Raw genomic sequence first — 57,671 nt, 5'->3', positions numbered from 1 at the left:
AGTTAAATGTTGCTAAAAATACCGATAGCGACAGAGCCTCTTATTTAGCTACAACACTCAAAGGGTTAGGTGAATTAATTGGTTTATTACAATTATCTCCAGCAAGCTTTTTACAAGGTGAAGGTGACAACGATGAAGTTGCTGAAGTTGAAGCGTTAATTAAGCAACGTAATGATGCCAGAGTAAGTAAAAACTGGGCATCAGCAGATGAAGCTCGCGATAAGTTAGCGGCGATGAATATTATTGTTGAAGACAGCGCAGGCAAAACAACTTGGCGTAAAGGCTAATCAAAAGTTATTAATACTTGCTGCGAGTAACTCAAAACCTCATTTACAAACTTGTAACTGAGGTTTTTTAGTTTTGTGAGAGTCGTTTTATCTAGGTGAGGAGATTGTTGAGTCAGAAGTAGGAGACGTTAGAATAGGGTTACTTGTGGACGGCTGTCCAACGCGCAATTATTTTAGCTATTTCACCATTTTTTTCTAGTGTGGTGATGGCTACATTAATACGATTAAGTGTTTCAATGGTACACGACTGGCGACTTATCATGATATGAATAGTATCTTGATATATTTCCAAGGGATGTATTTCAAATTCATCTTGCAATGAATACTTCTCAGAAAATGCTTTCATCGTCACCGGATCGACCAAAACCCCGTCAATATGACCTTTTAATAATAGCGCCACATTTTGTTCTAGGTCGATAACGTGATTAATTTGTGAATAAAAGGCTTTTGTTGTAATTAGTTTTTGATATTCTTTACCGTAATAATAGCCACCCTCAACACCAATCATATAATTAGCACTAGAAAGGTCGCTTAATTTTTTTAGCTTTATTTTCTGAACCGTTCCTTTTTTAACAAAAAGGTTAACTTTCTCAAACCTGTAAGGCTTAGAAAAATATGCAGTTTCTTCGCGTTCAGTTGAATGCGATGCACCCATGGCCATATCTATTCTACCGGTTTTTATATATTGTAAATGTCTTTTCCAAGGGAGTTCTGTGAATGTTACTTTAAGGTCGGACTCTTTAATAATTGCATTAAAAATATCGAAATCTAAACCCACAAGTTTTTGTTGCTTATTATGATACTGGTATGGATACCATAGCTCCCAGCCTACCGCATAATCTCTTGACAGGGCTTCATTAGCTGAACCATTAAAAGTTAATACAAGAGCAAAAATTAAATATTTCTTCATATATCATCTCCTTGGTTCAATACTTTTATTTATGTATTAGTGAGGGGGGGTACTCTAAATGCTACCGCTGAATTTGTCGATTAAAGCTTTATAGGATTAGCTAGAGTGGCTTTTGTTGTTTTGAACCTATTAAACACTTCTCATCTATTATCTTCTTACCTTGGTATAAGCCTTATTTAAAGGTAAAAAAAGTAAATCAGTCTAACTTATATTAAGTGTAATCGTGTTATTTGTGTTTAGCTATTTTTATTGAAAGTAATAGGTGTTGATGATTAAGAACTGAAAAGTAATGATGTTGCATATGCAGCATCGTTGCTTTATATTAATGTTTATAGATCAATACTCGGAGAGCGTTATGGCGTTAGTTGCCCCACTTGCTACAGATGAAAATGAAGAAGTTTCTGAACTTGCCCGTTTCTTTAATGAAACATTAGGGTTTTGCCCAAATAGTGTGTTGACGATGCAACGACGCCCAGCTATTGCTAAGGCTTTTATAAATTTGAATATGGCTGTTATGGCAAATGAAGGCACAGTAACGGCTGAGCAAAAACGCTTAATAGGTTATATAACAAGTGCTAACACAGGCTGTCGCTATTGCGAAGCTCATACTATCTTAGCTGCTGAACGTTATGGAGGCACTGATGAACGACTCGCTAATATTTGGTCTTTTAGAGAAAGTGATCGCTATAGTGCGGGTGAAAAGGCAGCTTTTGAATTTGCACTCGCCGCTTCAAGTGTACCAAATGCTGTTGACGATAATATTTCCACTGAATTACATAAATATTGGGATGATGGAGAAATTGTAGAAATACTGGGTGTTATTTCCTTATTTGGCTATTTGAATCGTTGGAATGACTCGATGGGAACTACCATGGAAGCAGGTGCTGTTAACGCTGGCGAACGATTACTGTCAGAGTCAACTTGGACTCGAGGTAAGCATAAATAAAGGTATCAATTAAAAAACCAACAAACGATATGTTATTGGTTTTCAATTAAAAATTGTCCTAATCGACGGGTATTTATTTTATGCTTTTGGCGTTGTATCTGTCTTTTTCTATGTGTGCTTTGCACTTGTCGTCTAATGCGATTGTTCATTATTACTTCTCATTAATTATTGAAATCCTGTCACACAGGTTTATTGTTCCAGACTAATTCTAAATACGTACATACACGTAAATAAGTTCAGAATTACCCTACCAGATTTAAGTATCCTTGCACAATATGTCATTTTGATGACAATCAACAATTATGAGTACACTGATGGGTTTTCAAAAGAACGCCGGCCAAATAAAGGCAAGCGCTATTGTGTGATGATAACTATTTTATCTTCAACAGGTTGAGGGAGAGCATTTTCTTTTGACTTATTGTCCATCCAAGTCAACGTGTCGTAATAACGTCTTATGTTTTCAACATAGTTTACGGCTTCATCACCGCGAGCATAACCATACTTGGTTGGTTTGTAGTATTTTTTCTGTTTAAGTAAAGGTAAACGATCTTTAACCTCTACCCAGCGATCTGGGTCTCCACCTTGTTTTTCTGTTATCTTTCGCGCGTCATTTAAATGGCCTAAGCCAATGTTATATGAGGCGAGCGCAAACCATAATCTGTCAGGTGAAGGGACTCTGTCAGGCATTCTATCGATCATTTGTTTAAAGTATTTGGCGCCACCACGAATGCTCTGCTCAGCATCTAAACGACTTTTAATCCCCATTTGTTTTGCGGTTGGCAAGGTTAGCATCATCATGCCGCGTACACCTGTATAAGAACGCGCATGTGGTTCCCAGTGAGATTCTTGATAACTAATAGCAGCGAGTAACCGCCAATCAAGTTCCTGACTATATTTCTCAAATAATGGCTGATACTGAGGCAGTTTACCTTCAACAGCTTTAATAAACATACGAGTGTCAACATAGTTGAATTCTTCAACATGACCGTAGTATTTGTCATTGAGGGCTAATAATGTTCCGTCGTGATGAACTCTGCCAAAAAACTCCACAAGGCTGGCATAAATTGACTGGTCATTATTTTTTTTAACAGCCCAAGCTAAAGGCTGAGGTTTTTTAATGGTAAAGCCAATACTGATTTCAGGATAATAGCGGCGATTAACCGCAAGGGTATTACTGTCGATAACGGTGTAGTCAATTTCATCTGATAATACTTTCAGTAATAGTTCTTCGCTATCAAATTCATCACTCACTTGCCAAGCTAACTCTTGGTTGCTGTTTTTTAATTGAATGAGGTTTTCTTCATGACTCGAATGAGCCATGATGAGTAAGTTACCTGTTAAGTCTTCAATATCACGAGGTCTAATGTTTCCTTGCTTAAACACCAGTTTCTGGCTGATATTGTCGTAGCTTGGCGAGAAATCATATTGTTGACGCCTTTTTTCGGTAACGGCTAAACCCGCGGCTAGAATATCTACTTGGCCACTGTTTAATTTGTCAAAAAGCTCTTCAAGGCTGTAACTAGGGACTACTTTTAAGTCAACACCTAATGAGTCAGCATAATTTTTAACTAACTCATACTCAAAACCCGCAGCATCTTCAGCTTCTAAGTAATAACTGGTTAAGCCGTAAATAGTTCCGACGTTAATATAGCCACGCTCAATGATGCGCTGTAAACTGGCATTTTTTTCTGTGGGCTGGCAGCCAAATAGTAAAAAAGTACTCAAGAATAATATGCTTACAAACTTGCTGATTTTTTTAACTATTTTAAAATTTAAGTTAATCATATAGGGTTATTGTGGCGTGATTCCTTCTTTATTCAAAGCACTTTTTATCAATAATGAAGATTAACTTTTTAAGTTAATCTTTTAACGCTTATCAAAACCCTTTATATCTATTATAATATGCGCGATTTTTCTTCCATTATTTTAACTGCGAAAACGCAACTAAAATAAAACTAAACTGGTGATTACGTTTATGACGATGTTGATGAAAACCCTTCGCGGCGCTCCGGCACTTTCAGACTTTAGAGTTAAAAAATTATTAGCTCAATGTGCTGAATTAAAACTTCCTATAACAGATATTTATGCTGAATTTACGCACTTTGTGCATATTTCAGCTGATCTTAACGACGAAGAGTTTCAAGTTTTACAGCAACTTCTTAAGTATGGACCAAACATTGAAGAACACGAACCGGTAGGTCAATTCTTATTAGTCACTCCGCGTCCTGGCACTATTTCTCCTTGGTCTTCAAAATCAACCGACATCGCTCATAACTGTGGGTTAACTAAAGTTAACCGTTTAGAACGTGGTATCGCTTATTACATTTCTGGTGAATCTTTAAATGAGCAACAGCAAGCTCAGCTTGATCATTTGATTTCAGATCGCATGATGGAAGTTATATTTACCGAAATGGCACAAGCAACGTCACTTTTTGCAACCGCAGAGCCAGGTGAATTAACAGCCATTGATATTGAAAAGGGTGGAAAAAATGCCTTAGTTAAGGCGAACATAGAGTTAGGTTTAGCTTTAGCGGAAGACGAAGTAAATTACTTATTTGAAAATTTCACCAAATTAGGTCGCAACCCTCACGACATCGAACTTTACATGTTCGCGCAAGCAAACTCAGAGCATTGTCGTCATAAAATATTTAATGCTGACTGGACCATAGATGGTGTTAAACAGCCAAAATCATTATTTAAAATGATCCGTAATACCCATGAAATTAATCCTGACTTTGTTTTAAGTGCTTACAAAGATAATGCAGCAGTTATGGTCGGCAACAAGGGCGGACGTTTTTTCCCCAATCCTCAAACGAATGTTTACGGTTACCACCATGAAGACATTCAAATCTTAATGAAGGTTGAAACACACAATCATCCCACCGCTATTTCTCCATACCCTGGCGCAGCGACAGGCTCAGGTGGTGAAATTCGCGACGAGGGCGCAACAGGTATTGGCTCTAAACCCAAAGCAGGTTTAGTCGGTTTTTCAGTATCCAACTTACGTATTCCTAATTTCGAACAGCCATGGGAAACTGATTTTGGTAAGCCAGGTCGAATCGTTTCAGCGCTTGATATTATGATGGAAGGCCCTTTAGGTGGCGCGGCTTTTAACAATGAATTTGGTCGTCCAGCAATTCTAGGTTATTTCCGTACTTACGAAGAAGAAGTTAACTCGTTTAACGGTGTTGAAGTACGTGGTTATCACAAGCCTATTATGCTTGCTGGTGGCTTAGGTAATATTCGTGATGAACATGTACAAAAACGTGAAATTATCGTTGGCGCTAATTTAATCGCACTTGGCGGTCCCGCCATGAATATTGGTTTAGGTGGTGGAGCCGCATCATCAATGGCCTCTGGTCAATCTGCCGAGAATTTAGATTTTGCTTCTGTGCAACGTGAAAACCCTGAAATGGAGCGTCGTTGTCAAGAAGTTATCGATAAGTGTTGGCAGTTGGGAGAAGAGAATCCAATCGCTTTCATTCATGATGTCGGTGCTGGCGGTTTATCAAATGCTTTCCCTGAGTTAGTTGCTGATGGCGGCCGTGGTGGTGTTTTTGAACTTCGCAATGTTCCAAATGATGAACGCAGTATGGCACCTCATGAAATTTGGTGTAACGAATCTCAAGAACGTTATGTTATTGCCGTATCAGACAAAAATTTAGCGACCTTTGAACAAATATGTCACCGTGAACGCGCCCCATTTTCTGTTGTTGGTCGTGCGACAGAAGAAGCACATTTAACTGTGACTGATGCTCATTTTACCGGTAATGATAAATTAGCTACACCCATTGATTTACCACTTGATGTTTTATTAGGCAAAACACCTAAAATATTTAAAGATGTATTAACGGCAAAAGCTGGTGGAGATGAATTTTCTTTAACGGATATCACCTTAGCTGATGCTGCTGACCGTATTTTGTCGTTACCGACAGTTGCAGAAAAAACCTTTCTTATTACCATTGGCGATCGCTCGGTAACGGGTATGGTTAATCGCGACCAAATGGTTGGTCCTTGGCAAGTGCCTGTTGCCGATTGTGGTGTTACCGCTTCTGCGCTTGACTCTTATCACGGCGAAGCCATGTCTTTGGGTGAGCGCACTCCAGTGGCTTTATTAAACTTTGGCGCTTCTGCTCGTTTAGCGGTCGCTGAGTCACTAACTAATATTGCCGGTACAGATATTGGCGATTTAAACCGGATCAAATTGTCTGCGAATTGGATGTCGCCAGCAGGACATCCGGGTGAAGATGCAGGTTTATACGAAGCCGTTAAAGCGATTGGCGAAGAGCTTTGTCCAGCATTGGGGTTAACTATCCCAGTGGGTAAAGATTCAATGTCGATGAAAACTAAGTGGGAAGATAAGGGCGAAGAAAAATCAGTCACATCTCCTATGTCATTAATTATCACCGCTTTTGGTGTTGTTGAAGATATTCGTAAAACGGTTACGCCTGAATTAAGAATAGACCAAGGCGACACTCGACTTGTTGCTATTGATTTATCAAAAGGTAAAAAGCGCTTAGGTGGCTCATGTTTAGCACAGGTTTATAAGCACTTAGGTAAAGAAACACCCGATGTAGATTGTCCTGAAACCTTAAAAGGCTTCTTTAATGCCATGCAAACATTGGTTCGTGATGAAAAGCTTATTGCTTATCACGATATATCTGATGGCGGATTATTCACCACTGTCGTTGAAATGGCTTTTGCTGGTCATACCGGTGTAGATATTGATTTAACAGCATTAAACTCAGTCTCAGGTAATGACATTGACGTATTATTTAATGAAGAGCTTGGCGCTGTTATTCAAATTCGTGAAAGTGATGTTGCTGCAATAGACGCAATTTTAGCTGAACATGGTATTGCAGATTGTTGCACTGATATTGGTCGTATTAATAACGAAGATACACTCCGATTTAGCCGTGATGGTAAGGTAGTACTTGAAAATTCTCGTACTTATTATCGTACTGTGTGGGCGCAAACCACCTATAGAATGCAGTCACTGCGTGATAACCCTGAATGTGCTCAACAAGAGCATGACGTTAAATATGATACTGAAGACCCAGGATTACATGCTGAGCTTACTTTTGATATCAATGAAGATATTGTCGCTCAGTTAATTGCACAAGATGCACTTAAAGGTTCTAACCCCAAAATTGCAATATTGCGTGAGCAGGGCGTAAACTCTCATGTTGAAATGGCGGCCGCTTTTGACCGAGCTGGCTTTATTGCTGTTGACGTACATATGTCTGATATTTTATCTGGCCGAGCTAATTTAGCTGACTTTAACGGTTTAGTCGCTTGTGGTGGTTTCTCTTACGGAGACGTATTAGGTGCTGGCGAAGGTTGGGCAAAATCAATATTATTTAACAAAGATGCTAAAGCCATGTTCAAAGCTTTCTTTGAACGCCAAGACACCTTCACTTTAGGTGTTTGTAATGGTTGTCAGATGTTATCTAATCTGAAAGAAATTATACCTGGCGCTCAAGCGTGGCCACATTTTGTACAAAATAAATCTGAACGTTTTGAAGCGCGTTTCTCATTAGTTGAAATACAAGAAAGTCCGTCAGTATTATTTAAAGGTATGGCAGGTTCTCGTATGCCTATTGCTGTTTCTCACGGTGAAGGTCATGCAGAATTTAGTTCAGAAGATGCTATTGGTGCTGTTAATGATTCAGGTACTGTTTCAATGCGTTATGTTGATAACTATGGTCAAATCACTGAAACTTACCCTGCTAACCCTAATGGCTCGCCTGACGGTATTACGGCGCTAACAACAACCGATGGCCGCGTTACTATTATGATGCCGCATCCTGAACGTGTTTTTAGAACGGTTGCTAACTCATGGCATCCAGACGAATGGCAAGAAGATTCTCCTTGGGTACGCATGTTCCGTAATGCGCGTGCGTTTATCGGCTAATTAGCCATAGGCCTACCTTGTTTAAAAAAGACGCTTCGGCGTCTTTTTTGATCGCGAGTAAAAGTAATATCTGTAAAGTGTATGAAGTTAATGTTTATATTTTATATAACACTGTAAAGATATTGCACTTGCAATATCTTTACAGTGTTATATCCTGCTCTTTATGAGTAGTAAATATACAGGATAAAATGCGATGCAAGATCATGACTCAAGCCCTTTGAGCGATTACATTGAGTACCCACAAGACGAAATGCTATTACGCTCGAAAAACTTCTATTTAGATATAAAGCGCCGACACAGTATTCGTAGCTTTAGCGATCGCCCTGTGCCTAAAGAGATTATAGAAAATTGTATTAAAGCTGCTGCAACTGCGCCAAGCGGCGCTAATCACCAACCTTGGCACTTTGTCGCCGTACATAGCCGCGATATAAAAAAGCAAATTAGAGAACATGCTGAATTTCATGAGCGAGGATTTTATGAAGGTCGAGCAGGTGAAGAGTGGTTAGGCGCTTTAAAAGCATTAGGCACTGACGCTAATAAGCCATATTTAGAGCATGCCCCATGGCTGATTGCTATTTTTAGCCAAAAGAAAGGCGGAATTAGTACAGAAGATAAAAATACTAATTATTATGTGCATGAATCAGTGGGTATAGCGACAGGGTTTTTAATTAATGCGCTACATACCTCTGGGCTTGTAACACTAACGCATACTCCAAAGCCGATGTCTTTTTTAAGTAAAGTCTGTGGAAGGCCAGAGAATGATCGGGCTTACATGTTACTTATTACCGGCTATCCAAACGAAGATGCAACAGTACCTCATCATGCACAAATTAAAAAACCACTCGATGAAATTGCTACTTTTTTGTAGAACCCTCCAATAACAATGCTATCTTTAACACAAAAAATGATAACGTGTTAAATCATGAGATAATAAGAAGTCAGAAAGCGAGAGAATTTATTACTCCAACTTCTGACTGAATTATTTATGTTACTCCCCTTAAATATTAGCCACGAGGTGATTTCATATTAGGATTAATGTAACCACTACTTCTTTTTCTTTTATTTCTCGTTTCATCATAATCATCATCTTTTTTTAAACTTTCAGAGAGCATTGTTTTTTGTGCTTGTCCAACTGAAGCTAAGTTAACTTCTAAATGAAATGATGGGCGTTCTATAACGATAATTTTATTATCTTCTCCCATTTTTTTATAGTGGCTGTTTATCGCCAGTAAGAGCTGGTCAAATTGAAACGTTAAGGAAGCAGATAAGTTACTTTGATTGGTAATGCCACTTTTAGTTTTTTTCTCAACTGTGTAATAGGCTTCTGGCACAACAACAGGAATATAATCACCGGATAACGTTACAGACTTTCCATTTCTAATGACTTCAATAACTATTTTTTCACCGAACTCTCTACTTATTAAATAAGCGTTTATCGCTTGAGAAGGCGTATTATTCGACGTACTAGGTTCGCTTCCGCCAATCTTTGTAATTAAGTCACCTTTTACCAAGCCTAATTCAGCGGCTAAAGTATTTGGAATTATTCTGTTTACTTGAAGCTTACCTTCGACAAACTCTTGGGCTAATGCCGTACCAAAATAGCCATTTAATTTACGTGAGACAATATTCGTATCATCACGTTTGTCAGCTGTTTTTTTGTGGTGTGAAGAAATACTTTTCATCACTAAGCCAAGTAATTTTTCGATTGCCGCGGGAAGTTCATCTGCTGAAAGCTTTGGCACATCAATTTTAGCATCCGCAATGTACTTGCCAGAGCAAGACTTACTTTCTTGATTTTTTACTTCAACAATAGAACCTGCAATAGTTTCCATAGGCACTAACTGATAATGCTGATTTTTTTTAACCTCAATATTTACTGTTTTTTGTATGGGGGTTGGCGGGTTTGTTACACTTCGTCCTCTGCGAAGGTTTTTCTGGTAAGTGCTAAACTCACTTTTATCCCATTGGTTTAATATTAAAGTATGCATGCCAGGTGCGAGAAGGTATTCGTGCTCGCCTTTTAATATTTTTTGATATTTTTTAGGTTGTGGAATTGCTACGCCGTTACTCCCCAACAATTCTAAAATAACTTTATTACCATTAATTTTGCCTGTATCGAAACTAACCGATGCACATTCCGAAGCGTTTACCGTTTGTGCCAAGAGTATGATGGGTAATGTAGCCATTGCAGTGACTAGCTTTAAGAGTCCTTTATTACGCATTTTTATTATTCTCTTTGTTAATATTTAAAAATTAAAAATAAGCAAAACACTTATAATTAAACCTTTTTAGATTTTAACCTATATAAAAAAATTGTAAAGATGATGCTAACAGACACCTGATTTAGTAAAATCAATAGAGACTTTTTTTTTAGAATAACCTTTTACACTCAATTTTGTGACGTGTTATTTATTTTAAATTAATGATAAAATAGCAAAAATAGGCTCTATTCACTAGGTATTATCATCACTAAATCGGCCAGAAATAAAGCGTTTACGTTAACGCAAGAAATAGCTGAACCATTAGATTTAACGTCACATTTACCGTTTAGAGTTGCCGTAGTCAGTAATTTACTTGCCTTAAATCGAGATTGGAAAATTCGTGAACTCTGCGATTTAGAACCACGAGAAATGCGAGTCTTATTAAATATTGGCTCGTATATGCCGATTAAGTCTGCAGATATTGCCTACCAATCGCGTATCGATTCTTATAATGTTAGCCGAGCGGTAAAAGCATTAGATAATAAAAATTTAATCGATATCCGCCGCGATAAAAAAAGCAAAAACATTAAGATATTAGCCCTAAATGAGCAAGGAAAAGCATTATATCAAGCATTAACTTCAGCTATGGAGCTACGTTCAAAAGAGCTTGAAAGTGTATTAACTGATGATGAAACCACTGCTTTTTATAATGCACTGAGTAAAATTGAAGATAAAGCTGAACAATTATTAGCTAAACAAGCGTTAAACAAAATAGCACAAGGCGAAGATGCTCCTAGCGACCAAAAAGAACTTATTCGTTGGTACAAAAAAGGCCAATGTAGCGACGCGCGTTAAATGTTAGATAAATAACGCTGATGTAAAATTTTTACGCGTTCAACATACTTTTGAGTTTCGGGATAAGGCGGTACACCTTTATACTTTTTAACCGCACCTTCGCCAGCGTTGTAGGCAGCTGAAACTAACGTGATATTTCCACCATACTTTCTGATCAATCGTGCTAAATGTTTACTTCCTGCGCGAATATTTTGTTGGGCATTGAATGAATTTTTTATCCCTAATTCTTTTGCTGTTGCGGGCATTAATTGCATTAACCCTTGTGCACCTGTTTTAGATAATGCTCGAGGGTCAAAGTGTGACTCGGCATGAATAACAGCGCGAATAAGAGCGGGATCTATTTTATAACGTTGTGCTTGTTGATTAATCGTTGATGTAAAGTGAGCGGTGAATAATTGTGTGTTATGCCAATTAACCATTGAATTTAGTTTACAGGCAAAGCAACCTATGCGAATTTCTTGGTAAGTAGACGTGTTGGGGGGAATATCAGAAAAAGAACTGATCCCTTTTAATGATTTGTACTGGTATATTTTTACTCCATCATCAGCGAATACAGAATGAGTAAAGCAAAATAATAGTAACAAAGTGCAACAATATAATTTCAATTAAACGCTCACAGAGGTTAACAATAATATTGAGTATAGCGCTTATTTTTGCGCTAATTTCATCTTTTGTTTGAGTACTTTTTTCTCTGTCCTGCGGCGTTTAAAAAAAGTAGAAAGTAGCTGACTACATTCTTCAGCCATAACACCGGAAGACAATTGAATTTGGTGGTTATGCTTCTCATCACAAAGTAAATTAAATGCGCTGCCTGCCGCACCCGTTTTTAGATCTGTCGTGGCGTAAACAACGCGTTTAATGCGGCTATGTACCATTAAACCAGCACACATAGGGCAAGGCTCTAACGTTACATAAAGGGTACAGTCAAGCAGGCGGTAGTTTTGTAAAACTGAACCTGCATGGCGAATAGCGACCATTTCAGCATGCGCCGAAGGGTCGTTCAGCGTAATAGACTGATTATAACCCTCACTGATTATTTTATTATGAGCGACAACAACTGCGCCTACGGGAATTTCGTCAATAGCCTCAGCTTGTTGAGCAAGCTCAAAAGCGCGTTGCATAAACGTTTGGTCGAGTGCTTGTTGCTCTTCACTAACGGTCACTATAAAAACATCTCAAGTAAGTCATTTAAATAACGGTGACCTAATTTACTGACTTGCCATGTGCCATTGGTATTCTCTAGCATTAATTGCTTTTGTTTAGCGATTTGCAATGTTGGCAAGACAGTATCAATTGATAAGCCTGTTCTTTGTTGGTATTGAGTTAAGCAAAAACTTTCATGTAAGCGCAGTCTATTCATCATATATTCAAACGGTAACTCTTGTGCACTGACTTCAACTAAATGGTCGAGATGTGGGCGGCTTTCGTCTAAGTAGCCTTTAGGGTGTTTTACTTTTATAGTACGAAAAATTTTATTAGTAACTGGGTCGGTTATCTTGCCATGAGAGCCACAACCAATGCCAAGGTAGTCACCAAATTGCCAATAATTGATATTATGCTGACATTCAAAACCAGGTTTACTGTAGGCCGATATTTCGTATTGCTGATAACCTGCCGCTGCTAATAATGCGATGCCTTGGTCTTGAATATCCCATAGCACTTCATCTTCTGGTAATTTTGGCGGCCTAGAATGAAAAGCGGTATTAGGTTCTATAGTTAACTGGTACCAAGACAAATGTGTTGGGTTAAGTGAAATAGCCGTGGTTAAATCATCAAGGGCATTAGCGATATTTTGTTGGGGTAAGCCATGCATCAAATCAAGATTAAAGGTTTTTATACCAGATGAATAGGCAAGCTCTGCTGCTTTCTTAGCTTGATTACTATCATGAATGCGGCCGAGTTTGATGAGTTTGTCAGATTCAAAACTTTGTACACCTATCGAAAGCCTTGAGACACCACCATTAAAGAAGCCTATAAATTTTTCAGCTTCAACCGTGCCAGGGTTAGCTTCTAATGTTATTTCAATATCGTCTTTATGTTCGAAACGTTCAAGTACTTGGGTCAGTAAAAGCTCAATTGCTTGTGCTGAAAATAAACTGGGTGTACCACCACCGATAAAAATGGTGTGCAGTGGGCGATTACTCAACGAAAACTTGGTAATGTCTGCGTCTAAGTCTTCAATTAAGTGCTTTACATATTCTTCTTCTGGAACCGCTGATTTCAAGGCATGCGAGTTAAAGTCACAGTAGGGACATTTCTCCACACACCAAGGTATATGAATATATAAAGAGAGAGGTGGTGCTTGTAACATTATTTAACACCAAAATGTTGAACAAGTTTAGCTAAGGCTTGGCCGCGATGGCTTAAGCTGTTTTTTAGATCACGAGGCAATTGTGCTGACGTTTTTTGCTGGGCTTCCTGCCAAAAAATAGGATCGTAACCAAAACCTTGCTCACCTAATTTTTCACGGGTAATACTGCCTTCCCAAACACCATGACAGATAATGGGAGTAGGATCATTTTCATGTTTCATATAAACCAATACACAATGAAAACGCGCAGTACGTGCTGCATCAGGTGTGCTTTCTAATGCTTTTAATAGCTTGTTGGTATTATCGTTGTCATTGGCATTTTCTCCAGCATAACGTGCTGAATAAACACCAGGCGCGCCATTTAATGCATCAACTTCTAATCCTGAGTCATCAGCAATTGCCGGTAGACCGGTAATTTTTGCGGCATGGCGAGCTTTAATAATGGCATTTTCAACAAAAGTTGTCCCTGTTTCTGCAACTTCACTGACATTAAATTCACTTTGCGGTTTTATTTCAATGTTATGCACGGCTAATAAGTGGCTAAGTTCTTTTACTTTACCTGGGTTGCCTGTGGCTAATACGATGGTCGACATTTTTTACCTTGAAGGTTTGGAGATGAAAAAATAAAATCAGGTCAAAAGCCTGATTTTATCAATTAATAACTTGTATGGTGATTGGGGTTAATCAACATAAAATTTCTGTTTAAACTTAAGCTGATGAGTTTCTTTGCCGTCACTAATCGTAATATCAAAATAGAAGGTTTCTTCGTTAGTGTAATTAACTTGTGCTAAATAATAAATAGCATCACCTTCTTTTACTTCGTCAAACTCAAGGGTTTTAATTTGGCCAATATCATTTCGTGCTTTGCCCTGAATCGAAACTGCTTTTGCAGGTCTAGACTCTTTAGAGTCGTCTAACACGGAGATATTAATTAAGCCGTTAAAACGACTACGTTCAATGTTATAAGCTTTTGCTATTTTAGGCGTTAAAAACGTGGCATTTATTGCCATATAGTGAACTTGCATCGACCCCATTTTCTTAACGTTCTCAGCAAACACATTACTGATCAGGGTTAATGAAACTAAAATAATAAATAAACAGGTTTGTAAGATATTTTTCATAATGAGTTCCTTTTTTATTTTAATGATAGATACAGCTAATAAGACAGGTTTTATAGAAAATGATGATAAAACCTGTTCACTTACTTTTTATCTACTATAGCATTGCCCAACCAGGAACTGAGCCTGATAAGAAAATATTAATCACGTTAAGTAATAAAAAAGCAATAAGTACAGATAAATCTAAACCGCCAATACTCGGTACGATACGCTTTATTGGTTTTAGAAACGGTTCTGTTAATTGCTGAAATATTGCTTGAGTAGGGTTGTAACCTTGAACGACCCAACTCATTAAAGCCATTACTAGCATTAGCATAAACAATAATATACCTGTTTGTTTAATTAAGTAGATAAGGCCTAAATAAAGTGCTGAAATAATATTAATATCAGCGCCATTAATTAATGGAATAAGAATAAACTTCAAAGATGCTACGACAAACGCTAGCAGCACTGTTGGAACATCAATGCCACCAAAACCGGGGATAACACGACGAAGAGGAATAACGACTGGATTAGTCACTTTTACAATAAACTGGCTGAATGGGTTGTAAAAATCAGCGCGCACCAATTGCAACCACACACGTAATACTAACAACATTAATAATGCGTCAAAGGCAAAACTCAGCAAATAATTAATGGCTTCCATCTACTTCTCCAAACTTAATAATTGATAAAACTCAAAATGGGTTAAACGTTATTTTGCGCCATTTCTTTAGCGCGGTGCAATGCACTATTCATCGCATTTGTTACTATTTGTTCCAAGCCATCATCAATAAAAGAATTGATAGCGGCGTTGGTTGTACCACCTTTTGAGGTAACCTTAGCGCGTAATTCGCTAATGGGTAAGTCGGTGTTAACAACCATTTGTGCAGCACCTAAAGCGGTTTGCTGTACTAACTCGCGGCTTTCTTTTGCTGTAAATCCTAAAGCTAATGCTTGTTTTTCCATTGCTTCCATAAACAAAAAGAAATAGGCAGGGGCTGAACCAGAAACAGCAATAATATTGTCAATTTCATCCTCAGTGGCTAACCACTTTATAATACCCACCGAACTCATTAGCTCTTCGGCAATTTTCTTTTGTGGGGCAGTAACATTTTCGTCGGCATATAAACCAGTAACACCTAAACCAATCTGCGAGGGGGTATTGGGCATAGTACGAATAATGCCACAAGGTTTAGCTAAGGCTTTTTGCATTTGATCAACGGTGCAACCAGCAGCAACGGAAATAAAGCACTTGTTGCTAATATCAATTTCTTGGCTGATTTTTTGACAAACATCAGCAATAAAGTGAGGTTTAACACCAAGTACAATAAAATCTGCAAAATTAGCCGCAACGATATTGTCTGCTGTTTCTTTAATACCAAGTTGCTCTTGTAAAGCCAGTCGCTTTTCAGGTGAAGGATTTGATACGATGATATCTTGTGCGGCAAAGCCTGTTTTTACTAAGCCAGAAATAATTGCGCCATTCATGTTACCAGCGCCAATAAAAGCAATTTTTGTCATGGAATACCTGTGGTCAATATGTGATGAAGAAAAGTGTTAAAACGTTTTTACTATTGTAACTAATTATACGGAACTAAAGTGAAATAGATTGTATCCCAAGATAATTATTTATCTTCTCTTGCGCCAAAAATAGCAGACCCCACTCTTACCATCGTAGCACCTTTAGCAATTGCCGCGGTTAAGTCGCCTGACATGCCCATCGACAAAGTATCAATACAGGAATGCACTTCTTTAAATTGAATAAAAAGTTGCTGCATCTTTTCAAAACTTTGTTCTGAGGCATTTTTTTCAGGGATGGCCATTAAGCCGCGTAACGTTAAATGTTCACAGTGATCAATAAATTCAACAAGTGCTTTAAGATCTTCAATAGCGACACCTGACTTGCTTTCTTCGCCGCTAATATTGACTTGTAAACAAACGTTGAGGGGAGTATCTTGGCTAGACCTATGATCATTAAGGCGTTTTGCTATTTTAATGCGGTCAATACTGTGTACCCAATCAAAATTTTCGGCAATTAATCGCGTTTTGTTTGATTGTATAGGGCCGATAAAATGCCAAGTAATACCGGACAAACTTTGTAGCTCTGCTATTTTTTCAACCGCTTCTTGAATATAGCTTTCGCCAAATTCTCTTTGTCCAGCCAAATAAGCTTGTTCAATCATGGCACTGGTTTTAGTTTTACTTACTGCGAGTAAGGTAACCTGTGAAGTTGCACGCTCTGCCTGCTGGCAAGCATTAAAAATTTGCAGATTTATCTTAGCAAGATTATCTTTAATGGGTGTCATATTGTTTTGTGTCAATTTAGTTTCAACTTACTTTATATTATAAAAAATAATTATTAAGAGGTCTTTTATGGATATTACCGAATTACTTGCCTTTAGTGTGGAAAATAATGCATCTGATCTACATTTATCTGCAGGCACTCCGCCTTCAATTCGTGTTGATGGTGACGTACGTAAACTCAATATCCCAGCATTCGACGAGAAAGATGTTAATGCACTTGTCTATGATATTATGAATGATCGCCAACGCAAAGAGTATGAAGAAAATTTAGAAGTCGATTTTTCTTTTGAAGTGCCTAATTTAGCACGTTTTCGTGTTAATGCTTTTAATCAAAATAGGGGGCCTGCCGCAGTATTTCGTACTATTCCGAGTAAAATATTATCGCTTGATGATCTCGGATGCCCAGATATATTCCGTGAAATTTCAGATATACCGCGTGGCTTAGTTTTAGTGACGGGCCCAACAGGTTCGGGTAAATCAACCACCTTAGCGGCTATGGTGGATTATATTAATAATAACAAACATGATCACATTCTTACCATTGAAGACCCTATCGAATTTGTTCATGAAAACAAAAAATGTTTAATTAACCAACGTGAAGTACATCGCGATACGCTTAGTTTTGAAGCCGCGCTTCGTAGTGCATTGCGTGAAGATCCCGATGTTATACTTGTGGGTGAAATGCGTGATTTAGAGACGATTCGCTTAGCAATGACGGCAGCAGAAACTGGTCATTTAGTCTTCGGTACCTTACATACAACCTCAGCACCAAAAACCATCGATCGTATAATTGATGTTTTCCCCGGTGAAGAGAAATCTATGGTGCGTTCAATGTTGTCTGAATCACTTCGCGCAGTTATTTCACAAACCTTAATTAAAAAAGTGGGGGGTGGTCGTGTTGCCGCTCATGAGATCATGCTGGGCGTTCCTGCAATAAGAAACTTAATTCGCGAAGACAAAATAGCGCAAATGTACAGTGCGATTCAAACAGGTATGTCTCATGGTATGCAAACTATGGATCAGTGTTTACAAGGTTTAGTCAATAGAGGGCTTATTACTAAACAAGATGCGATGGAAAAAGCGGTTGATAAAAATCAATTTAGAGGTTTTTAAAGCACGCTAAAATCACTTTAGAGGTTTTAAAGTCAGCTCAAACCATGGGGGTCTATTGTTTACAAGGTTTAGTCAATAGAGGGCTTATTACTAAACAAGATGCGATGGAAAAAGCGGTTGATAAAAATCAATTTAGAGGTTTTTAAACGAAACTTAGACAGTGGGCTTCTTTTACAGTTAGCTGTTGATTTTCACTCTTCACATTACGGTTTAAAAGATAAGAGAAAGACTAATGAATTTTCATGACTTATTACAAAAAATGGTAAAAGCAGATGCTTCTGATATGTTTGTTACCGCCAAACTTGCGGTAAGCGCAAAAATAAATGGCGAATTACAAGCAATCGATGATCATCTTTTAACAAGCGATGAATCGTTAGCGCTTGTTCATAACGCAATGAACGATAAGCAGAAAAAGCAATTTAACGAAGAAAAAGAATGTAATTTTGCTATTTCTATCGATGATATTGGCCGTTTTCGTATTTCAGCCTTTTGGCAGCGCGACATGGCAGGTATGGTTGTTCGCCGTATTGTGACAGAAATTCCCGATGCTGATGAATTAGGTTTACCATCGATTTTAAAAGATGTCGTGATGTCGAAGCGCGGTTTAGTCCTTTTTGTTGGTGGTACAGGTACGGGTAAATCAACATCAATGGCTTCATTGATCGGCTATCGTAATAAAAATTCACGTGGGCATATTCTTACTATTGAAGACCCGGTAGAATTTGTTCATGAACATGCTCGTTGTATGGTTACTCAACGCGAGGTTGGTTTAGACACTGAAAGCTTCGATGCCGCATTAAAAAGCTCACTACGCCAAGCCCCCGATGTTATTTTAATTGGTGAAATTCGTAACCAAGAAACCATGGAACATGCCTTAAGCTTTGCTGAGACAGGACATCTATGTATTGCAACATTGCACGCAAATAATGCTAATCAAGCGATAGACCGTATTATGCATTTAGTGCCTGCAGACCAACATGGCAAATTGTTATTTGATTTAGCCTTAAATTTACGTGGTATTATTGCCCAGCAATTAATTCCTACGCGTGATGGTCAGGGGCGTGTTGCCGCCATTGAAATTCTACTTAATTCACCTTATATCGCTGAGCTCATTAAAAAAGGTGATATTGGTAGTATTAAAGAAGTGATGGAAAAATCGAAAGAACTCGGTATGCAAACGTTCGATGGTGCTTTGTTTGAATTATATAATAAAGGTTTGATCAATTATGCTGACGCTTTACACCATGCTGATTCACCAAATGATTTACGCTTGATGATAAAATTACGCAGTAATGAGCAAGGTGGAACAGGTGCATTAAGTGGTGTGACGCTAGATGGTTTAGACCCTAAAGATATTTAGTTAATGATAAACATGGTAGGTTGTTACAAAAAATTCACGACAAATGTAATAACCTACCATTAATTATCTACTGATAAAGTGTTTCAAAATAACTTTCAATAATTAATCTTGCTGACTCAGCATCGATATTATCTTTTTTTAAATTACGATAACCGCCAGCTGCAAATAATCGCTCTTTTGCATCGGCTGTGGTTAAACGTTCGTCTTGAAACTCTACGTTTAATGCAAACTTACTCGACAAGCGATTGCCAAATTTTTTCGCATCAAGGGTTAACTGTTGTTCACTACCATCCATATTTAATGGTAAACCAACGACTAAATAGTCAGGTTGCCATTCCTTAATGAATTTCGTTAATTCCATTTCGTTAGGGATACCGTCTTTGGCTTTGATAGAGCCCAAAGGTGAAGCGCTTCCCGTAAGCTCTTGACCAACAGCAACGCCAATATATTTTTTACCAAAATCAAAACCTAAAACGGTACGTTGGCCAACATTTTTTGACACTTATTCTTCCTTAATAGTTTTATGCATGACCAATATCTGGTGATAAATGGGCCATATCAATACCTAGCTTTTCAGTGGCTTTTTTCCAGCGTTGTTCAATGGGAGTATTAAAAACAATATCACCATCTGCGGGAGTTAAAAGCCAAGCGTTATTTTTTAGTTCTTCTTCTAATTGTCCGGGGCCCCAACCAGCATAACCTAATGTGACCATATATTTTTCAGGCGCTTCTTCGGTACCTAGTGCCATTAAAATATCTTTAGAGGTCGTTATCATCACCTCTTTACTGAGTGATAACGATTGTTTCCAGCAACTTTGTGGACTATGTAAAACAAAGCCTCGGTCTTGAGATACTGGACCTCCAGTTAACACTTGTTGGCCTAATTCAGGTGCTTCTTCTTTTTTAGCATCTATTTGGACGAGCAACTCGTTTAAAGTAACGTTAACGGGTAAGTTAATAATAAGCCCCATGGCACCTTCTTCATTATGTTCACAAATATAGGTCACGGTTTTATTAAAATATGCATCGTCTAATGCAGGCATTGCGATTAAAAGTTGATTTTCTAAGCTTTCCATACCTTCACCTTTTTACATCTTAAGTTTAAAAAAAACTCTATGCATCATTGTTTTTATAGAGGTATGGTAACCCTTTACTTTAAAGGGTTACCGCTAGTAATAGACTCATAACTTTATTTTGGTGATAAAAAGTATAACTAAAAGGCTTATACTCTAGGGCGAATATTTTCTTCTATTGCATCCATTAATTTACCACTGATATTAATAGGATATGCAGCTTCAATTTCTCGGATACAGGTTGGGCTGGTCACGTTAATCTCGGTAACTTTGTCACCAATAACATCTAACCCTACAAAGTATAGACCACGTTTCTTTAATTCAGGGGCAATAGTTTCAGCAATTAACCTATCGGTTGCGCTAAGGGGTCTTGCTTCACCACGACCACCGGCAGCTAAGTTACCACGCGTTTCACCTTGTGCAGGGATACGCGCTAGACAATAAGGCATAGGTTCACCATTAACAATAAGGATGCGTTTATCGCCATCTTTAATCTCAGGCATGAACTCTTGCACCATCGCATATTGATTACCATGGTTGGTTAATGTTTCTAAAATAACCCCCACGTTGGCATCATTTTCTTTAATGCGAAAAATAGACGCACCGCCCATACCATCAAGTGGTTTAATAATGATGTCTTTTTCTTTTTGATGAAATTCACGAATTTTATCATTATTACGCGTCACTAAAGTACGTGGTGTTAAGTCGGCAAACCAAGCGGTAAAAAGTTTTTCATTACAGTCACGAAGGCTTTGAGGTTTATTCACAATTAATGTGCCTTCAACCTCTGCACGCTCAAGCATATAAGTCGCGTAGATAAACTCAGTATCAAAAGGAGGATCTTTACGCATGAGCACCGCGTCAAGCTCTGAAACTGCTATATCGTTTACGTCGTCGAGTTCATACCAATGTTGAGGATCGTCAAAAACTTTCAATTTTTGTGCGGTCGCACGGCATTGTCCTTGGTCAAGGTATAAGTCTTTCATTTCCATGTAATAAATTTCATATCCACGCTTTTGCGCTTCAAACATCATCGCCATAGACGAATCTTTTTTTACATTGACCTGTGAAATAGGGTCCATTACTACGCCAAGTTTAATTGTCATTTATTTTTCCTATATCTTGCAAACAACTCAAATTAATTTCAATTGCACACAATCATTAAAGTATTATTACTAGTTAATATCGCCAAAGCGACATTGCAATGCGGTAATTGCAGTTAATGCTGCTGTTTCTGTTCTTAATATTCTGGGCCCTAATAAAACATCAACAAAAGATGCCTCATTAGCGCGTTTAATTTCATCATCACTTAAGCCGCCTTCAGGGCCAATAAGTAACCTTACACGCTGCTTTGAGTCGGTTATATTTTTTTCTGGCAAATTCATGATGGAATATTGCGCTTTGGGATGTAAGTTTAGTTTTAATGAGGCACTTTGTTGAGCGAGCCATTCATCTAAATAAACAGCTGGCATAACAATAGGGACCGAACAACGGCCACTTTGTTCACAAGCACCAATCACAATTTTTTGCCATTGGTCTATTTTTTTCTGTAAACGCTCACCCGTCAGCTTTACGCCACAACGTTCAGTAAATAGTGGGGTTATGGTATTAACACCAAGTTCAACCGATTTTTGTAAAGTAAAATCCATTCTATCGCCACGGGAAATACCTTGGCCTAAATGAATGTTTAGCGGTGACTCTACATGCTTCTCTGTGAACGACGTTATAACCACTTGTGCATTTTTTTTATTAACATCAGTGAGTTCAGCTTGATAATCGCCTAGTAAACCGTTATTAAATTCACCGTTGAAAAGAGTTAAGGAATCACCACTCTTTAAACGTAAAACTCGTATTGTATGGCCAAAGGCATCTTCACTTAAGGTGACTGTGTCGCCAATAGAAAAGGATTGTTGTTGATAAATTCTAGGATTGCTCATTTTATTTTATTTTTTATTATCTTAACAAGAAATATAAGGGCGACTTGCTCTTATTTCAATTATCATTTTATAAAATAGCTGAAAAACGGCTTTTTAAAATAAACATCGCCTGTTTTAAGTCTTTGATTACCTTTTTTGACTGAATTTACTATGATCAAATGTAATAATAACTTTTTAAGCAGCTTGATTTTTATTAGCTGTTTTCGTTTCCTGCTTATACATCCTAAACGGAGAACATAGATGTTCACAAAACACCTACCATCTTTTCAACCTATTTTATCTCGCGTGAGTCTTTTGTCAGTTATTGCTTTGACTGTTGTTAGTTGTGGACAAGCTGAGCAAGTTAAACAAAAAACGCCGGCTCCTGCCGTTTCTATTTATGAAATAAAAGTAAATGAAATTGGTAGCTATCGTGAATTTTTAGGGCGTTCCGTTGCCTCAAAAGAAGTTGATTTACGTGCTCGCATTGAAGGTGAATTAATAGCACGTCACTTTGATGAAGGTTCTATCGTTGAAAAAGATCAAGTACTACTTAATATTGAACCTGCGGCTTACCAAGCCTCTTTAGAATCTGCAAAAGCAGATCTAGCTAGTAGAGTTGCAGGTGCAGAAGGTGCGGCACGAGATTTAAAACGAGGGCGTGAAGTTGCAGGAGATGGCTATATTTCACAATCTGATCTTGATAAGTTAATCACTAATAACTCCCAAGCAAAAGCGGCGGTGCAGGTGGCTGAGTCAACACTAGAAACAGCTAAGTTGAGTTTAAGTTATACCGTGATTAAAGCGCCATTTTCAGGGCGAATTGGTAAAGTTAATTATAGTATTGGTGCCGTTGTGAGCCCGAGCAGTAATACCATCGCGACATTAACAGCAACAGACCCCATCTATGTGAGCTTTCAAGTAGAAGAAAGCGATTATATTTCTTATTTACAAAAAAATACGCATCAGCCTGAAGATTTATCCATTGATATTTCATTACGTTTACCGAACAACACCACCTATGGCGAAAAAGGTTTGCTTATTTTTGCCGATACCAAGATAGACCAGGGTATGGGGACGGTTGAATTACGTGCGAAGTTTAATAACCCTGACGGTATTGTTGTGCCTGGCTTGTTTGTCACCTTAATTATCGAAGGCAAGCAAAAAGAGCAAATGGCGCTAGTCCCTCAAGTTGCCGTTCAAGAAAGCCAACAAGGCAAGTTTGTCCTTGTTGTTAGCGACGATAATAAAGTTGTGCAACGTTTGGTTACTTTAGGGCGAAGAATGAATGCGATGTGGGTCGTTGAATCAGGTCTTAAAGCGAACGAACAAGTGATCATAGAAGGTTTACAAAAAGTAAGAAGTGGCGTTGAAGTGAAGCCAGTTATCAAAAGAATTGACCCGCTTACCGGTACTATTTCTGACCTTTTAACCAAGTAGGACACTCCCATGATCAGTAAAACGTTTATTCATCGACCCAAGTTTGCTTTTGTTATCTCAATTGTTATTACTTTAGCGGGCCTCATTGCAATGGGGATATTGCCCGTTAATATGTACCCTGAAATAACACCACCGCAAGTTCAAATAACAGCAGTCTATCCCGGTGCTAGCGCTCAGGTTGTCGAAGAGTCAGTTATTCGTCCCATTGAAGAAAAAATCAATGGTGTTGAAGATATGATGTACATCGAGTCAACAGCGTCAAATAATGGTTCAGCAACCATTACTGTATTTTTCAAGGTGGGTATTGATGACGATATGGCGCAGGTCAATGTGCAAAATCGTGTGGCATTAGCCCAAAGCTCTCTGCCATCAGAAGTGACCCGACAAGGGGTAACGGTTAAGAAAAAATCTAGCTCAATGTTAATGGCCATTAATTTATTTTCAAAGCAAGCGGGTATAGACCAACTTTTCTTAAGTAACTATGCGACCAATTCATTAACTGAGCCACTAGGACGTATTCCTGGCGTAGCAGAAGCTAGCGTTATGGGTGAAATGACTTATAGCATGCGAGCATGGCTACGACCTGATCGTATGGCATCATTAGGGGTTACGGTTACTGAGGTAAAACAAGCACTTCAAGAGCAAAATTTAATTGTAGCGGCAGGGAAGTTAGGTGCGAGCCCTTCATTGCCAAATCAACAGTTTGAGTATTCAATTCAAGCAAAAGGGCGATTAAAAACGGTTGAAGAATTTGGGCAAACTATCGTACGTGCTCGCTCTAACGGTAATTTTGTACGTTTATCTGATATTGCACGTTTAGAGCTTGGTTCGCAAAACTATGGTGTTCAAGCACGTTTAAATGGTAATGAAACCGCATTTTTAGTTATCTATCAATTGCCTGGTGCAAACGCAACTGAAGTCGCTCGGTTAGTAAAGTTAGAGATAGAAAAATTATCAGCACGTTTCCCTGATGGACTTGAATATGCTATTCCATACGACACTACTGAATTTATTTCACGTTCTATTGATGAAGTGAAAACGACCTTATTTCAAGCAATAGTTTTAGTTATTCTCGTGGTTTTCTTATTTTTGCAAAACTGGCGAGCGACACTGATCCCAACTATTGCTATACCGGTTTCATTAATTGGTACCTTTGCTTTTATGTTAGTGATGGGATATTCCATTAACACCATTACACTCTTTGGTTTAGTGCTTGCAATAGGGATTGTAGTCGATGATGCCATTATTGTTATTGAAAACGTTGAACGCATTCTTAAAGAAGAACAACTCGACATAAAAGAAGCGGTGACTAAGGCCATGAAACAGGTTTCAGGGCCAATTATTGCAACCACTTTAGTATTGCTAGCGGTATTTGTTCCTGTCGCCTTTATGCCGGGTATTACTGGCGAATTGTACAAACAATTTTCGGTAACCATCTCATTTGCCGTTATCATTTCGTCTATTAATGCCTTAACGTTAAGCCCAGCTCTTTGTACTGTTTTATTAAGTAAAGATAATATGAAACCGATTAAGTGGCTGATGCCTTTTGAACGGGGTATTGAAAAAATGACAGGAAGCTATACCACAGGTGTTAACTTCTTATTAAAACGTGCTGCTCGCGTCGGTATTATTGTCGGTGTTTTGTTTGTAGCTACAGGGTGGTTAACCACATCGGTACCCACGGGTTTTGTTCCAAGCGAAGACCAAGGTTATGTTTTTCTCGATATCCAATTACCTGATGCTGCTTCAAGTAACAGAACACAGGCACTTATTGATAAAATAACGCCAATGATAAAAGCAGACCCAGCCGTTACTGACGTTATTACTGTCTCAGGTGTTTCGTTATTAGGCGGGGCAGGTTCGAACAATGGTTTAGGCATTATCATGCTAAAAGATTGGGAAGAAAGAACGGAGCCAGCATTAGCATTGCGTGCCGTTATCCAGCGTTTAATGGGGCAACTGTGGACAATGCCAGACGCACAAATAATGATATTTAATCCTCCGCCTATTCCAGGCTTAGGGACAAGTTCGGGTTTTGAATTTAAACTACAAGACAGTGAAGGTCGAAGCCCTAGTGATTTAGCGCAAGTGATGAATGGTCTTATTTATGAGGCAAATCAACGACCTGAATTAACTCGCGTTTTTAGTACTTACCGCGCAAATGTTCCACAATACTTTTTAGAGGTTGATAGAGATAAAGCAAAAGCTCAAGGTGTTGCTTTATCTGATATTTTTATAACGCTACAAGCGCAGTTAGGGTCAATGTACATTAACGATTTTAGCCAGTTTGGGCGAACCTACAGAGTAACCGTTCAAGCTGAAAAAGAGTTCCGTAAGGATCCCTCTGACTTGCGCTACTATTTTGTGCGTAACCAAGACGGTGAAATGGTGCCATTAACGACACTTGCTAAGCTTGAACCTATTTTAGGCCCTACCAGTATCGGACACTTTAATTTGTACCGTAGCGCAAATATCACTGGCCAGGCATCGAGTGGTCATTCGTCAGGTGAGGCGATAGCGATTATGGAAGAATTGGCTGGAAACTTGCCCCAAGGCTATATTTTTGAGTGGGCAGGGCAGTCTAAACAAGAAATTGAAGCGGGTAATTTAGCGCCTGTTTTATTTGGTTTAGCGTTGTTGTTTGTTTACTTATTTTTAGTCGCTCAATATGAAAGCTGGACTATCCCCTTTTCTGTCATCGCCGCGGTGCCTTTAGCCTTATTTGGCTCAATGCTGACACTTTATATCTTAGGGATGGAAAACAATATTTATGCGCAAGTAGGGTTAATACTACTTATTGGCTTATCGACTAAAACCGCTATTCTTATTGTTGAGTTTGCGATGGAACTGAGAGCTCAAGGAAAGACTATCATGGAAGCGGCACTTGACGCTGCAAAGTTAAGATTTAGAGCGGTATTGATGACTGCACTCTCTTTTATTTTAGGTGTTATTCCTTTAGTTATGTCGTCTGGTGCAGGAGCCAGTAGCCGAATATTCCTTGGTGTTACTGTACTTTCAGGTATGTTAGCGGCCACTATATTAGGTACGCTGTTAGTGCCATATTTCTATATGGTCATTCAACGACTGCGTGAAAAATTGAAAGGAACAACGAGTTAACTTTAATAACCATTATGATGAGTTAAGCGGTTACCTCAATTTTCAAATGACTTTTTACTGCCGTGAAAAGTCATTTTTTTATCCGCTGTGTCACTAAAGAGCTGTGCAAGTAGCGATTCTATCATTTGATCTATTGAAGGAGAGGCTTTATCTAAATTGAGGCTTTTGATAGAATGCGCGTCTTTCGACTGGTACGCCTATATGAGTGTGCTGGTTTTATATTAATCTACAGCTCCGGATTTACGTTCTGGCTGGCTCAATGGGTATTATTATGCAAAACATCACCGTCTGTGCACTTTACAAATTTGTACGCTTAGAAAACTTTGAACAACTTAAAAAACCTTTACTGGCTGTTATGTTAAATAACGATGTTAAAGGTACGCTATTGCTTGCTAATGAAGGTATTAACGGTACTGTTGCTGGTACACAAAGCAGTATTGATAAGCTCTTAGCGCATTTAGAAACAGATGAGCGTTTAATGAATGTTTCTCATAAATATTCATACGCTGACGAAAATCCTTTTCAACGCAGTAAAGTAAAATTAAAAAAAGAAATTGTGACTATGGGCGTTGAAGGAATTGACCCATTATTGACCGTTGGTACTTATGTAAAACCTAAAGATTGGAATGCACTTATTGCTGATCCTGAAGTTTTATTGATTGATACACGTAACGATTATGAAATTGAAATCGGCACCTTCAAGAACGCAATAAACCCTAAGACTGAAACCTTTCGTGAATTTCCAGAATATGTTGCACAGCACTTAGACAAAAACAAACACAAAAAAGTGGCGATGTATTGTACTGGTGGTATTCGCTGTGAAAAATCAACCGCTTACTTAAAAGAGCAAGGCTTTGAAGATGTTTATCATCTTGAAGGTGGTGTGCTTAAATATTTAGAGGAAGTTGAGCAAGATAATTCAATGTGGCAGGGTGAATGTTTTGTTTTTGATGGCCGTGTTGCCGTAGGGCATGGCTTAGAGCAAGGGCAGTACGATCAATGCTTTGCTTGTCGCTACCCGATAACCGAACAAGAAAAACAAAGTGAGCATTATGTTAAGGGGGTGAGTTGCCATCGTTGTTATGATAAATATACCGACGAACAACGTAGTGGCTTTGCTGAGCGCGAACGCCAAATTAATTTAGCAAGCCAACGTGGTGAAAAACACATTGGTGGACATGTTCAAGATGTCATTGAGCAACGACGCAAAGAAAAAGTAGCCAGTAAAAAAGCGCAGTCGGCTAAATAGTCATAAATTAACCTCATATTTTTCCAATAAAAAAAGCGACTCATTGAGTCGCTTTTTTTATGTTCAGTAGGAACGATGATGTTGAAACGTTAAAAATTAAAAACCAGCGGCTTTACGAAGCGCGTCGGCTTTATCAGTTCTTTCCCAAGTAAAGGCGGTAAAAGTATCATCACCCACTGTTACTTCAACAGGTTCACGACCAAAATGTCCGTAAGCGGCTGTCATTTGGTACATAGGGTGTAATAAATCAAGCATCTTAGTAATGCCGTAAGGTCGTAAATCAAAATGCTCTCTAACTAACTCAATCAACTTGGCTTCTGATACTTTACCAGTACCAAAGGTTTCAATTGAAATAGATGTTGGCTCAGCAATACCAATGGCATAAGAAATTTGAATTTCACAACGATCAGCTAAACCAGCAGCAACAATGTTTTTCGCAACATAGCGTCCTGCATAAGCGGCACTGCGGTCAACTTTTGATGGATCTTTACCTGAGAATGCACCACCACCATGACGAGCCATGCCGCCATAGGTATCAACAATAATTTTGCGACCGGTTAAACCACAGTCACCAACGGGGCCACCAATAACAAAACGACCTGTAGGATTAATAAAATATTTAGTATCTTTAGTTAATAACTCTGCAGGTAATACCGCTTTGATAATGTTTTCCATCACAGCTTCGTGTAAATCTTCTTGAGAAATCTCTGGATTATGTTGAGTTGATAAAACAACAGCGTCAATTGCTACGGGTTTATTATCTTCATAAATAAAAGTAACTTGAGACTTTGCATCAGGACGTAACCAAGGTAAAACACCTGATTTACGCACTTCTGCTTGACGCTCTACCAAACGATGAGAATAAAATATAGGCGCGGGCATTAACGTTTCAGTTTCATTGGTTGCATAACCAAACATGAGTCCTTGGTCACCAGCACCTTGATCTTCTGGGTTTGCTCGGTCAACACCTTGTGCAATTTCAGGAGACTGTTGGCCAATTAAATTCATAATGCCACAGGTTTCACCATCAAAACCTACGTCAGATGAAGTGTAACCAATATTACTAATAACATTACGAGTAATCGTTTCTAAATCAACCCATGCGGTGGTAGATACTTCGCCTGAGATAATTGCTACGCCAGTTTTCACCATAGTTTCACAAGCAACACGAGCATTTTTATCTTTAGCGATAATTGCATCAAGCACGGCATCAGAAATTTGATCGGCGATTTTATCTGGATGACCTTCAGAAACTGATTCAGAAGTGAAAAATTGAGTAGACATAAAACCTCAGGAAAAATTTAATAGTTTAAGATATTTTTGAATTAAAGTTATTCTAACTGCAAGATTAACTATTTTCTAGTTTTTTTACGCCTAGATGGCTAAACGGCTAAAAATAACTGTAAATTGCTCATTTAAAGAGCAGGTAATTGTTGTAGCGAGACATTTTTACCAAATAGTACTGACATTAACTGTGCTTGTTCATGTGATATTTTTGAGCTAAAAAAACATTGTTGGGAAATATGTTCATAACTTGCCAGTAATCCCTTAATTTCAAGTTGTCTGGCAAGCTGCTCAGTTACCGGTTGAGCCGTTTCCATAATGGTAATTTTATCCCCAACAATATCTTGTATAAGTTGGCGAACAAAAGGGTAATGAGTACACCCTAATACGAGAGTATCAATATTACTTTGCAGAAGTGGCACTAATAAGGCATTTAGTCTTTTACGGCACTGTTCACTTTCATAAAGACCTTGTTCAATAAGTTCTACTAATCCGGCACAAGGTTGGATATAAATTTCAGCACCATTCTTATGCTTATTCACTAATGATAAAAAACGCGTATTTACAGCGGTTGCTTCTGTTACTAATAAAGCTATTTTTTGGGTTTTACTGTGAATTGCGGCAGGTTTAATTGCGGGCTCAACTCCTATGATTGGAATTGAAACGCGTAAACGTAGCTGATCAATAGCGCTAACCGTTGCAGTATTACAGGCAACAACAATTGCTTTTACTTGCTGGTTAATTAACCAATCTGCAATTTTATTTACCCGTTCAATAATATTTGCCGACGATTTATCGCCATAAGGAGCAAATTGGCTATCTGCAACATAAATAAGGTTTTCATGGGGTAAATTTTGATGAATACATTTAGCTATCGACAAACCACCAATGCCAGAGTCGAAAACACCGATCGCTTGAGAATTTATTGGAACTGACTTTAAGGGGGCTACTTTTTTTTTGGCGATTAGCTGATTTTGAGTCATTATATCTGTCGTTAATGAGTAAGGTATTAAAATTCGTATTTGTTATATTGATTTTAGTCAGGAAAGTAAAGTGCTCTGAGCGTTATTTATTGAATATATTGAGTTTAAAATACATGCCATTTATTTTTTAACTTATCTAAAATACCACTGTTTTTAATTTGATGATAAGCATCCCTATATTTACTAACAACTTTTTCATCACTGTTAAGGCTAAAAGCAAAATATAAATCATGATTAACGACTGATATAGGCATAATTACTTTTAGGTTACTGATATCTAAATTTAATTTACTTGCTCGTGCTTTTAAGGTGTTCTTTGTACCCGTAATAATGTCAACCCTATTAAGATATAGCATTTGTAAGCTTTGCTCTGGTGAACCGAGTACATAAATATAGGGGTACTCTTGTTGCTGAAAATATTGGGCGGTACTTGATGAATTAGTCACGGCTACTTTGTATTTTTTCAGTTCTTTAATATCAGTTATTGATGTTTTAAATTTTTCTTTTAAGCCCCAAGCATAAATATCTTCTTTCATTAATTTTCCACCCCAAATGAATAAACTCTCCCGAGATAAGGTACGAGAGAGTGAAAAAATAAGTGTATTAGGTTGGTTTAGTGCTGTTCTGTAAGCGCGTGCCCAAGGCAATACTTGCAAATCAATATTATCACCTGTAATTTTGAATATTTCTTCCATAACTTCAACTGAAAAGCCGCTAAGCACATTACTTTCTTGGTAGAACTGGTAAGGTGGTAATATTTCCGTGACAACAAGCTGCTCAGCAATACTTGATGAGGTATTGCCGAGCAAAAATATAATGATCCAGAGATATTTTATAGTCATCAAATATCTAACTTATTTAGTAAAGGTTCATAAACTAAGTATAGAACAAGTTGAGTTTTTGGTCTTTAAAAACTCAAAGGGCCTCATAATAATAATGTCAGTAAAGTTATCAATATAAAGAGAAAACCCATGCAAAGTGATGTTTCATTAAAACGATTAAAACAGTTTCCACCATTAATGTGGATCCTGCTCTTTGGCGCTTTCATCACGCGTGGTAGTTTTTATATGGTTTGGCCATTTTTGTCGATTATTTTATATCAACGCTTTGGTATTTCTGCAACAGAAGTTGGTATGATTTTATCTTTTGCCGCTTTAGTCTCGGTATTTATTGGTTTTCTTGGTGGTACTTTATCTGACAAGATTGGACGACATCAATTGATGTATACCAGTGGCGTTTTGTATGTTTTTTCCTTTGCCTATTTAGCTCAAGCAACTGCTTTGGTTGAGTACATTATCGTTATTACGTTGTGTTCTATTGCTAAAGCGCTATGGGAACCACCAACATCAGCGTTAATTGGCGATATAGTGCCAGAACCTCAAACACGAGAGTTGGCTATGCAAATGCGTTATTTTGTTGTTAATGCAGGTGCTGCTATTGGCCCTATGGCGGGCGTGTGGTTTGGACTTACAGGGGAGCAGTCCAGCTTCTCTATTACTTCCGTAACCTTTGCACTTTTCATCGGTGTTTTGTATTTTGGGTTTAAAGCGCATGGTAAAATTACATTAGGCAAAGAAAATAAATTATTAGAACTTAAACAAACAGACAGCAGTTTTAAAACTACGGTTAGCATTTTAAAGCAAGACAAGTTACTACAATGTCTCATTGTGGCTAATATTTTGTGTATGTTTATTTATGCACAAATGGACTCTTCGTTGATTCAATATTTAACTCGCGCTGAAGTGCCTGATCTTATTTTGCTTATTTCATCGATGATTGGTGCCAACTCACTGTTAATTATTTGCTCTCAGTTTGTTTTGTTGAAAATGATGGCTTCGATGGCCTTAGAGAGTCGTATTCAAATTGGTTTACTGTTACTTGCCGCTTCGCAACTTTGGTTTGCAGTAAACCCACTCGACTTTTTCTGGGGATGGATTGGCGCAGTATTAGTGATGAGCTTAGCCGAAGCGATATTATTCCCTACCATGAATGTTCATATTGACCGTTTAGCTCCAGCACATTTACGTGGCGCCTACTTTGGTGCAGCATCATTTTATTCTTTAGGCTTCGCTATAGCTCCATTGTTAGGTGGTTTTGTATTAGATCATTTTGGAGGTTTTTGGTTATTTATGACCGCATCACTGCTGTGTTTTGTTGTTATATATTTATATCGAATACTCCCTACTTTTAAACGGCCAAATTTTGATGATGTAGTCATAGAAAAATAAATGTGGGAATCTTCTTTAGAAATTAACAGAAATGTCAGAGAGCTAAAAACTACCGCTAACCTTTGCTCATGCGAGAAAGTTACTGTAAATATTGTTGGTTAGTTGATGACATATAATCGCCAAAAGTAGATGATTTTTACTTCTGATTTTTGTTGAAATAGCGATCCTAACGACGCCCACTATTTCTTATCACCGCTTTAAAAGCAACGGTAAGTGTGAGTAAAAAGAATTTTTAGACTTTATGGTTGTAGAATAACTTTAAGATTAAACGTTATTTTGATAGAAACTCCGTTTCTGCTTATCCTAAAATATCATCATCACTATTAAAAACTTGATAGTTGTGTGCCTTAATTTTTATCGCTATTTTTTGATCCAATGCTAATAAACAATTGCTATAAAAGCTCAACTGTTCAAATGACAAAGATAGGTCTCTATCAATACTACTCAGTAAATAGTGAAACCCATGTTCAGTGATAGAGATGTTATCAACTTTTACATTATTCTTCTCAAATCCACCCTCACAGTACTCAATAGCTTGGGACTTTAATAACAATTGTAGTTTATGAGAGTTCCCTTTGTACGTAGCCATATTTCCCTCTAAAAAAAGATCTTCACTTGATGGTAATTCTCCAAGAGCTGATTGGAATTGGCCATTTATCGCTTTTACAGGTATCCAGCTACCTAATTGCAAAAAATCAGCAACTTGCCAACTGTTTGGTGAGTGACAAACATCGGCAGGTCTTCCTATTTGAAGGATACTTCCCTGATGCATTACTGCAATTTTATCAGCAAAAGTAAAGACTTCGTCTTTGTTATGAGTCACAAATATAGCACTCATTTTTAACTGCTTTAAAATTTGGCGCATTTCTAACATTAATTCATTGCGTAAACGCGCATCAATATTTGAAAAAGGCTCATCAAGCAATAATAAGGTAGGCTGAGGCGCTAATGCTCTAGCAATAGCGACTCTTTGTTGTTGCCCACCAGACAATTGGTGTGGAAACCTTGCTTCTAAACCCGTTAACTTAAGTAAGCTGAGCAAATCAGCCATTCGAGATTTTTGTTCACTTTTTGGCAGTTTATTAATTCCAAAGCAGATGTTTTTTTCAACTGATAAATGAGGGAACAATGCATAATCTTGAAAGATCATACCGATATTACGATGTTCAGGAGCTACATGCTTAAATGGCGTGATAGTGAGAATATCTTCTGCAACGATTAAATGAGTACTCTTTGAATTATTACGCTTTATGCTCAATTCACCTGTGCTGGGTGTATTAAAGCCCGCGATAGTATTAAGCAATGTGGTTTTTCCACAACCACTTGGTCCTACTAATCCAAGAATATCACCAAAATTTAGTGTTAAGTGGGTGTCTGACAATATGACTTTATTATGTAATTTAACCGAAAGTTGCTTAACGCTTAATAATTCATTTTCGACCATTTACGATCACTCCTTATTTCTATTGAGCCAAATAATAGGTAATAGGCCTAATAAAACAATTAAGATAGCACTCAAGGCTCCTTGCTCAAGCATTTCGTCCGATATTAATTGATAAATTTGTATACTCAGCGTGTCAAAATTAAAGGGCCTTAGTAATAATACGGCGGATAGTTCTTTCATTGACTCAACAAATACGAGTAACCATGCTACAAAAATAGAAGGCCTAAGTATTGGCAGGTGTACTTTTTTTAACATTTGCCCTAAACCTACACCCAAACTTGCAGGGGCAAGATCAACAGAATCAGGTATCTGCTTGATACCACTGGATATTGTTCCATTAGAAATCGCTGAGAAACGAACCACAAAGGCAAATACGACAGCGAAAATAGTGCCGGATAATACTAAGCCGGGCTCTTTAAGCTGAAGATACCTTGCTATATCATTAATAAAATGATCAAGGGGTCCAAAACTAGCCAATAATGCCATTGCTAAGACTGTTCCTGGTATCGCATAGCCGATCCCCGATAAACTTGAAGGAAGTATTCGCCATTTATCTAAGCTTAATCGACGATATAAACCAAATAACAATGCGAAGAACGTGGCAATAGTTGCGGCATAAAATGATACTTCAATACTGTTAAGGCTTGGTGAAACTAGACTTGTTAGCTGAGCCATATTGCTGTATTCAAATGCCATAATAACAAGTAAAGCGAAAGGTAAAAGAAAACCCGCTAAAACCAATATCCAACAAAAACCGCTAATAAATAGTTGTTCAAAGAATGACAATGTAATAATTTCAATATGCAGGTTGGGCCTATTTGATTGATGATTTTGACCGGCTCTTGCACGTTGTTCTGCAACAACCACAAACAGAATAATCAGCATTAATATACTGGCTAAAGCATTTGCTGTTGCTAAGTCGCCATAGCCCAACCAAGTATCATATACAGCTGTAGTAAGTGTATTTACTGCAAAATAATTTACCGTGGCAAAGTCAGCTAAGGTTTCCATAAGGACTAAACTCGCTGATATCGCTATTGCTGGGCGCGCCAGCGGTAAGGCAACTTTTAAAAAGCTTTGTTTTGCTGACAAGCCTAATAAACGTCCGGCCCTTAACAAGTTTTGATCTTGTTGCTCAAGTGCAGTACGCGTTAACATATAAACGTAAGGAAACAACACTAAAGAAATTACAATGGAAGCTCCAGGCAAAGTGCGTATATCAAAAAACCAATAATCACTCGGCGACTGCCAATTAAACCACCCACGTAACGTACGCTGTATAGGTCCTGCGTAATCAAACATATCAGTATAAAGATAGGCAACTAAATAGGCGGGCATCGCTAAGGGTAATAAAAGTAGCCATCTCAGAAACTTTTTACCAAAAACGTTAGTATGAACAATGAAAGCAGCACTAAAAGTACCAAAAATTAAAGATAAAAAAACGACCAACACGCCTAGTACTAGCGTGTTAGTAATATAGTCAGGTAAGACAGTTTGCCAAAGATGAGAAAACAAATCACTTGACGAACCAAAGCTGGCTAATACCATAACTAATACCGGTGTTATGAGTAAAAATGCTATGAGCCAGCAGGCACTTCGCCAGATATTATTTTTTAACGGGGCTATCAAGAAATAAAGTTCATCTTTTATAAATCAAATTTAGCTTTATCTATAAGTTTAAGCGCTTCTTTTCTATACTTTGCGATCGATTCTAACGATAATGAATCTGCTTTAAACTTACCCCATGAGGCAACTAAATCAGAAGGCATTACATCAGCTCTCACTGGATATTCCATGTTCGTTTCAGCATAAAGCTTCTGTGCCTCTTTTGACACCAAGAATTCCATTAAAGCTTTAGCATTGTCATTATTAGGAGCATATTTTGCCATGCCCATTCCTGATATATTCACATGAGCACCACGGTTATTCTGATTGGGAAAATTAATGTATACCGAATCAGCCCATAACTTCTGCTTTTCATCAACCAACATTTTGCCAAAATAGTAACTATTACCTAGCGCTATATCACACAAGTTTTGATGAATTGCTTGTACTTGACCACGGTCATTACCCTGAGGTTTACGGGCCAAGTTCACTTTAAACTTTTCTAACCAGGTGAGAGTCTCAGTTTCACCATGAGCAGCAATCATAGAGGCAACAAGTGCAATATTGTATGAATGTTTACCGCTTCGAGTGCATATTCTTCCTTTATATTTAGTGTCAGCTAAATCTTCATAATTAATTTCTATAGCACCCAAACGTTTAGCTGAATAAATATTACGTACACGTGTTGTAAGCGCATACCACGTATTGTCTGTAGCACGATATTGACTAGGAATTACATCAAGTAACGTTTTAGAGCTATAAGCTTGAAGCAGATCACGGTCATGTAATTCAATGAGCCGACTAATATCCGTTGTTAATAATATGTCTGCGGGGCTATATTTACCTTCTCGGGCAAGACGTTCCGCCATACCTTTTTTAGCAAAAATAACATTGACTTTAATCCCCGTTTTTTCTGTAAAAATATCAAACAAAGGCTTAACTAAAAATTCCTGACGATAGGAGTACACATTCACCTCATCACTAGCTTGTAAAGATGATGAAACAAGTAAAAAACTAGCAAAAATTAAGAGTAAATTTTTTCGAATGGACGTTGTTTTTTGCATTATGCTACCTTGACAATATAATGTCAGTCTCTGTCGTAAGTGTTTATAGGCTGGCAAGGTTAAAGAAAACATTACAACTTGTCAATCTATTTGAGAATGGTTCTTATTTAGGTTTGTGGGTCAGGGATATTGTCGCCTTGTGAGATCCCGCCACCCTAATACTATTTTGAATATAGCCTTGTCATCCATTTATTGATATTCGATTTTTTATACTTATCGTTCGTATTTTATTAATAGTGTCGGTTATTCATCTCTCTCTAAAAGAGTACAAAGCGACTTAGTATATTTTACGGATCCCTTCACAAGTAAAGACAAAGATATTATTTTTCGACAACCAGGCACAAAAAAGGCCACCCTTAGGTAGCCTTCAAATAACGCGTTTTACGTTAAATATATTACTCGTAATCAGAAGCGTAAGTTTCTTCATAAGAGTGCGAGTAAAGCTCGAACAAATTACCAAAAGGGTCTTCTAAGTAAACCATTTGGGCTAGTTTGCTGTCGTCTTCTGGGTGGTAGCGATGAATGTCCATACGCACTTTGCCGCCATATTGTTCAGTACGCGCCATAGCACCTTCGAAATCATCTGTTTGAAGGCAAAAATGGAATATCCCAATACGTGAGAAATCAACTTCGTGACGTTCTTGGCGCTCTTTCATTTCAAACATTTCAACACCAATGCCGTCAGTTGTTACTAAATGTGCAATATTAAAGCCTTTAAAGCCCTCACCAAAAACAGCCACACACATTTTTCCTATGGCAGTTTCACGCTCTTCTTTTACCTTAGTGTTATTCATTACAATTTTTAGACCAAGCGCTTTAGTGTAAAATTCAACCGCTTTATCCATATCGCCAACCATGAGACCTACGTGATTCATTTTCATAACTTACTCCAAAATTATATTGATTAGTTCGTAATTCGTTCGATAAGGTAATACTACGCCTAATGTCATATAATTAAAAACAATCAATGATTATGATAATGATAACGTTTCGTTATCATTATTTTGGTGTTTATTGAAGTAAAATATTGCTTAACAATTGTCAAACTACACGGTAACTTTCTAAAGCAAAAAAGGGGCATAGCGCTACAATACTTGTACTGACTTTATCAGTTAAATTGACGTTAATGCGTTAACGTTTAAAGACCGTTATGGGGCAACTATATCTTTTTTAGTTAATTATTTAACCTTAACGTCTCTGACAAACTAAGCACAATAATTGAGAGCCGGCTAGTAAGCTTATTGTCATCATGTAACAGCCAACCAACATAAACTGATTTATGTTGGTTCACATATCACGAAGAAACTTTTATAATGTCGCGCAAATTGTATTTAGGGGGTTTATATGTATAAAGTTTTTTCAAAAGTGTTAGTTATAGCTTTGATGCTTGTTGCCTTTATTGGGCAAGCAGTTGCCTTTAATACTGCTATGCCTTGTGAAACTTTAGTCGACTCTCTTTCCCCCAACATCAGTGAACCAGTAAATTATAACGATTCGAACTTACTTAATAACAACAGCTCAGAAGATTGCTGTGGTATTGAATGTTGTAATATGGACTGTACTTGCATTGCCAATGCGTGTTCATCATTTGTCTATTTTAATACTGACGTTGATGCAACGAAAACAGCCACTTTAAGTGACATTGTTTATATACCACAGCCTAAGCAACCTAAATCTATCGCTACTTTGCTCTATCGCCCTCCCATTTTTACCTTATAGAAATTTAAAAATACCAAAAATTGTCTACAACTTTTCAAGTTAATCAGCGCTATTGTGCTAATTAATGCCAGAGCAAGTACCAAGTAATATCTGAGGTAAAAATGTTTAAAAAGTCATTGAGAACAACAGTAGCAATACTGTTAATTCCTGCGTTTGCATACGCGAGTGAAAATAATAATAAAAATGAACATGAAGAAAATCATGAGCATGTTGATAACAAGATTGAAAAAATTCAAGTAAGTGCTTCTCGTTTAGGTCGTATTGTCATTGAATCGGCAACACGAACCGAAATGATTAATGGCGAAGAAATACAAGAAAAAGCACTTATGCGTCCGGGTAATATCTCTATGTTAGTGGCTGAAACAGGTGGTGTTAGAGTACAAACTACATCGCCTGCGTTAGGGAGTTCCAACATCCGACTGCAAGGAATGTACGGACGTTATACGCAACTGTTAAGTGATGGTTTACCTTTATATGGTGGCCAAACAGCTTCAATAGGTTTGATGCAAATTCTTCCTACAGACCTTGCAAATGTTGAAATAATTAAAGGGTCTGCCTCTTCTCTTTATGGTGGCTCTGCACTTGGTGGGGTGATCAATTTAATTTCACGCACTCCCACTGATAATTATGAAGGCGAAGTGTTGGTCAATGCGACCTCTAAAAATGGTCAAGATATGACTTCCTACTTTGCATCACCTTTAACTAGCGCCTTAAGCGCATCGGTTACTGCCGGAATTCATCACCAAGAAAAGCAAGACTTAGATGACGATGGTTGGATCGATATGGCGGGCTATGAAAGGGCTAGCGTTCGTCCTCGTTTCTATTGGCAAGACGATAATGGTGCCAACCTTTACGTTACCTTAGGGGCAATGACAGAGCAAAGGGATGGCGGTACCTTAGGTGAGTCTATTGTACCTGATGGTAACGGGTTCCCTCAAACACAGGACACGCGTAGAACAGATGTTGGTTTTATATATGACCAACCATTAGGGGAAGTGTTGAATTTAAATATCCGTGGTTCAGCAATGAATCAAGACCACGAGCATCAATTTGGTGCTGTTCAAGAGGATGATAGCCACGAAAGTACGTTAATCGAGTCGAGCTTATCAGGGTATTCTGATAAAACGGCATGGCTTGTTGGAGTAGCGCTTCAATCTGAGAAATTCAAATCTGATACTTTTGCTCAATTTGATTATGCTTATCAAGTGCCGGGATTATTTTCGCAACTTGATTATGAAGCAAGCGATGATATTTCCATGTCTCTTAGTGCTCGCACTGACTGGCATAGTGAATATGGTACACAAGTAAGCCCTCGGGTTTCATTGCTATACAGCCCCGAGAACTGGACGATTAGGGGGGCATACGGACAAGGGTTTTTCGCACCAAGCCCATTTATTGAAGACATTGATGAAGCTGGTTTATCGCGTCTTGCGCCGCTAGAAAACCTTGAAGAGGAGCGTGCATCAACCGCTTCTATCGATATTAGCTATGTGCTGGGCAGTGTAGAAACCAGCCTAACATTATTCGCGTCAGATATTGAGAACGTTACTGAATTAGACGTCATTAATGGTGTTTCGGATAAACGAGTTCGACTCGTCAATGCTGCTGGCGAAACTGAAATTAGTGGTGCTGAATTATTGCTACGTTATCGCTGGCGAGATATTAAATTTACGGGGAGCTATTTATACACAGACGCCACTAAAGAAGGTGACTCTAGTGTTAACCGAGTAGCTTTGGCGTTAACACCACAACACTCTGCCGGCCTTGTTGTTATGTGGGAAGAGCACGGAAGTCATTTGCTCGGGTTTGAAGCTTATTATACTGGTACACAGCAGCTTGAGAACAACCCGTATCGAGATCGTAGCCAGCCTTATTGGCATCTAGGACTGTTAGGTCAAATTACCATAGGACAAGTCAGTTTCTTTGTTAATGCTGAAAACTTGTTAAACGTGCGACAAACTAAGGAAGACTCTTTGGTGTTGCCTGAACAAGCACCTAGTGGTCGATGGACAACAGATATTTGGTCAAGAAATGATGGTTTTACCGTTAATGCTGGTTTACGTTTTAAATTTGGCGGTTAACACTACAATATATTAGGACCACAATTTATTGATTTAGCGATATTTAATTAAACCTTTGGGGTTAGCACCGCTATTTTTAGTTATAACCCTATTCGAATAACTAATACTTTATGCTGGCAGAATATGATCACTGAGCTGTTTAATACCGCCCAGTGATCAGTGTTACCTTTACAAGTAAAAGCTCGAATATTCTAAATATAGCAGCACGTTTTTTGAAATAACCCCAAAAAAATTATATAGAATTATTAGATTATATTGGTACGAGTAAAAAGCTTATGGATAAGCCAAATAGTAATTTCGTGAATTATTGTAGAGAAAAACATGCTTCCAAGGTGCCGCAGTGGACTTTAGTTCTGAACACTGGGTTTTTTCTAGTATTGCGCGGAGGTATTCGGTTTTGACTAAAAAAATAAGCTCATGAATAAGCCAAACAATAATTTCATAAATTATTGTAAAGAAAAAGATGCTTCCAAGGTGCCGCAGTCGACTTTAGTTCTGAACACTGGGTGTTTTCTAGTATTGCGCGGAGGTATTCGGTTTTGACTAAAAAAATAAGCTCATGAATAAGCCAAACAATAATTTCATAAATTATTGTAAAGAAAAAGATGCTTCCAAGGTGCTGCAGTCGACTTTAGTTCTGAACACTGGGTGTTTTCTAGTATTGCGCGGAGGTATTCGGTTTGACTAAACGAATAAGCTTATGGATAAGCCAAACAATAATTTCATAAATTATTGTAAAGAAAAGGATGCTTCCAAGGTGCCGCAGTCGACTTTAGTCCTGAACACCGGGTGTTCAGGGCGGAGGTATCATTTCAACCGTAGGCTTCCCGATACGAGCCGGGCTTGCACAATAGCTAATAATCAACTTCCTAAGGTAAAACTTATCGGCTCAGGGACATAGTTAACATACAAACACCCCAGAAGACGAAGCTAGTATAGCTAATTTTTCAAAGCGAATTAAGTGTTATTTTGTAAGTTTGGTTTGTTTGTTTTTTTAGTGTGCAGAGGTTGCTGAAAAATCAGGCTTTCTTGCGGTATTCAGCCGTTACAGCTTCTTTAATGGTCGATTGTAGTAAATCAATTTTGCTTTGCAGTGCAGCGCGCTCTTGAATAAGTTCTTTACGAGCGGCTAATAAATCGTTCGATAAATTAAGTGCTGTCATTACAAGTGATTGTTCAGGCGTTTTTATTGAGTAAGCTTTACTGTCTGTTAGCAAGCGTTGGTTTAATTCTTCCGCGGCTAATAGTAAAGATGATTCTTGCCCAGAAGGACATGAAATCTTTAATCTTCTATTTGCAACTTCAATGGTAACCGAGTGTTGACTCATAACAGGTGATTCTCACAAAAACGTCTTAATTAATAGTAATATATGCGTATCTCAGCACTATATCGATGACCCGTTCACTATGCAAGCGTTCTGTAGGGTTTTCTCCTTTAATCTCTAGCATCATAAAAGCGTGAATGTTACGATACCTAGCATTAACTCACGCATTTTATTGATGATTAAAACATGTCCAACGAAACCTCTTTAGACTTTGCCTCAGTGCAAGCAATTCTTACCTCCGAAAGCATTACGGCCCATGGCTCAGAATTACATGGTGTATTAACCGGCTTAGTATGCGCGGGTTTTACCTTTGAAAGTGAAGACTATATCGTGATGATTAATGACTTGTTTAACAATGGCGAAGGCTTACCTCGCGAAGTTAAGTCTTTGGTGAAGTCAATGTTCGCACAAGTTTGGAGTGACATTATTGATGACACTTATAGTTTTCAACTGATGTTACCTGATGACGACGACAGTATTGTTGAACGCGGCCATGCGTTAAGTGTTTGGGTACAAGGCTTTAACTTAGGATTTGGCTTACAACAAAAAAACAAAGCAGTACTATCAGAAGACGTTAAAGAAGTGCTGATTGATTTTGCTGAAATTGCTAATTTGTCTGACGAAATGGAAGAAGATGAAGACACCGAGCAAGCCTACTTTGAAATAGCTGAATATGTCAGAATTTCTGCCTTATTATGTTTTACTGAGCTTGGCTCACCGCCAGAAAGTAAAAGCGCAGAAGAAACCGTTCACTAAAAGAAATATTAGCCATGACAACATCTACTTTAGTTCAAAACACTTTATTACCGTTGAAAGAGTTCACTGCCCGTCGCGATCAGTTTTTTAAGTCGATGCCAACGAATTCTATTGCGATATTTTCTGCCGCACAAGAAGTCACCCGTAGTAACGATACCGAATATGCTTTTTGCCAAGATAAAAACTTTTATTATCTAACTGGGTATAACGAACCTGATGCCATTTTAGTACTGACTAAATCTGATAAAGAAGGCATGAACAGTGTTTTATTTAACCGCGACAAAGACCCATTGCAAGAAATATGGCATGGCAGGCGAGTAGGGCAAACACAAGCGGTTGAACAGTATGGTGTAGATAGTTGTTTTTCATTAAGTGAAGTAGACCAATACCTTCCAGATTACATCGCTAATAAAAGTCACTTATTGTTTTGCCAAGGAAAAAGTGAAGCATTTGATAAGCAAATCTATGCATGGCTATCAACGGTTAAAGCGCAAAGTCGCCTTGGCGTTAAAGCGCCGACACAACTGGTTGATTGTCGAGCAACAATAGAAGAAATGCGTTTAATCAAAAGTGCCGGCGAACTTGAAATTATGCGGCGTGTTAACGTGATCAGTGGTGCGGCTCATGCCCGAGCAATGAAACAGTCGGCGATAGGTAAGTATGAATACCAATTAGAAGCTGAAATATTGCATGAATTTGCAAATAATGGTGCAAGACACCCAGCTTACGGCACTATTGTTGCTGGCGGTGATAATGGCAATATTTTGCATTACACGAATAATGACGATGTACTAAAAAATAATGAATTGATTTTGATTGATGCAGGCGGAGAACTCAGCGGATATGCCGCAGATATTACGCGTACATTTCCGGTTAATGGTAAGTTCTCATTAGCACAACGAGAAATTTATCAGCTGGTGCTTGATGCACAAAATTTAGCGATTGACGCAATAAAGCCACAAGCGACTTTTGCAGAGCTTAATGTTTTAGTGAACAACTTTCTCACGACAGGTTTGCACCGTATGGGCATTTTGTTAGGTAATATAGATGTATTACTCGAAGAAAAAGCCTGTAAAAAATACTTTATTCATGGTTTAGGCCATTGGCTAGGGCTTGATGTGCATGATGTCGGTGATTATCAGTCAAACGAAAAACGTGAGCAATGTCGAGTTTTTGAGCAAGGAATGGTAATGACCATAGAACCTGGTATTTATATTCCGCTTGATGACTTTAGTGTTGATGAAAAATGGCGTGGGATCGCGGTAAGAATTGAAGATAACATCGCGGTTACTGATCAAGGTCATGAAAACTTAACCGTAAATGCGCCAAAATCAATCAATGAAATAGAGCAAGTAATGGCTGTGAATCACTAGTTTACTGTTTTTTTTGCACTGAATTTTTTTGTCCTACTGAACTTGCTCACTTGAATGAACGTACTGAACTTTCATCAGTAACAATGATTTTGTGTTTCAGTACTCAGTTAGAATGAGTGCTGGAAATGAACTCAGCAACTCAGGTTTTTAATCTTCACATCAAGCGATTGACGTAAATAGCCAAAATTAACTATGAAAAAAGAATTTGATATTGTAATTTCAGGTGGTGGATTATCGGGTGCATTAATGGCCTTGAGCCTGATTGACTGCGAAAATGAAAGTGGACAACCATTATCTATTGCCATTGTTGAAGCGAATCCGGTATTAAAAGATCCGACATTAACGTTTGACGATCGTGTTTTAGCGCTTTCACATGGCACCGCCACTTACTTGCAAAGCTTAGGTGTTTGGCAGCAGCTAAAGCGTTTCGCAGAGCCCATTAAAAATATTCACATTTCTGATCGAGGCTTTTACGGTAAAGCTCGACTCTATGCTGAACATCATCAAGTTAATGCGCTGGGCTTTGTCGTTGAAATGTCATTGATCGGGCAAGTATTGTTAGCCCACCTAAAAGAAAAAAATCAATTAAAGCGTAACCTTACTTGGTTTACACCTGACAAAATTACGGATATTACTTGGCAAAAAAATCAGGTTGAACTGACACTTAATTCTGAAATACAGCTAAGCGCAAAGCTCTTACTCGCCTGCGATGGTGTGCACTCCGCTTGTCGACAATTTGCTAACATTTCAGTACAAGAGTCTGATTATGGACAATCAGCACTCATTACCAATGTTAGTACCGCTATCGCTCATAATAACCTCGCGTTTGAACGTTTTACAGAAACGGGTCCTATTGCGATGTTACCGCTGTCAAAACAGGGGAGCGCAACAAATGATAGTCGCTGCTCTTTGGTGTGGACATTGCCTCCTGAGCAAGCCAATAAAATGGCGAGATTGAGTGAAAAGCAATTTAAAGAAGAACTAGAAAGTGCATTTGGTAGCTGGCTTGGTGCAATAACGCATGTGGGTAAACGTGATATTTACCCACTTAAATTGCTAATGGCTGATGAACAAGTGTTTCATCGTATGGCACTTATTGGCAACGCTTCTCATACGATTCATCCGATAGCAGGACAAGGTTTTAACCTCGGCGTGAGAGACGTTAAGCATATGGCTGAGCTTATTAAGCAGTCGCTAAAAAATAATGAAGACGTTGGACAGTTTTCTGCGCTGAGTGACTATGCCTCGCAGAGAAAATATGATCATCAGAACGTTATTGGTTTAACCGATTCATTAGTCACACTTTTTTCAAATACGTTGCCCCCCTTAGTGGCGGGTCGTAATGTTGGCTTGAAAGTAATGAACTATCTATCGCCATTGAAAAATACCTTGGTTAGAAAAACCATGGGATATTAGCGATTAAGTTTCTCGACAGTTACTCGAGGACTAGAACGTAAAACAATTCAAAAATTAAGAAGAATAACATGCAAAAATTTGATGTATTAATTGTTGGTGGTGGCATGGTGGGGTTAACCTTAGCATTAGCCATACGAAAGCAAACAGAGCTAACGGTCGCTATTGTCGACACTTCACCTCCTGCTCAATTGTCAGAAAAATCAGATGTTCGAGTCAGCGCACTCAATGTTGCTAGCAAACAAATTTTTGATAACCTTGATGTTTGGCCTTTAATTGAGCAAAAAAGGATCCAAGCTTACACCGATATGCATGTTTGGGATAAAGCGGGTTTTGGCAAACTGCTTTTTTCTTGTGACGATTTACAGCAAAATTCAGCGAGTGAACACTTAGGTTGGATTGTTGAAAACAGTGTTATACGCCTAAGCCTTTGGCAAAAAGCACAAGCTGACCATGGCATCACTTTTTACACTGATAATACTTTAAGTAATATTAGTATTGGCGAAAGTGAAGCTTTTATTAGTTTTGCCTCAACTAGCGGTGATCCTATGCCAATAACGGCTAAATTAGTGGTTGGAGCAGACGGGGCAAACTCTTGGGTTCGAGGTGAAATGGACATCCCCTTAACCTTTCGTGATTATGACCATCACGCTATTGTTGCTACAGTAAAATGTTCACAAGGTCATCAAAATACCGCATGGCAAGTTTTTCTAGAAACTGGCCCATTAGCATTACTTCCCCTTAATGACTCGGATGGTACGCAAGACCTATGCTCAATTGTTTGGTCAACATCCCCTGAAGATGCCGTGCGTTTGAATGGCTTAACTCCCGAGGGATTTTCAAAAGCATTAACAGCTGCGAGTGATGGGAAATTAGGAAATATTGAATTACAGAGTGAGCGATTTACTCATCCTTTAACCATGCGTATGGCACAAACTTTTGTACAAGACCGTATCGCTTTGGTTGGCGACGCGGCGCATACTATTCATCCTTTAGCAGGTCAGGGCGTTAACCTAGGGTTACTTGATGCAGTATCGTTAGCACAAATTATTAGTGAAAAAATAGCCAAACACAAAGCATCAACTGATGTTTGGTTAACAACGCGGTTACTAAACGAATATTCACGCTGGCGTAAAGCTGAAGCGATGGAAATGGTTGCGGCAATGGAAGCTATTAAACAAACATTTACACCTCAGCAAGGCGCAGTAAAGTTGGTTAGAGGTTTAGGTTTGTCGTTAATCAATAATATTAAACCAATAAAACAACTGATGATTAAGCAAGCCTTAGGTCTGAAAAGTGATTTACCTAAGCTGGCGCAAGTAAAAGACAAGTTAATTTAAACACCATTTATTTCAATAGCTTACGTATAGATTTTAACCGAAACGTTAATTTTGGTGCAACGTTTATGCTGCTTTATCGACGTTACCCAAAAAATTGTACGTAAATAGCCTTTTATTAGAGAGAAAATTCACCACTTAAATCAGCCACTCTTCCCCCTCGTTCTTGATATTCTTCGTATGTAAATTAACTCTCTTTGTAGAAAATAAAGGTCAGTAAAAAGTACAAAATAAAATCCCAACATTTGATTTGTTAAGGAAGTAAATCTGCTTATAATTTTGCTAAGTGACATTTTTAAAAATTAAGTTTGGATTAAAATATTTATCTGGTTTTAAATTTGTATTTTTGGCTGTTTTCTTTGTTTTTAGTTGAATAGGTAGCTTTGCGCGGCTATAATCTCACCAATTATTTTGTAAATATACTGCCTTTAAGCTCGGCTTATTGGCGAATTCATACAATTAAAGTGGAATACATACGATGACTAATAAAACCGTATTACATGCTAAGCACATTGAAGCTGGCGCAAAACTAGTTGATTTTCACGGTTGGGAAATGCCAATTAACTACGGCTCACAAATAGAAGAGCATCATGCTGTTCGAACCGATGCTGGTATGTTTGATGTTTCACACATGACTATTGTTGATATTAAAGGCAGCGACGCAAAAGCATATTTACGCCGTTTAGTGATTAACGATGTTGCAAAATTAGAGGTTGCTGGTAAAGCCCTTTATACCGGAATGTTAAATAACGAAGGTGGTGTTATTGATGATTTGATCATTTACTTCTTCACTGAAACTTATTACCGCTTAGTCGTTAACTCAGCGACGCGTGTAAAAGATTTAGCGTGGATGAATGAACAAGCATCTGGTTTCGACATCACGATTACCGAACGTCCTGAATTCGGTATGATTGCCGTGCAAGGCCCACAAGCTAAAGCTAAAGTTGCCACCTTATTAACGCCAGAGCAAACCCAAGCGGTTGAAGGCATGAAGCCATTTTTTGGTGTTCAAGCGGGTGATTTATTTATTGCTACTACCGGTTACACCGGTGAGAACGGTTACGAAATCGTTGTTCCAGAAGACCAAGCAGCAGATTTATGGCAAAAATTATTAGACGCAGGTGTTAAACCTTGTGGTTTAGGTGCTCGCGATACTTTACGCCTAGAAGCAGGTATGAATCTGTACGGTTTAGATATGGACGAAACAGTTTCGCCATTAGCCGCTAACATGGCATGGACCATTAGCTGGGAACCTACAGATCGTAACTTTATTGGTCGTGAAGTATTAACCGCTCAGAAAGCTGCAGGTGACCAACCTAAACTTGTTGGCTTAGTCTTTGAAGAAAAGGGTGTACTACGCACCGGTCTTAAAGTGATTACGCCATTTGGTGAAGGTGTTATTACCTCAGGCACATTCTCGCCAACACTAGGTCACAGTATTGCTATGGCACGTGTACCTCGCAGCGTAAGCTTAGGTGACACCGTAGAAGTAGAAATGCGTAAAAAATTAGTGAACGTTAAAGTGATTAAAGCAAGCTTTGTTCGTAACGGTAAAAAAGTTTTTTAATCAATTTTTTACCATAAAATTTGTTATAGAACGATGTAGAATTATAAAATTGAACTTGGGTAAAATTTATTTACGTGGGTTCAATTTCGAATGATAATTAAGCTATAGTATTTAATTGTTAGCAAATGGTAGCAATTAACATGAGTTTTCGATAAATAATAATTAACTTCAGGAAAATAAAAAATGAGCAACATTCCTTCAGAACTAAAATATGCAACATCACACGAATGGGTACGTCAAGAAGGTAACGGCGTAGTTACTGTCGGTATTACTGAGCACGCACAAGACTTATTAGGTGATATGGTATTTGTTGAATTACCAGATGTTGATGATGAAATCAGTACCGGTGACGATGTAGCAGTAGCAGAATCTGTAAAAGCGGCTTCAGATATCTACGCACCCGTTTCAGGTAAGGTTATTGAAGTAAATGAAGACTTAGAAGATTCTCCTGAATTAGTTAACTCAGATGCTTTTGGCGCGGGTTGGTTATTCAAGGTTCAACTAGCTGACGAAGCAGAATTAGATGCTTTATTAGATGCTGAAGGTTATGCAAATTCTATTGATGAAGACTAATTTCGGGCACCTTTAGCGTTTATGCTGCGTTGCTTTTGTTACTCGTCTAACTCACTTGCTTTTTAAACCTTTAGCTAAAGGCTTACTAAGCTCATAAGACTGATAACTTTAGCGCCTTACTTAAAGGCTAACTGTTTACGAAATCTGTTATTAAGCCTCTAACTGATTGTTTGGGGCTTTATTTTAGTTACGCTGTAGCTAAAGACCAAGTTAATTAATTACCCACTTAAGAGAAGCTGTTTTATGACTACTCAATCAAAATCACTTGCTTATTTAGAGCAAACTCAAGACTTTATTCGTCGTCACATTGGCCCTAATGCCAAACAAACTCAAGCGATGCTAAATGACATTGGCGCAGAGTCGGTTGACGCACTTATCAATGAAATCGTACCAAGTGATATTCGTTTATCAGCATTGCCAGCGATTGAAGAAAGTAAAACAGAAGCACAAGCTTTACGCGATTTAAAAGCGGTTGCAAGTTTAAACAAAGTAAACGATACCTACATTGGTTTAGGTTACTACGGCACCTTAACACCGAACGTTATTTTGCGTAACGTGTTAGAAAATCCAGGCTGGTACACGGCTTACACGCCTTACCAACCAGAAATTGCTCAAGGGCGTTTAGAGTCATTATTAAACTACCAGCAAATGTGTATCGACCTTACCGGTTTAGAGCTTGCCTCTGCTTCATTATTAGATGAAGGTACTGCGGCTGCTGAAGCCATGGCATTAGCAAAGCGTGTTTCTAAAAACAAAAAATCAAATTTATTCTTTATCTCAAGTGATGTTTATCCACAAACTATCGACGTTGTTAAACAACGTGCAGAAATGTTTGATTTTGACGTTATCGTTGCTCCTGCAAATGAAGCCGCAGACCACGATATTTTTGGTGCTTTATTACAATACCCAAGTGCAACGGGTGAAGTAACAGACATTAGCGAGTTAATTGAAAAAATTCACGCAAACAAAGGTATTGTTGCGGTAGCCGCCGATATCATGAGTTTAGTGATGTTAAAGGCACCGGGTGAATTAGGTGCTGATGCCGTTATTGGTTCAAGCCAGCGCTTTGGTGTTCCAATGGGCTACGGCGGACCACACGCCGCATTTTTCACTACCTCTGAAAAATACAAACGTTCATTACCTGGCCGTATTATTGGTGTTTCTAAAGACACTCGTGGTAACGCTGCATTACGTATGGCAATGCAAACGCGTGAACAACATATTCGTCGTGAAAAAGCTAACTCAAACATTTGTACAGCACAGGTGTTATTAGCGAACATGGCAGCGTTTTATGCGGTATACCATGGTCCTAAAGGTTTAAAAATAATTGCTAACCGTATTCATCGTTTCGCAGATATTTTATGCTTAGGTACAGCAACTAAAGGCTTAACAGCTATTCATGCTAACTACTTTGATACCTTAACGTTCAATTTAGATAATAAAGAAGAAATCGTTGCACGCGCATTAGCGGCTGGCGTTAACTTCCGCACTGACGTAGCGGGTCAAATCAGTATTTCTATTGATGAAACAACAACTCGTGAGAACATTGCCGGTTTATTTGATATATTATTAGGCACTGACCACGGTTTAAGCGTTAGCGACCTTGACGATAAAATACTAAGCAGCGGCCATTCTTCAATTCCTGCATCACTTGTGCGTGAATCTGAAATATTGACTCATCCGGTATTTAATTCATACCACAGCGAAACAGAAATGCTTCGTTATATCAAAAGATTAGAAAACAAAGATTTAGCATTGAATCATTCAATGATTTCTTTGGGTTCTTGTACCATGAAGTTAAATGCAACCGCACAGATGATCCCAGTATCATGGCCTGAATTTGCTAATATGCATCCATTTGCACCGATTGACCAAGCTCAAGGTTATAAGCAAATGATTGATGAGCTAGGCGATTGGTTAGTAGAGCTTACCGGTTACGATAATATTTCAATGCAACCAAATTCTGGTGCTCAAGGTGAGTACGCAGGATTAATTGCGATTGTTAAATATCACGAAAGTCGTGGCGATGCACATCGTAACATCTGTTTAATTCCATCTTCTGCTCATGGTACAAACCCTGCGTCTGCGCAAATGGTTGGCATGAAAGTCGTTGTAGTTGCGTGTGATAAAGAAGGTAACGTTGACATGGACGACTTGCGTACGAAAGCAACCGAAATGTCTGACAATCTTTCTTGTATCATGATCACATACCCGTCAACTCACGGTGTATACGAAACAACGATTGCAGAAATTTGTAACATCGTTCATGACCATGGCGGTCAAGTTTATCTTGATGGCGCGAACATGAACGCACAAGTAGGTGTTACGTCTCCAGGTCATATTGGTGCAGACGTTTCTCACTTAAACTTGCATAAAACTTTTGCTATTCCACACGGTGGCGGTGGTCCAGGTATGGGACCTATAGGCGTTAAAGCGCATTTAGCTCCATTCTTACCTGATCATGCATTAATTACTGTTGATGACAGCACTAAAGGTAATGGCGCAGTTTCAGCAGCACCTTTTGGTAGTGCAGGTATTTTATGTATTTCTTACCTTTACTGTGCAATGTTAGGTAAGCAAGGTGTTACTGATGCGACTAAATACGCTATTACTAACGCTAACTACTTAGCTAAAAAGTTAAGCCAACATTACCCGCTTTTATATGCAGGAAAAAATGGCCGTGTAGCTCACGAATGTATTATTGATTTACGTCCACTTAAAGCAGCGTCAGGTATTACCGAAGTTGATATAGCAAAACGTTTAATTGATTATGGTTTTCACGCACCAACTATGTCGTTCCCAGTAGCGGGCACTTTCATGATTGAGCCGACAGAGTCAGAGTCTAAAGTTGAACTTGACCGTTTCGTTGAAGCGATGGTTTCTATTCGCGACGAAGTACGTAAAGTTGAATCAGGTGAATGGTCAAGTGATAACAACCCACTTCACAACGCGCCACATACGTTAGCAGATATTACTGATACTTGGGATCGTGCTTACACGATTAAAGAAGCGGTATTCCCGGTTCCAGCTGCAGCCAAAAACAAATTTTGGCCAACAGTTAACCGTATTGATGATGTTTACGGAGACCGTAACTTAATTTGTTCATGTCCTCCAATTGAAAGTTATATCGATTAATTTTATTGTTGATCACAACAGATCTAGTTGGAAACCAGTGACATCAAGTTGGAAACTGCAAATGTAGTTGGAAACTTTAGATGAATATTATGAAAGGCGAATCAGAAATGATTCGCCTTTTTGTTTGTTAACTATAAACCAATATATTTATTATTACCTTGTTGTCACAAAGTATTCAAAGTTTTACACCAGGTCACAATGCCACCTACCAAATGTGTATTGATTGAGTCAGGGTTAAAGTGACATTTAAGTAAATTTAGGCTCAATTTTTTGCTTGATGCTCTTTTAACTAAATATCAATTTTAATTATTTAAAACTTTACGTTTCTGGTGCACTATAAAATACTATTGCAAGGTATTAATATTACTTTTATTATAGTTACTATAAGGTTATTAAATCAATTTATTCATTACATAACGTTTGGTTCAAACTAAAAAAGCGACTAACATAATCAAAGTTCATATAATATTTATCCTCCTAGGTCTGTATTGTTTGTAAAGACCTCTCTAGTTAATTTAAGGAATACTAGATGGAAATTCTTGTAGTCGACGACCATGCGCTATTTCGCGAAGGGTTAGTCTATGTGCTTAATGGGCTTGAAAATGATCTAACCATCTTAGAAGCTAGTAGTTATGATGAAGCGATTATTTATCTAAATAGTCATCCTAATCTGGATATGGTTTTGTTAGATCTATCCATGCCAGATAAAGACGGTTTTGTCCTCTTAAGCTATTGTAGAGAAAATTTCCCACTTGTTTCAGTAGTAGTTTTATCAGCATCAAAACAGCAAAGTGACTTAAACCGCGCACTTGATGGTGGTGCTTTAGGTTTTATTCCAAAAGACACAACCAGTAAAGTTATGTTAAATGCACTTCGTTTGATTATCTCTGGTGAAATATACATTCCAGCTTCGATGACTTTACAGAAAAATAAGAATCAGAACAGTCATAAAATACTGACACCTCGACAGCAAGAAGTTGTCGATATGATGATGAGAGGACATTCTAACAAGAAAATAGCGTTAGAAATTGGTATTGCTGAAGCAACGATTAAAATGCATGCCACGTCTATTTTTAAGCGTCTTGGTGTAAGTAATAGAACAGAGGCTGCACTTATGATACAAAAACTAGAGCTATTTAAATAACGCGCGTTTCGATTATTTTATACTACTTAAAAATGATCTAAGTTTCATCGCTGGTACGGGTTTAAATAACACTGGTAACCCACTGTCTTTTATTTCGATTAATCGTTCTTGCATCATATCACCTGTGATTAATAGCGCAGGGATATCCTTGCCATATTTCTCGTGAAGCGCTTTAATAGCATCAATGCCTGTTCTATTTTCTTTTAACCGGTAATCAGAAATAATAACGTCTGGACTTTTATTGTTTTCTTGAAGTTGGTGCATCGCAATAGCAGTATCGACCGCAGCTATTACCTGATATCCCCAAAGTTCTAGCATACATGTGAGCCCTTCACGGATGCTCTCTTCATCATCAATAATCAGTACGAGTTTATTTGTCGGTTGAATTTGTTCGCTTAAATCGCTTACTTCGATATTTGCTTTACTCATCATTACTGCTTGTGTGACAACAATTGAAAAAATTGAACCTTTTCCTATTTCAGAGGTTACTGAAATTTCATGATCAAGTAAGTCGGCAGTTCTTTTAATGATAGATAAACCGAGCCCCAAGCCTTTTTGTCGATCCCTTTCAGGATTACTCACCTGATAAAATTCTTCATAAATCTCTTCAAGTGTCTCTTTAGTCATTCCTATACCTGTGTCTGATATTTGAATGTAAACTTTCCCGTTACGCGCTTCGCAAATAACTTCCACAGCCCCTTCACAGGTATATTTAATAGCATTAGACAAATAATTTCTGAGAATACGTTCAAGTAAATCGGGCTCACTGTAAACCGCTGGATATTCACTGGGCCATATAAGCTCGATATTATTTTCTTGCGCCTCTCTGGAAAATTCCTTAGTTAACTTGTCAAAGATATCACTCAATGCAAAGTTTTGTTTTTTGACTATCACCACACCAGCATCAAGCTGAGAGATATCAAGTAACTTGTCAAAAAGGTTGGTAAGGGCAGTTACTGATGCATTAATTTGTTCAACAACGCGTTTAACTTTTGGAAACTTAATTGTTTCATCTAGTACCGAGGTAAATAATCCTAATGCATAGAGGGGTTGACGAAGATCATGACTGGCTGCAGCAAGAAACTTAGATTTAGCTTTATTAGCTCGCTCTGCTTCTTCTTTTTGTTGTTTGAGTTGTTCAATAAGAACGAGGTTTTCAAATCTTAGTGCCAATGTTGCCTTGAAATGTTTATTAATTTTGATGTTAAATAGCGTTAGCACTAGGAAATATGTAACAGAAATAATGCCCAGGGTATTATGAAATTTATCACCAATGATGAAAAATTGAAGGGTTATCGGCAGTAACGTAGCAGGAATATAAGCAAAGTAGCACGGTAAATAAATACTAAATGTGAAGGCAGAACCTCCTGCCATAACCATTAATCCTCCCAAAAGAAAAATTTGGTATATTTGATTGTCCGCAGGTAAATAAAGAAGGCTAAGCGTCGCCCAAAGTACTCCGGCTAATGCGCTACCTATAATAAGAGATAATGCTAAAGGCCTTAAGTCTTTTGAATCAAGTTTATCTTTATAGTTGAAGTACAAGCCAGCTCGAACAGCCACCATAACAAACATTAACCCTAAACAAATTTTAAGTGAAGTCTGCGAAACGACATCGGAAAAACCATAAGACAGTGCCCAAACAACGACAAAATTAGTAAACAAAATTAAAGGAATAGAACTGTGCATTATTTTAATTTGTTCAGCATGAATTTTATCTTGAATATGTTCGTCTTTGGCTAATTGCAAAATATTCCCTTTGAGTGTCCTAGGTACCGCGAGTAAATGGTGAGTATATAGCGAGTTTATTTGTATGCTTATCATGCAGTATTTCAATTGATTCGTCCATCTTACTTCCTGTATTACAATAAAGTATAAATATCATAATTTTCAGTTAGATAGAGTTTAACTACAGACTTTAGTCTGTGGTAGGTAGACCTATGGGGACTTATACGCTGGTAAGGGTAAGCGTATTATAGGTGCATAAGGTCAATGTATACTCGGATAAATGACATAGGTTTGTCGCTATAAAGCATCAATAGAATAAAATGGACGTTTACCATGAAAAATCCAGAAATATCTTCCCCTTCAACGATAAGTTTTCCGTATAAGCCTGACTTCAGTTCAACTAAGTTATGGGTGGTCACCTGTGTACTTCTTTCTTCAATGGTTATTAACATTCCATTGAATGTCTCTTGGGGCAATGTATGAAAGTACTCGTGATATTGGCATTTTGCCTAGTCGCACTACTGGCCTATTTTTTTCAAGCGCCCGTTGTACAAAATGAAATTCTAGTTCTAGATAAAACGCTAGTAGCAAGTATATCTGAGAGAACCATTTCTGTGGTCGACCTCGTTGAGCGTATTAAGTTACGTAGTGGTGGTATTCGACAACAGATGGCCAGCGAGCAACAAAAGCAACTCGTACTCAATGAAATGATTGCTCGTGAAGTACAAGTAATTGCAGCCATGCGCGCTGGTTATAATACTGACCCTAAAATTATAGCCGCCTTTGAGAACCTTATGGTGGCAAAGCTTAGAAAGAATCAACTCGACCAGCTTCTTAATGAAGTCAACGTAACTGACAATGAAATTGCCGCTTATTATCAAGACAACATCGCTAGATACACCACACCTGCAATGACACGTTTTGCCATGATCCAATTGGCACTATCCCCACAAGCATCACCAGAAAAATACGCATCGGTAAAAACCACTGCTGAAGAGGTGTATAGCTTAGCGAAAACCTTACCTGATTCGATAAATGGTTTTGGCTCTCTGGCGGCGAAATATTCTGAGCACCAAGCCTCACGCTACAGTGGTGGTGATGTGGGTTGGTTAACTTCGGGCAACCAAGGGCAATTTGATGCTGTTATTGCTACAGCACTTACACAACTCACCCCTGAAGCTAAGTTATCGCCATTAGTACAAGCTATTGATGGCTTTTATTTATTAAAACTTATTGACATAAAGCCTGAACATCAAAAATTGCTAGCGCAGGTGTCTGGCAATATTAATAACCTAATAGCAAAGAATAAACGTAAACAGATCGAATCTGATTGGTTGCTTTCACTACAAGAATTAGCAGCACCGCTCGTTATTAATCAACAAGCAATGCAAGAAATTGATCTTTCTAATACAGCACAGTTACCTGCAAAAAAACAAGCATCACCTTTATTACCACAAGGCTAACTGATGCTATACCCAAAAATAATAATCCAGACCTTTTTACTCGGAGTCGAATAATGATTAAGTCAATATCCCCTTTTGCCAGCATTAGCGTGTCGTTTGCAATATTCTTAAGCAGTATTATTTTCAGTGGTACATCACTGGCAAATGTTAGCTGTGTAGAAGGTGGTCAATGTACTCAAACTATTGCTCTCGTACCCGGATGGAATGCTATTTATGTTCAAGTCGAGCCAAACGAGGGTGCAACGGAGGTTGTATTTAGCGACTTAGTTGATGAAACTGGGCCACAAATAAACAGCGTGTGGACTTGGCTAGCTCATCGCTCAAAAATTGATTTTATTCAGGATCCTGATTCTGAAAACTTACTCAGTGCAGCTGGTTGGTTACGATATTTTCCGCCGCAAGCACAGCAATCGTTTCTAACTAACCTATTTGCCGTTTCGTCTAATCGCGCTTACCTTGTTAATCTGGCCGGTAGTGAAAACGCTACGTTGACCATTAGTGGTAAACCCGTAGTGCCAAAAGCAAACTGGGAGCCAGAGTCATTTAATTTGACGGGTTTTCATATTGACCCTACTAATCCTCCGACTTTTTCGGATTTTATGGCGAGCTCACCGGCACATAAAGGGCAACCTATCTATCGTTTAATTAACAACAGTTGGCACTTGGTTGACGCGCTAACAACGCCAATTGAACCCGATGTGGCGTATTGGATTTTCAGTCAGGCCGGTAGTGATTTTACTGGCCCCCTAGATGTTGATTTACCACAATTAAATCGACTGGAGTACAGCACAACTTTAGAGAGTTTGACACCCCGTTTAAAAAACAACCTTGAATCAGCACAAGCTGTGTCAGTAAAAATTATTGGTGACGCTCTGGGCATGTTTTATCCCAATGAAGATTTAAGTGCCGATCAACGATGGTTAGCTTTACCCTCGAGTTTGAACTCGACCATTCCTGCAGGTGGCGAATTGCGTTTTCCGTTGGGAGTACGACGTGCCGATTTTACGCCAGAAAACTTCAATCAAACGCTCGAAGTTATTGGAACCGCTGGTAGCCGTTGGTTAATTCCGGTAAGTGCTTCTGCTCCTAAGCTTAATTCTTTGTGGATAGGCACAGTGACAATAGACCAAGTGTCGCAAGTGCAAAATTATAGGCATGACTGCGATATCGAGGCTTATGACGTTGTAACGTCTGAGGTTATCAACGGTGAGCCTGTATTAACAACAACAGAGTTTCCCGCTCAAACTTTTGCTTTGTGTACGGATGAGGAAGGTATTCCTATTACCAAAGATGCCGGTAACGTGTTGACACCAGTTGCGGATGAATTTTCATTTCGGGTCATTATGCATCGCG

Annotated in this window: 48 protein-coding genes and 1 other RNA gene (2 of these 49 cut by a window edge); 24 read left to right on the top strand and 25 right to left on the bottom strand. The window is 38.3% G+C overall.

Annotated features, from left to right (window positions below):
• Positions 1-287: the 3' portion of a cysteine--tRNA ligase gene (gene cysS, locus H4J39_RS12290; protein ID WP_182228699.1), read on the top strand. It extends 1,099 nt beyond the left edge of the window; only the last 287 of its 1,386 coding nucleotides appear in the window; the start codon falls outside the window, past its left edge; the stop codon is at positions 285-287.
• 139 nt (positions 288-426) lie between these two features.
• Here the strand turns inward: cysS and H4J39_RS12285 are convergent, their stop codons facing one another.
• Positions 427-1,197 (bottom strand): ABC transporter substrate-binding protein, encoded by a 771-nt coding sequence (locus H4J39_RS12285; protein WP_182228697.1) that lies wholly within the window; start codon positions 1,195-1,197, stop codon positions 427-429.
• A 355-nt stretch (positions 1,198-1,552) separates the two neighbouring features.
• On the opposite strand from H4J39_RS12285, the gene H4J39_RS12280 reads away from it, so the two are divergent.
• Positions 1,553-2,143 carry a carboxymuconolactone decarboxylase family protein gene (locus H4J39_RS12280; RefSeq protein ID WP_182228695.1) on the top strand — a complete coding sequence of 197 codons (591 nt, stop codon included), beginning with the start codon at positions 1,553-1,555 and terminating at the stop codon, positions 2,141-2,143.
• Positions 2,144-2,497: 354 nt separating this feature from the next.
• On the opposite strand, the gene mltF is transcribed toward H4J39_RS12280, so the two are convergent.
• Positions 2,498-3,868, bottom strand: a complete 1,371-nt coding sequence (gene mltF, locus H4J39_RS12275) for a membrane-bound lytic murein transglycosylase MltF (RefSeq protein WP_259368829.1) — start codon at positions 3,866-3,868, stop codon at positions 2,498-2,500.
• Positions 3,869-4,130: 262 nt separating this feature from the next.
• Here mltF and purL point away from each other — a divergent pair, with 262 nt between their 5' ends.
• Both purL and H4J39_RS12265 read left to right on the top strand, forming a co-directional pair.
• Entirely contained in the window at positions 4,131-8,057 is a 3,927-nt protein-coding gene (gene purL / locus H4J39_RS12270) for a phosphoribosylformylglycinamidine synthase (RefSeq protein ID WP_182228752.1), read from the top strand.
• A gap of 193 nt (positions 8,058-8,250) precedes the next feature.
• A complete protein-coding gene (locus H4J39_RS12265; protein WP_182228691.1) occupies positions 8,251-8,925 on the top strand; it encodes a nitroreductase family protein in 675 nt (224 codons plus the stop codon).
• A 136-nt stretch (positions 8,926-9,061) separates the two neighbouring features.
• On the opposite strand, the gene H4J39_RS12260 is transcribed toward H4J39_RS12265, so the two are convergent.
• Positions 9,062-10,279 (bottom strand): PDZ domain-containing protein, encoded by a 1,218-nt coding sequence (locus H4J39_RS12260; protein WP_182228689.1) that lies wholly within the window; start codon positions 10,277-10,279, stop codon positions 9,062-9,064.
• A gap of 237 nt (positions 10,280-10,516) precedes the next feature.
• Here H4J39_RS12260 and H4J39_RS12255 point away from each other — a divergent pair, with 237 nt between their 5' ends.
• A complete protein-coding gene (locus H4J39_RS12255) occupies positions 10,517-11,113 on the top strand; it encodes a MarR family transcriptional regulator (protein ID WP_339379707.1) in 597 nt (198 codons plus the stop codon).
• Here H4J39_RS12255 and H4J39_RS12250 read toward each other — a convergent pair.
• The 8 genes from H4J39_RS12250 to H4J39_RS12215 all read right to left on the bottom strand — a co-directional run bounded on the left by H4J39_RS12250 (position 11,110) and on the right by H4J39_RS12215 (position 16,830).
• Positions 11,110-11,697, bottom strand: a complete 588-nt coding sequence (locus tag H4J39_RS12250; RefSeq protein WP_259368828.1) for a lytic transglycosylase domain-containing protein — start codon at positions 11,695-11,697, stop codon at positions 11,110-11,112. The genes H4J39_RS12255 and H4J39_RS12250 overlap by 4 nt on opposite strands.
• A gap of 63 nt (positions 11,698-11,760) precedes the next feature.
• On the bottom strand, positions 11,761-12,276 hold the full coding sequence (gene tadA / locus H4J39_RS12245; protein WP_310649750.1) for a tRNA adenosine(34) deaminase TadA: 516 nt from the start codon (positions 12,274-12,276) through the stop codon (positions 11,761-11,763).
• Positions 12,276-13,424, bottom strand: coding sequence for a radical SAM family heme chaperone HemW (gene hemW / locus H4J39_RS12240; RefSeq protein ID WP_182228686.1), 1,149 nt, complete (start codon positions 13,422-13,424; stop codon positions 12,276-12,278). Before hemW ends, tadA begins: the two co-directional genes overlap by 1 nt.
• Positions 13,424-14,017, bottom strand: a complete 594-nt coding sequence (locus H4J39_RS12235; protein WP_182228684.1) for an XTP/dITP diphosphatase — start codon at positions 14,015-14,017, stop codon at positions 13,424-13,426. Before H4J39_RS12235 ends, hemW begins: the two co-directional genes overlap by 1 nt.
• Positions 14,018-14,104: 87 nt before the next feature.
• Positions 14,105-14,545, bottom strand: coding sequence for a DUF4426 domain-containing protein (locus H4J39_RS12230; RefSeq protein WP_182228682.1), 441 nt, complete (start codon positions 14,543-14,545; stop codon positions 14,105-14,107).
• 94 nt (positions 14,546-14,639) lie between these two features.
• Positions 14,640-15,188, bottom strand: a complete 549-nt coding sequence (locus H4J39_RS12225; protein ID WP_182228680.1) for a YggT family protein — start codon at positions 15,186-15,188, stop codon at positions 14,640-14,642.
• Positions 15,189-15,229: 41 nt separating this feature from the next.
• Entirely contained in the window at positions 15,230-16,045 is an 816-nt protein-coding gene (gene proC / locus H4J39_RS12220; RefSeq protein WP_182228678.1) for a pyrroline-5-carboxylate reductase, read from the bottom strand.
• 104 nt (positions 16,046-16,149) lie between these two features.
• Positions 16,150-16,830 (bottom strand): YggS family pyridoxal phosphate-dependent enzyme, encoded by a 681-nt coding sequence (locus tag H4J39_RS12215; protein WP_182228750.1) that lies wholly within the window; start codon positions 16,828-16,830, stop codon positions 16,150-16,152.
• 67 nt (positions 16,831-16,897) lie between these two features.
• Here H4J39_RS12215 and H4J39_RS12210 point away from each other — a divergent pair, with 67 nt between their 5' ends.
• Both H4J39_RS12210 and H4J39_RS12205 read left to right on the top strand, forming a co-directional pair.
• Entirely contained in the window at positions 16,898-17,941 is a 1,044-nt protein-coding gene (locus tag H4J39_RS12210) for a type IV pilus twitching motility protein PilT (protein WP_070374253.1), read from the top strand.
• A 232-nt stretch (positions 17,942-18,173) separates the two neighbouring features.
• Complete coding sequence (locus H4J39_RS12205; protein ID WP_182228676.1) at positions 18,174-19,301, top strand: PilT/PilU family type 4a pilus ATPase; 1,128 nt, start codon at positions 18,174-18,176, stop codon at positions 19,299-19,301.
• A gap of 67 nt (positions 19,302-19,368) precedes the next feature.
• On the opposite strand, the gene ruvX is transcribed toward H4J39_RS12205, so the two are convergent.
• The 4 genes from ruvX to rsmE all read right to left on the bottom strand — a co-directional run bounded on the left by ruvX (position 19,369) and on the right by rsmE (position 22,311).
• Positions 19,369-19,803 (bottom strand): Holliday junction resolvase RuvX, encoded by a 435-nt coding sequence (gene ruvX / locus H4J39_RS12200; RefSeq protein WP_182228674.1) that lies wholly within the window; start codon positions 19,801-19,803, stop codon positions 19,369-19,371.
• A 19-nt stretch (positions 19,804-19,822) separates the two neighbouring features.
• Positions 19,823-20,377, bottom strand: coding sequence for a YqgE/AlgH family protein (locus H4J39_RS12195; protein WP_182228672.1), 555 nt, complete (start codon positions 20,375-20,377; stop codon positions 19,823-19,825).
• Positions 20,378-20,523: 146 nt separating this feature from the next.
• Complete coding sequence (gene gshB, locus H4J39_RS12190) at positions 20,524-21,480, bottom strand: glutathione synthase (protein WP_182179600.1); 957 nt, start codon at positions 21,478-21,480, stop codon at positions 20,524-20,526.
• Positions 21,481-21,549: 69 nt separating this feature from the next.
• The gene (gene rsmE / locus H4J39_RS12185) at positions 21,550-22,311 is read right to left on the bottom strand and encodes a 16S rRNA (uracil(1498)-N(3))-methyltransferase (protein ID WP_182228670.1); all 762 of its coding nucleotides are present in this window, start codon (positions 22,309-22,311) and stop codon (positions 21,550-21,552) included.
• 240 nt (positions 22,312-22,551) lie between these two features.
• Between rsmE and H4J39_RS12180 the strand changes: the two genes are divergently transcribed.
• The 3 genes from H4J39_RS12180 to H4J39_RS12170 all read left to right on the top strand — a co-directional run bounded on the left by H4J39_RS12180 (position 22,552) and on the right by H4J39_RS12170 (position 28,096).
• A complete protein-coding gene (locus H4J39_RS12180) occupies positions 22,552-23,730 on the top strand; it encodes an efflux RND transporter periplasmic adaptor subunit (protein ID WP_182228668.1) in 1,179 nt (392 codons plus the stop codon).
• Between the two features lie 9 nt (positions 23,731-23,739).
• On the top strand, positions 23,740-26,847 hold the full coding sequence (locus H4J39_RS12175; RefSeq protein ID WP_182228666.1) for an efflux RND transporter permease subunit: 3,108 nt from the start codon (positions 23,740-23,742) through the stop codon (positions 26,845-26,847).
• Positions 26,848-27,118: 271 nt separating this feature from the next.
• Complete coding sequence (locus H4J39_RS12170; RefSeq protein ID WP_182228664.1) at positions 27,119-28,096, top strand: rhodanese-related sulfurtransferase; 978 nt, start codon at positions 27,119-27,121, stop codon at positions 28,094-28,096.
• Positions 28,097-28,192: 96 nt separating this feature from the next.
• Here the strand turns inward: H4J39_RS12170 and metK are convergent, their stop codons facing one another.
• From metK to H4J39_RS12155, 3 genes are all read right to left on the bottom strand, one after another.
• The gene (gene metK / locus H4J39_RS12165) at positions 28,193-29,380 is read right to left on the bottom strand and encodes a methionine adenosyltransferase (RefSeq protein ID WP_182228662.1); all 1,188 of its coding nucleotides are present in this window, start codon (positions 29,378-29,380) and stop codon (positions 28,193-28,195) included.
• Positions 29,381-29,511: 131 nt separating this feature from the next.
• Entirely contained in the window at positions 29,512-30,363 is an 852-nt protein-coding gene (gene murI, locus H4J39_RS12160; protein ID WP_182228660.1) for a glutamate racemase, read from the bottom strand.
• A gap of 104 nt (positions 30,364-30,467) precedes the next feature.
• On the bottom strand, positions 30,468-31,205 hold the full coding sequence (locus H4J39_RS12155) for an ABC transporter substrate-binding protein (RefSeq protein WP_182228658.1): 738 nt from the start codon (positions 31,203-31,205) through the stop codon (positions 30,468-30,470).
• 129 nt (positions 31,206-31,334) lie between these two features.
• On the opposite strand from H4J39_RS12155, the gene H4J39_RS12150 reads away from it, so the two are divergent.
• A complete protein-coding gene (locus H4J39_RS12150) occupies positions 31,335-32,591 on the top strand; it encodes an MFS transporter (protein ID WP_182228656.1) in 1,257 nt (418 codons plus the stop codon).
• Between the two features lie 298 nt (positions 32,592-32,889).
• On the opposite strand, the gene H4J39_RS12145 is transcribed toward H4J39_RS12150, so the two are convergent.
• The 4 genes from H4J39_RS12145 to H4J39_RS12130 form a co-directional block, all read right to left on the bottom strand.
• Positions 32,890-34,035 (bottom strand): ABC transporter ATP-binding protein, encoded by a 1,146-nt coding sequence (locus tag H4J39_RS12145; protein ID WP_182228654.1) that lies wholly within the window; start codon positions 34,033-34,035, stop codon positions 32,890-32,892.
• Between the two features lie 6 nt (positions 34,036-34,041).
• Positions 34,042-35,664: an iron ABC transporter permease gene (locus H4J39_RS12140; RefSeq protein ID WP_259368827.1), complete on the bottom strand. Its 1,623-nt coding sequence runs from the start codon at positions 35,662-35,664 to the stop codon at positions 34,042-34,044.
• A gap of 17 nt (positions 35,665-35,681) precedes the next feature.
• Complete coding sequence (locus tag H4J39_RS12135; protein WP_182228650.1) at positions 35,682-36,704, bottom strand: extracellular solute-binding protein; 1,023 nt, start codon at positions 36,702-36,704, stop codon at positions 35,682-35,684.
• A 395-nt stretch (positions 36,705-37,099) separates the two neighbouring features.
• Positions 37,100-37,585 (bottom strand): VOC family protein, encoded by a 486-nt coding sequence (locus tag H4J39_RS12130; protein ID WP_182228648.1) that lies wholly within the window; start codon positions 37,583-37,585, stop codon positions 37,100-37,102.
• Between the two features lie 463 nt (positions 37,586-38,048).
• Between H4J39_RS12130 and H4J39_RS12125 the strand changes: the two genes are divergently transcribed.
• Both H4J39_RS12125 and H4J39_RS12120 read left to right on the top strand, forming a co-directional pair.
• Complete coding sequence (locus H4J39_RS12125; protein WP_182228646.1) at positions 38,049-38,423, top strand: hypothetical protein; 375 nt, start codon at positions 38,049-38,051, stop codon at positions 38,421-38,423.
• 101 nt (positions 38,424-38,524) lie between these two features.
• Entirely contained in the window at positions 38,525-40,504 is a 1,980-nt protein-coding gene (locus H4J39_RS12120; RefSeq protein WP_182228644.1) for a TonB-dependent siderophore receptor, read from the top strand.
• Between the two features lie 745 nt (positions 40,505-41,249).
• On the opposite strand, the gene ssrS is transcribed toward H4J39_RS12120, so the two are convergent.
• Positions 41,250-41,431, bottom strand: a non-coding RNA gene (gene ssrS / locus H4J39_RS12115) — 6S RNA.
• 92 nt (positions 41,432-41,523) lie between these two features.
• Complete coding sequence (locus H4J39_RS12110) at positions 41,524-41,832, bottom strand: cell division protein ZapA (protein WP_182228642.1); 309 nt, start codon at positions 41,830-41,832, stop codon at positions 41,524-41,526.
• 183 nt (positions 41,833-42,015) lie between these two features.
• Here H4J39_RS12110 and H4J39_RS12105 point away from each other — a divergent pair, with 183 nt between their 5' ends.
• From H4J39_RS12105 to H4J39_RS12070, 8 genes are all read left to right on the top strand, one after another.
• Positions 42,016-42,585 carry a UPF0149 family protein gene (locus H4J39_RS12105; protein ID WP_182228640.1) on the top strand — a complete coding sequence of 190 codons (570 nt, stop codon included), beginning with the start codon at positions 42,016-42,018 and terminating at the stop codon, positions 42,583-42,585.
• Positions 42,586-42,599: 14 nt separating this feature from the next.
• Entirely contained in the window at positions 42,600-43,958 is a 1,359-nt protein-coding gene (gene pepP, locus H4J39_RS12100) for a Xaa-Pro aminopeptidase (protein WP_182228638.1), read from the top strand.
• A 192-nt stretch (positions 43,959-44,150) separates the two neighbouring features.
• Entirely contained in the window at positions 44,151-45,374 is a 1,224-nt protein-coding gene (gene ubiH / locus H4J39_RS12095) for a 2-octaprenyl-6-methoxyphenyl hydroxylase (RefSeq protein WP_182228636.1), read from the top strand.
• A 68-nt stretch (positions 45,375-45,442) separates the two neighbouring features.
• Positions 45,443-46,711 (top strand): FAD-dependent monooxygenase, encoded by a 1,269-nt coding sequence (locus tag H4J39_RS12090; RefSeq protein WP_182228634.1) that lies wholly within the window; start codon positions 45,443-45,445, stop codon positions 46,709-46,711.
• Between the two features lie 475 nt (positions 46,712-47,186).
• Positions 47,187-48,275 (top strand): glycine cleavage system aminomethyltransferase GcvT, encoded by a 1,089-nt coding sequence (gene gcvT, locus H4J39_RS12085; protein ID WP_182228632.1) that lies wholly within the window; start codon positions 47,187-47,189, stop codon positions 48,273-48,275.
• A gap of 183 nt (positions 48,276-48,458) precedes the next feature.
• A complete protein-coding gene (gcvH, locus tag H4J39_RS12080) occupies positions 48,459-48,848 on the top strand; it encodes a glycine cleavage system protein GcvH (protein WP_070374238.1) in 390 nt (129 codons plus the stop codon).
• A 243-nt stretch (positions 48,849-49,091) separates the two neighbouring features.
• Positions 49,092-51,983 carry an aminomethyl-transferring glycine dehydrogenase gene (gene gcvP, locus H4J39_RS12075; RefSeq protein WP_182228630.1) on the top strand — a complete coding sequence of 964 codons (2,892 nt, stop codon included), beginning with the start codon at positions 49,092-49,094 and terminating at the stop codon, positions 51,981-51,983.
• Positions 51,984-52,512: 529 nt separating this feature from the next.
• On the top strand, positions 52,513-53,127 hold the full coding sequence (locus tag H4J39_RS12070) for a response regulator transcription factor (RefSeq protein WP_182228628.1): 615 nt from the start codon (positions 52,513-52,515) through the stop codon (positions 53,125-53,127).
• Positions 53,128-53,139: 12 nt separating this feature from the next.
• Here H4J39_RS12070 and H4J39_RS12065 read toward each other — a convergent pair whose 3' ends face one another.
• Positions 53,140-54,876 (bottom strand): hybrid sensor histidine kinase/response regulator, encoded by a 1,737-nt coding sequence (locus H4J39_RS12065; protein ID WP_182228626.1) that lies wholly within the window; start codon positions 54,874-54,876, stop codon positions 53,140-53,142.
• Between the two features lie 312 nt (positions 54,877-55,188).
• Between H4J39_RS12065 and H4J39_RS18965 the strand changes: the two genes are divergently transcribed.
• The 3 genes in view from H4J39_RS18965 to H4J39_RS12050 are tightly spaced (at most 53 nt apart) and all read left to right on the top strand, a layout consistent with a single transcriptional unit that may run on beyond the window.
• A complete protein-coding gene (locus H4J39_RS18965) occupies positions 55,189-55,338 on the top strand; it encodes a hypothetical protein (protein ID WP_220462188.1) in 150 nt (49 codons plus the stop codon).
• The gene (locus tag H4J39_RS12055; RefSeq protein ID WP_182228622.1) at positions 55,335-56,318 is read left to right on the top strand and encodes a peptidyl-prolyl cis-trans isomerase; all 984 of its coding nucleotides are present in this window, start codon (positions 55,335-55,337) and stop codon (positions 56,316-56,318) included. Before H4J39_RS18965 ends, H4J39_RS12055 begins: the two co-directional genes overlap by 4 nt.
• A 53-nt stretch (positions 56,319-56,371) precedes the next feature.
• Positions 56,372-57,671 carry the 5' portion of a hypothetical protein gene (locus H4J39_RS12050; RefSeq protein WP_182228620.1) on the top strand. The gene runs 542 nt beyond the window's last position, so the window shows 1,300 of its 1,842 coding nt (coding positions 1-1,300); it begins with the start codon at positions 56,372-56,374; the stop codon falls past the right edge of the window.

The sequence above is a fragment of the Colwellia sp. Bg11-12 genome, assembly GCF_014076955.1.
Taxonomy (GTDB): domain Bacteria; phylum Pseudomonadota; class Gammaproteobacteria; order Enterobacterales; family Alteromonadaceae; genus Colwellia_A.
This window is presented reverse-complemented; position numbering and strand designations above follow the sequence as displayed.

Coding starts and splice junctions, on each gene's coding strand:
- H4J39_RS12285 (WP_182228697.1), bottom strand. CDS start 1,197: ATGAAGAAATATTTAATTTTTGCTCTTGTATTAACTTTTAATGGTTCA.
- H4J39_RS12280 (WP_182228695.1), top strand. CDS start 1,553: ATGGCGTTAGTTGCCCCACTTGCTACAGATGAAAATGAAGAAGTTTCT.
- purL (WP_182228752.1), top strand. CDS start 4,131: ATGAAAACCCTTCGCGGCGCTCCGGCACTTTCAGACTTTAGAGTTAAA.
- H4J39_RS12265 (WP_182228691.1), top strand. CDS start 8,251: ATGCAAGATCATGACTCAAGCCCTTTGAGCGATTACATTGAGTACCCA.
- H4J39_RS12260 (WP_182228689.1), bottom strand. CDS start 10,279: ATGCGTAATAAAGGACTCTTAAAGCTAGTCACTGCAATGGCTACATTA.
- hemW (WP_182228686.1), bottom strand. CDS start 13,424: ATGTTACAAGCACCACCTCTCTCTTTATATATTCATATACCTTGGTGT.
- H4J39_RS12235 (WP_182228684.1), bottom strand. CDS start 14,017: ATGTCGACCATCGTATTAGCCACAGGCAACCCAGGTAAAGTAAAAGAA.
- H4J39_RS12230 (WP_182228682.1), bottom strand. CDS start 14,545: ATGAAAAATATCTTACAAACCTGTTTATTTATTATTTTAGTTTCATTA.
- H4J39_RS12225 (WP_182228680.1), bottom strand. CDS start 15,188: ATGGAAGCCATTAATTATTTGCTGAGTTTTGCCTTTGACGCATTATTA.
- proC (WP_182228678.1), bottom strand. CDS start 16,045: ATGACAAAAATTGCTTTTATTGGCGCTGGTAACATGAATGGCGCAATT.
- H4J39_RS12215 (WP_182228750.1), bottom strand. CDS start 16,830: ATGACACCCATTAAAGATAATCTTGCTAAGATAAATCTGCAAATTTTT.
- H4J39_RS12210 (WP_070374253.1), top strand. CDS start 16,898: ATGGATATTACCGAATTACTTGCCTTTAGTGTGGAAAATAATGCATCT.
- H4J39_RS12205 (WP_182228676.1), top strand. CDS start 18,174: ATGAATTTTCATGACTTATTACAAAAAATGGTAAAAGCAGATGCTTCT.
- H4J39_RS12195 (WP_182228672.1), bottom strand. CDS start 20,377: ATGGAAAGCTTAGAAAATCAACTTTTAATCGCAATGCCTGCATTAGAC.
- gshB (WP_182179600.1), bottom strand. CDS start 21,480: ATGACAATTAAACTTGGCGTAGTAATGGACCCTATTTCACAGGTCAAT.
- rsmE (WP_182228670.1), bottom strand. CDS start 22,311: ATGAGCAATCCTAGAATTTATCAACAACAATCCTTTTCTATTGGCGAC.
- H4J39_RS12180 (WP_182228668.1), top strand. CDS start 22,552: ATGTTCACAAAACACCTACCATCTTTTCAACCTATTTTATCTCGCGTG.
- H4J39_RS12175 (WP_182228666.1), top strand. CDS start 23,740: ATGATCAGTAAAACGTTTATTCATCGACCCAAGTTTGCTTTTGTTATC.
- H4J39_RS12170 (WP_182228664.1), top strand. CDS start 27,119: ATGCAAAACATCACCGTCTGTGCACTTTACAAATTTGTACGCTTAGAA.
- metK (WP_182228662.1), bottom strand. CDS start 29,380: ATGTCTACTCAATTTTTCACTTCTGAATCAGTTTCTGAAGGTCATCCA.
- murI (WP_182228660.1), bottom strand. CDS start 30,363: ATGACTCAAAATCAGCTAATCGCCAAAAAAAAAGTAGCCCCCTTAAAG.
- H4J39_RS12155 (WP_182228658.1), bottom strand. CDS start 31,205: ATGACTATAAAATATCTCTGGATCATTATATTTTTGCTCGGCAATACC.
- H4J39_RS12150 (WP_182228656.1), top strand. CDS start 31,335: ATGCAAAGTGATGTTTCATTAAAACGATTAAAACAGTTTCCACCATTA.
- H4J39_RS12145 (WP_182228654.1), bottom strand. CDS start 34,035: ATGGTCGAAAATGAATTATTAAGCGTTAAGCAACTTTCGGTTAAATTA.
- H4J39_RS12135 (WP_182228650.1), bottom strand. CDS start 36,704: ATGCAAAAAACAACGTCCATTCGAAAAAATTTACTCTTAATTTTTGCT.
- H4J39_RS12130 (WP_182228648.1), bottom strand. CDS start 37,585: ATGAAAATGAATCACGTAGGTCTCATGGTTGGCGATATGGATAAAGCG.
- H4J39_RS12125 (WP_182228646.1), top strand. CDS start 38,049: ATGTATAAAGTTTTTTCAAAAGTGTTAGTTATAGCTTTGATGCTTGTT.
- H4J39_RS12120 (WP_182228644.1), top strand. CDS start 38,525: ATGTTTAAAAAGTCATTGAGAACAACAGTAGCAATACTGTTAATTCCT.
- H4J39_RS12110 (WP_182228642.1), bottom strand. CDS start 41,832: ATGAGTCAACACTCGGTTACCATTGAAGTTGCAAATAGAAGATTAAAG.
- H4J39_RS12105 (WP_182228640.1), top strand. CDS start 42,016: ATGTCCAACGAAACCTCTTTAGACTTTGCCTCAGTGCAAGCAATTCTT.
- pepP (WP_182228638.1), top strand. CDS start 42,600: ATGACAACATCTACTTTAGTTCAAAACACTTTATTACCGTTGAAAGAG.
- ubiH (WP_182228636.1), top strand. CDS start 44,151: ATGAAAAAAGAATTTGATATTGTAATTTCAGGTGGTGGATTATCGGGT.
- H4J39_RS12090 (WP_182228634.1), top strand. CDS start 45,443: ATGCAAAAATTTGATGTATTAATTGTTGGTGGTGGCATGGTGGGGTTA.
- gcvT (WP_182228632.1), top strand. CDS start 47,187: ATGACTAATAAAACCGTATTACATGCTAAGCACATTGAAGCTGGCGCA.
- gcvH (WP_070374238.1), top strand. CDS start 48,459: ATGAGCAACATTCCTTCAGAACTAAAATATGCAACATCACACGAATGG.
- gcvP (WP_182228630.1), top strand. CDS start 49,092: ATGACTACTCAATCAAAATCACTTGCTTATTTAGAGCAAACTCAAGAC.
- H4J39_RS12070 (WP_182228628.1), top strand. CDS start 52,513: ATGGAAATTCTTGTAGTCGACGACCATGCGCTATTTCGCGAAGGGTTA.
- H4J39_RS18965 (WP_220462188.1), top strand. CDS start 55,189: ATGAAAAATCCAGAAATATCTTCCCCTTCAACGATAAGTTTTCCGTAT.
- H4J39_RS12055 (WP_182228622.1), top strand. CDS start 55,335: ATGAAAGTACTCGTGATATTGGCATTTTGCCTAGTCGCACTACTGGCC.